Annotated in this window: 46 protein-coding genes, 2 tRNA genes and 2 pseudogenes; 26 read left to right on the forward strand and 24 right to left on the reverse strand. The window is 57.0% G+C overall.

Features of this window, described 5'->3' with window-relative positions; translation table 11 throughout:
- Positions 1–323: 323 nt before the first annotated feature.
- The 4 genes from BM062_RS21995 to BM062_RS22010 all read left to right on the forward strand — a co-directional run bounded on the left by BM062_RS21995 (position 324) and on the right by BM062_RS22010 (position 3,538).
- Entirely contained in the window at positions 324–728 is a 405-nt protein-coding gene (locus BM062_RS21995; RefSeq protein ID WP_092400940.1) for a GFA family protein, read from the forward strand.
- A 287-nt stretch (positions 729–1,015) separates the two neighbouring features.
- Entirely contained in the window at positions 1,016–1,957 is a 942-nt protein-coding gene (locus BM062_RS22000) for a cupin-like domain-containing protein (RefSeq protein WP_092400943.1), read from the forward strand.
- A 141-nt stretch (positions 1,958–2,098) separates the two neighbouring features.
- On the forward strand, positions 2,099–2,680 hold the full coding sequence (locus tag BM062_RS22005; RefSeq protein ID WP_092400946.1) for a carboxymuconolactone decarboxylase family protein: 582 nt from the start codon (positions 2,099–2,101) through the stop codon (positions 2,678–2,680).
- Between the two features lie 12 nt (positions 2,681–2,692).
- Entirely contained in the window at positions 2,693–3,538 is an 846-nt protein-coding gene (locus BM062_RS22010) for a helix-turn-helix domain-containing protein (RefSeq protein ID WP_092400950.1), read from the forward strand.
- A gap of 52 nt (positions 3,539–3,590) precedes the next feature.
- On the opposite strand, the gene BM062_RS22015 is transcribed toward BM062_RS22010, so the two are convergent.
- The 3 genes from BM062_RS22015 to BM062_RS22025 form a co-directional block, all read right to left on the reverse strand.
- Positions 3,591–4,367, reverse strand: a complete 777-nt coding sequence (locus BM062_RS22015) for a fused MFS/spermidine synthase (protein ID WP_254785210.1) — start codon at positions 4,365–4,367, stop codon at positions 3,591–3,593.
- Positions 4,368–4,484: 117 nt separating this feature from the next.
- On the reverse strand, positions 4,485–5,297 hold the full coding sequence (locus tag BM062_RS22020) for a fused MFS/spermidine synthase (protein ID WP_092400956.1): 813 nt from the start codon (positions 5,295–5,297) through the stop codon (positions 4,485–4,487).
- 36 nt (positions 5,298–5,333) lie between these two features.
- Positions 5,334–5,687 carry a YkgJ family cysteine cluster protein gene (locus BM062_RS22025; protein ID WP_217647635.1) on the reverse strand — a complete coding sequence of 118 codons (354 nt, stop codon included), beginning with the start codon at positions 5,685–5,687 and terminating at the stop codon, positions 5,334–5,336.
- Positions 5,688–5,882: 195 nt separating this feature from the next.
- Here BM062_RS22025 and BM062_RS22030 point away from each other — a divergent pair, with 195 nt between their 5' ends.
- Positions 5,883–7,631, forward strand: coding sequence for a SulP family inorganic anion transporter (locus BM062_RS22030; RefSeq protein ID WP_092400962.1), 1,749 nt, complete (start codon positions 5,883–5,885; stop codon positions 7,629–7,631).
- Positions 7,632–7,667: 36 nt separating this feature from the next.
- On the opposite strand, the gene BM062_RS22035 is transcribed toward BM062_RS22030, so the two are convergent.
- Positions 7,668–7,862: a ribbon-helix-helix protein, CopG family gene (locus BM062_RS22035; RefSeq protein ID WP_092401058.1), complete on the reverse strand. Its 195-nt coding sequence runs from the start codon at positions 7,860–7,862 to the stop codon at positions 7,668–7,670.
- 145 nt (positions 7,863–8,007) lie between these two features.
- On the opposite strand from BM062_RS22035, the gene BM062_RS22040 reads away from it, so the two are divergent.
- Both BM062_RS22040 and BM062_RS22045 read left to right on the forward strand, forming a co-directional pair.
- Positions 8,008–8,445, forward strand: coding sequence for a universal stress protein (locus tag BM062_RS22040; RefSeq protein ID WP_092400966.1), 438 nt, complete (start codon positions 8,008–8,010; stop codon positions 8,443–8,445).
- A gap of 159 nt (positions 8,446–8,604) precedes the next feature.
- Positions 8,605–9,423 carry a class I SAM-dependent methyltransferase gene (locus BM062_RS22045; RefSeq protein ID WP_092400969.1) on the forward strand — a complete coding sequence of 273 codons (819 nt, stop codon included), beginning with the start codon at positions 8,605–8,607 and terminating at the stop codon, positions 9,421–9,423.
- A gap of 131 nt (positions 9,424–9,554) precedes the next feature.
- Here BM062_RS22045 and BM062_RS22050 read toward each other — a convergent pair whose 3' ends face one another.
- The 3 genes from BM062_RS22050 to BM062_RS22055 all read right to left on the reverse strand — a co-directional run bounded on the left by BM062_RS22050 (position 9,555) and on the right by BM062_RS22055 (position 11,842).
- Complete coding sequence (locus BM062_RS22050; protein WP_092400972.1) at positions 9,555–10,010, reverse strand: hypothetical protein; 456 nt, start codon at positions 10,008–10,010, stop codon at positions 9,555–9,557.
- A 560-nt stretch (positions 10,011–10,570) separates the two neighbouring features.
- Positions 10,571–10,696 (reverse strand): hypothetical protein, encoded by a 126-nt coding sequence (locus BM062_RS26155; RefSeq protein WP_256381588.1) that lies wholly within the window; start codon positions 10,694–10,696, stop codon positions 10,571–10,573.
- A 945-nt stretch (positions 10,697–11,641) separates the two neighbouring features.
- On the reverse strand, positions 11,642–11,842 hold the full coding sequence (locus BM062_RS22055; RefSeq protein ID WP_092400975.1) for a hypothetical protein: 201 nt from the start codon (positions 11,840–11,842) through the stop codon (positions 11,642–11,644).
- A gap of 379 nt (positions 11,843–12,221) precedes the next feature.
- Between BM062_RS22055 and BM062_RS22060 the strand changes: the two genes are divergently transcribed.
- A complete protein-coding gene (locus BM062_RS22060; RefSeq protein ID WP_092400978.1) occupies positions 12,222–12,788 on the forward strand; it encodes a phasin family protein in 567 nt (188 codons plus the stop codon).
- Between the two features lie 166 nt (positions 12,789–12,954).
- Here BM062_RS22060 and BM062_RS22065 read toward each other — a convergent pair whose 3' ends face one another.
- Positions 12,955–14,097: a nickel/cobalt efflux transporter gene (locus BM062_RS22065; RefSeq protein ID WP_092400981.1), complete on the reverse strand. Its 1,143-nt coding sequence runs from the start codon at positions 14,095–14,097 to the stop codon at positions 12,955–12,957.
- 10 nt (positions 14,098–14,107) lie between these two features.
- Entirely contained in the window at positions 14,108–14,383 is a 276-nt protein-coding gene (locus BM062_RS22070) for a metal-sensing transcriptional repressor (RefSeq protein WP_092400984.1), read from the reverse strand.
- A 104-nt stretch (positions 14,384–14,487) separates the two neighbouring features.
- On the opposite strand from BM062_RS22070, the gene BM062_RS22075 reads away from it, so the two are divergent.
- From BM062_RS22075 to BM062_RS22090, 4 genes are all read left to right on the forward strand, one after another.
- Positions 14,488–15,438, forward strand: a complete 951-nt coding sequence (locus tag BM062_RS22075; RefSeq protein ID WP_092400987.1) for a chromate resistance protein ChrB domain-containing protein — start codon at positions 14,488–14,490, stop codon at positions 15,436–15,438.
- 2 nt (positions 15,439–15,440) lie between these two features.
- Positions 15,441–16,604 carry a chromate transporter gene (locus BM062_RS22080; protein WP_092400990.1) on the forward strand — a complete coding sequence of 388 codons (1,164 nt, stop codon included), beginning with the start codon at positions 15,441–15,443 and terminating at the stop codon, positions 16,602–16,604.
- Positions 16,605–16,746: 142 nt separating this feature from the next.
- Positions 16,747–17,367 (forward strand): superoxide dismutase, encoded by a 621-nt coding sequence (locus BM062_RS22085; protein ID WP_175501128.1) that lies wholly within the window; start codon positions 16,747–16,749, stop codon positions 17,365–17,367.
- 30 nt (positions 17,368–17,397) lie between these two features.
- Positions 17,398–17,853 carry a chromate resistance protein ChrB domain-containing protein gene (locus tag BM062_RS22090; protein WP_092400996.1) on the forward strand — a complete coding sequence of 152 codons (456 nt, stop codon included), beginning with the start codon at positions 17,398–17,400 and terminating at the stop codon, positions 17,851–17,853.
- A gap of 457 nt (positions 17,854–18,310) precedes the next feature.
- On the opposite strand, the gene BM062_RS22095 is transcribed toward BM062_RS22090, so the two are convergent.
- From BM062_RS22095 to BM062_RS22110, 4 genes are all read right to left on the reverse strand, one after another.
- Positions 18,311–19,117 carry an oxidoreductase gene (locus BM062_RS22095; RefSeq protein ID WP_092400999.1) on the reverse strand — a complete coding sequence of 269 codons (807 nt, stop codon included), beginning with the start codon at positions 19,115–19,117 and terminating at the stop codon, positions 18,311–18,313.
- Positions 19,118–19,159: 42 nt separating this feature from the next.
- Positions 19,160–22,228, reverse strand: a complete 3,069-nt coding sequence (locus BM062_RS22100) for an efflux RND transporter permease subunit (RefSeq protein ID WP_092401002.1) — start codon at positions 22,226–22,228, stop codon at positions 19,160–19,162.
- On the reverse strand, positions 22,225–23,334 hold the full coding sequence (locus BM062_RS22105) for an efflux RND transporter periplasmic adaptor subunit (RefSeq protein ID WP_092401005.1): 1,110 nt from the start codon (positions 23,332–23,334) through the stop codon (positions 22,225–22,227). Before BM062_RS22105 ends, BM062_RS22100 begins: the two co-directional genes overlap by 4 nt.
- 83 nt (positions 23,335–23,417) lie before the next feature.
- On the reverse strand, positions 23,418–24,035 hold the full coding sequence (locus BM062_RS22110) for a TetR/AcrR family transcriptional regulator (protein ID WP_092401008.1): 618 nt from the start codon (positions 24,033–24,035) through the stop codon (positions 23,418–23,420).
- Positions 24,036–24,135: 100 nt separating this feature from the next.
- Between BM062_RS22110 and BM062_RS22115 the strand changes: the two genes are divergently transcribed.
- Positions 24,136–25,596 carry an efflux transporter outer membrane subunit gene (locus BM062_RS22115; RefSeq protein ID WP_092401012.1) on the forward strand — a complete coding sequence of 487 codons (1,461 nt, stop codon included), beginning with the start codon at positions 24,136–24,138 and terminating at the stop codon, positions 25,594–25,596.
- A gap of 677 nt (positions 25,597–26,273) precedes the next feature.
- Positions 26,274–26,876 (forward strand): DUF4388 domain-containing protein, encoded by a 603-nt coding sequence (locus tag BM062_RS22120; RefSeq protein ID WP_092401015.1) that lies wholly within the window; start codon positions 26,274–26,276, stop codon positions 26,874–26,876.
- 40 nt (positions 26,877–26,916) lie between these two features.
- On the opposite strand, the gene BM062_RS22125 is transcribed toward BM062_RS22120, so the two are convergent.
- Positions 26,917–28,953: a YadA family autotransporter adhesin gene (locus BM062_RS22125; protein WP_092401061.1), complete on the reverse strand. Its 2,037-nt coding sequence runs from the start codon at positions 28,951–28,953 to the stop codon at positions 26,917–26,919.
- Between the two features lie 580 nt (positions 28,954–29,533).
- Here BM062_RS22125 and BM062_RS26035 point away from each other — a divergent pair.
- Complete coding sequence (locus BM062_RS26035; RefSeq protein WP_254785212.1) at positions 29,534–29,779, forward strand: type 2 periplasmic-binding domain-containing protein; 246 nt, start codon at positions 29,534–29,536, stop codon at positions 29,777–29,779.
- Between the two features lie 53 nt (positions 29,780–29,832).
- On the opposite strand, the gene BM062_RS22135 is transcribed toward BM062_RS26035, so the two are convergent.
- From BM062_RS22135 to BM062_RS22150, 4 genes are all read right to left on the reverse strand, one after another.
- The gene (locus tag BM062_RS22135) at positions 29,833–30,534 is read right to left on the reverse strand and encodes a helix-turn-helix transcriptional regulator (protein ID WP_092401018.1); all 702 of its coding nucleotides are present in this window, start codon (positions 30,532–30,534) and stop codon (positions 29,833–29,835) included.
- 2 nt (positions 30,535–30,536) lie between these two features.
- Positions 30,537–31,469, reverse strand: a complete 933-nt coding sequence (locus BM062_RS22140; protein WP_092401021.1) for an NAD(P)-dependent alcohol dehydrogenase — start codon at positions 31,467–31,469, stop codon at positions 30,537–30,539.
- Positions 31,470–31,654: 185 nt separating this feature from the next.
- Positions 31,655–32,392, reverse strand: coding sequence for an SDR family oxidoreductase (locus BM062_RS22145; RefSeq protein ID WP_092401025.1), 738 nt, complete (start codon positions 32,390–32,392; stop codon positions 31,655–31,657).
- A gap of 272 nt (positions 32,393–32,664) precedes the next feature.
- The gene (locus BM062_RS22150; protein WP_217647634.1) at positions 32,665–33,633 is read right to left on the reverse strand and encodes a LysR family transcriptional regulator; all 969 of its coding nucleotides are present in this window, start codon (positions 33,631–33,633) and stop codon (positions 32,665–32,667) included.
- A gap of 108 nt (positions 33,634–33,741) precedes the next feature.
- Here BM062_RS22150 and BM062_RS22155 point away from each other — a divergent pair, with 108 nt between their 5' ends.
- The 5 genes and pseudogenes from BM062_RS22155 to BM062_RS22175 form a co-directional block, all read left to right on the forward strand.
- Positions 33,742–34,311, forward strand: a complete 570-nt coding sequence (locus tag BM062_RS22155) for a flavodoxin family protein (RefSeq protein ID WP_092401028.1) — start codon at positions 33,742–33,744, stop codon at positions 34,309–34,311.
- A 27-nt stretch (positions 34,312–34,338) separates the two neighbouring features.
- Positions 34,339–34,635 (forward strand): superoxide dismutase, encoded by a 297-nt coding sequence (locus BM062_RS22160; RefSeq protein ID WP_092401031.1) that lies wholly within the window; start codon positions 34,339–34,341, stop codon positions 34,633–34,635.
- Between the two features lie 88 nt (positions 34,636–34,723).
- Positions 34,724–35,419, forward strand: coding sequence for a type 1 glutamine amidotransferase domain-containing protein (locus BM062_RS22165; protein ID WP_092401034.1), 696 nt, complete (start codon positions 34,724–34,726; stop codon positions 35,417–35,419).
- Positions 35,420–35,448: 29 nt separating this feature from the next.
- Positions 35,449–36,480 carry an amidohydrolase family protein gene (locus BM062_RS22170; protein WP_092401037.1) on the forward strand — a complete coding sequence of 344 codons (1,032 nt, stop codon included), beginning with the start codon at positions 35,449–35,451 and terminating at the stop codon, positions 36,478–36,480.
- Positions 36,481–36,503: 23 nt separating this feature from the next.
- A pseudogene (locus tag BM062_RS22175) lies at positions 36,504–36,791 on the forward strand (SDR family oxidoreductase); the annotation flags it as partial.
- A 135-nt stretch (positions 36,792–36,926) separates the two neighbouring features.
- Here the strand turns inward: BM062_RS22175 and BM062_RS22180 are convergent.
- A tRNA-Ser gene (locus BM062_RS22180) sits at positions 36,927–37,017 on the reverse strand.
- 139 nt (positions 37,018–37,156) lie between these two features.
- Complete coding sequence (acs, locus tag BM062_RS22185; RefSeq protein WP_092401040.1) at positions 37,157–39,139, reverse strand: acetate--CoA ligase; 1,983 nt, start codon at positions 39,137–39,139, stop codon at positions 37,157–37,159.
- 144 nt (positions 39,140–39,283) lie between these two features.
- Between acs and BM062_RS22190 the strand changes: the two genes are divergently transcribed.
- The 6 genes and pseudogenes from BM062_RS22190 (at position 39,284) to BM062_RS22215 (ending at position 43,703) form a co-directional block, all read left to right on the forward strand.
- Positions 39,284–40,180 carry a DMT family transporter gene (locus BM062_RS22190; protein ID WP_092401043.1) on the forward strand — a complete coding sequence of 299 codons (897 nt, stop codon included), beginning with the start codon at positions 39,284–39,286 and terminating at the stop codon, positions 40,178–40,180.
- 33 nt (positions 40,181–40,213) lie between these two features.
- Positions 40,214–40,333 (forward strand): annotated as a pseudogene (locus BM062_RS22195) (TIGR00645 family protein); the annotation flags it as partial.
- Between the two features lie 90 nt (positions 40,334–40,423).
- Positions 40,424–41,962 (forward strand): fumarate hydratase, encoded by a 1,539-nt coding sequence (locus tag BM062_RS22200; RefSeq protein ID WP_092401067.1) that lies wholly within the window; start codon positions 40,424–40,426, stop codon positions 41,960–41,962.
- 17 nt (positions 41,963–41,979) lie between these two features.
- Positions 41,980–42,861 (forward strand): glutamate racemase, encoded by an 882-nt coding sequence (murI, locus tag BM062_RS22205; RefSeq protein ID WP_254785211.1) that lies wholly within the window; start codon positions 41,980–41,982, stop codon positions 42,859–42,861.
- A gap of 82 nt (positions 42,862–42,943) precedes the next feature.
- Positions 42,944–43,019, forward strand: a tRNA-His gene (locus BM062_RS22210).
- Positions 43,020–43,274: 255 nt separating this feature from the next.
- A complete protein-coding gene (locus tag BM062_RS22215) occupies positions 43,275–43,703 on the forward strand; it encodes a hypothetical protein (RefSeq protein WP_092401046.1) in 429 nt (142 codons plus the stop codon).
- Positions 43,704–43,722: 19 nt separating this feature from the next.
- Here the strand turns inward: BM062_RS22215 and BM062_RS22220 are convergent, their stop codons facing one another.
- The 4 genes from BM062_RS22220 to BM062_RS25355 all read right to left on the reverse strand — a co-directional run bounded on the left by BM062_RS22220 (position 43,723) and on the right by BM062_RS25355 (position 45,823).
- Positions 43,723–44,082: a hypothetical protein gene (locus tag BM062_RS22220; RefSeq protein WP_092401049.1), complete on the reverse strand. Its 360-nt coding sequence runs from the start codon at positions 44,080–44,082 to the stop codon at positions 43,723–43,725.
- 24 nt (positions 44,083–44,106) lie between these two features.
- Positions 44,107–44,322 carry an Imm52 family immunity protein gene (locus tag BM062_RS22225; protein WP_092401052.1) on the reverse strand — a complete coding sequence of 72 codons (216 nt, stop codon included), beginning with the start codon at positions 44,320–44,322 and terminating at the stop codon, positions 44,107–44,109.
- A 75-nt stretch (positions 44,323–44,397) separates the two neighbouring features.
- Complete coding sequence (locus BM062_RS22230) at positions 44,398–44,958, reverse strand: tetratricopeptide repeat protein (protein ID WP_092401055.1); 561 nt, start codon at positions 44,956–44,958, stop codon at positions 44,398–44,400.
- Between the two features lie 229 nt (positions 44,959–45,187).
- Positions 45,188–45,823 carry a hypothetical protein gene (locus tag BM062_RS25355; RefSeq protein WP_139220160.1) on the reverse strand — a complete coding sequence of 212 codons (636 nt, stop codon included), beginning with the start codon at positions 45,821–45,823 and terminating at the stop codon, positions 45,188–45,190.
- Positions 45,824–46,263: the final 440 nt, after the last annotated feature.

Genomic DNA, 46,263 nt, shown 5'->3' on the forward strand with positions numbered 1-46,263 from the left:
CCTGCGCATCGCTTACATCTTGACGAAGAACGGATCAAGCTTCGACCCTAACCTCGTTCCCATAAAAATTTGACGAAAACCATAGAATCTATTACGCCCTACTCCTTACCGCCTTGTATGGAGCGGCGGACGCGGAGGAACTGCCCTTGCCAGGCAATTTGCATCCGGATGCGGCAACTCACAGGCACACCGGGGAATGCTGGGTACGGTTGGCGTTCAAGGAGCAGTGAAAGTGGATTCTATAGCGCAAATTTTAGCCGGGGTAGATAATTCGCTTGTCCAGACATCCAACTGTTTAATCAAAACCATCGATCGAGACGGCCATGCCCACCCGAATAGCCTCTTGCACTTGTGGTCAGCTACGCATTGAAGTCCAAGGCGCGCCGACCGGCATCGGTATCTGCCACTGCCTTGCTTGCCAGCAGAGAACCGGCAGCGTCTTCGCCGCCCTGGCCAGTTTTGCCGCTCCCTACAAGGTCATCGGCTCAGCTACCGAGTATGTCCGTACCGGCGATCAGGGAGCAAAATTCATTTTCCGGTTCTGCCCGGTATGCGGGACCAACCTTTTCCATACCGAAGAAGGGGTAGCCGGGAGCGTAGGCGTTGCCGTGGGCGCTTTTGCCGACCCTGGCTTTCCGGCGCCCCAGCTTTCGATCTACGATTGCCGCAGGCATCCTTGGGTTCGGCTGCCGGCTGGCACCGTCGCTTTCAAGAAGGATCCCCCCTGATATTCGACCCTGCGGAGCTTGATATAACCTGGGGCAGATCGTACGTCTTCTGCCTGGCGAAACCTGAACCAGCACACGTCACCTATAAATTGAATCGAACCAGGCGATGATCGCAGCCGGATAAGACTGCAACGGGCGAAATCAACCTGTAGCGACTGCATCGAAACAACCAGAAGAAAACATTGTAACGGCCAACAACATGCCTGCATATGGACGTTCCGGCACTTATACGCATCGGCGTTAATCACCATTAAAAGATAATCTGCACAGCGATAGAAAACTGAAATATGAAAAAACCGGTAACCGGCAATCAAGAACGGCGGGAGACACGCCGATCTTCACGATTGCTGCCGCCCCGGCCGTCATCGACGGCCATGTCGCCCGAAGACGCCATTGTCAAAAAACAGGCGCGTGAGCGGAAGGATGCGCTGGTGCGCGGCGTCGCTTCAATACAGGAAATGCGTGAGGCGATCAAACGTGCGAGCCGCGACCTGCCTGCCATTTCCGCCGTACCGCGCATGAACATGCTCGACGCCGCGGCATTCCGCATGCATGCGGCAAAAGGCCTGCCGTTCGTCATCACCGGGCTCGTCGGCAAATGGCCGCTGTCCGCTCTTACGCCGCAAACGCTGCGCGACCGCTTTGGCGAGCTGCACGTGCGCGCGAGGGTTGGCGACTATGTCAATACCGCCTTCGCGCCTGACCGGGCGATGCAGGATATGTCCCTGCTGGCCTACCTTGAGCTCGTCGCAAATGACACCCAGGACCTGCCGCCGTACCTGGGCAATCTTGAATTACGTGAATTGAATGCCTTGTGCCACTGGCCCGCCTATTTTAATAAAATGGGCCCGCCGCGCTTCTGGCTTGGCCCGTCGGGAACGGTGACGCCGCTGCATTGCGACTACGACGATAATATTTTTGCGCAGGTCTGGGGCAGCAAGCGCATTTTCCTGTCGCCGCCTCACCACGACGAATTCCTTTACCCGCGCGAGGCGAACGCCATCTTGTTCGGTTCGCCGTTTAACCCCGAAGCGCCGGATTTCGAGAAATTTCCGCTTGCCCGCCAGGCGGCAATGATCGAATGCATCATGCAGCCTGGCGAGCTCCTGTATGTGCCGGCTGGGTGGTACCACCAGGTTCGCGCGCTGACCTTTTCACTGTCGGCTAACCGATGGGCCAGGGCGGTGCCGTTGGCATTGAACGGGGATGCTTCGCTGAAGGCCGGCTAAGCCGATCGAATCCACACTTTTCCGACAGGGCCTCGGGCTGCGCGGCGATTACATCCGATGTAATTGCCGCACCTCACAGCTGCCCCTACTCTTTGGCTATCGCGCCACCGTTCCGGCGGCGTTCACCATCAAGGAGATACCATGTCCAGCTACCCAGTACACACGATCGAATCCGCGCCCGCGCAATCGAAGCCGGTGCTCCAGCAATTGCAACAGGCGTTCGGCCTGATCCCGAACATCGCGGCCGCGATGGCCGCTTCACCGGCGCTGATCAACGGCTTCATCGGCCTGTTCGAGCGCGTGCATGCGAGCAGCCTGACGGAGCCGCAGATCCAGGTACTGCTGCTGACCAACGCAATCACGAACGCCAGTGAATGGCCGGTCGCGTTTCACACCGCACTCGCGTTGAAGGAAGGCGTGCATCCCGCGGATGTCGATGCGATCCGGCATGGCGGCCTGCCTGGCGACGCCAGGTTGGCCGCACTGTCAACGCTGGCGCGTACGCTGATCGAAAAACGCGGCCGCCTTGCCGAATCGGACCAGGGGCGCTTCCTCGAGGCCGGGTTCAGCTCGGAACAGATACTCGAGGTCATTGCGGTGGTTGCCGCATCCACTATCACGAACTACACTGGCAGCGTTACCCGGCCGGCGCTCGAAACACCGTTTGAGGAATTTGCGTGGCAGGCGCCCACATCCGGAGCCGGTTGCATTTGTCCGCCTTGATCAGGAAACCCGATGAACGTCACCAGTGCCGATCCGAAAGCGCCGCCGAACGAATTTGGCGATTTGTTGCGCTATTGGCGAGACGTGCGTGGCGTGAGCCAGCTCGACCTGTCGCTCGAGGCCGGCGTCTCGCAGCGCCAGATCAGCTTCATTGAAAGCGGACGCAGCGTACCGGGCCGGCACACAGTCCTGACCCTCGCCCAAACGCTCGACGTGCCGCTGCGCGACCGCAATGCGCTGCTGCTCGCCGCCGGCTACGCGCCTGTGTATTCTGAAGCGCCATGGAATGCACAGGAGATGCACAGCGTGGTCCGCGCGCTCGAGCGGGTCATGCGCCAGCATGAACCGTTTCCCGCGATCGTGATGGACCGTAACTGGAACGTGCTGATGACCAACGATGCAGCACCGCGTTTTTTCAACTGCTTCATCGATATGGATTCACGAGAAGGTCGGCGCAACATGCTGCACCTGATCTTCGATCCGCATGGCATGCGTCCGTTTGTGGCCGATTGGGACAATGTCTCGCGCAGCCTGCTGCAACGGGTGTATCGCGAATCGGTCGGCCATGTGCTTGACGGCGGCACCAGAGGCCTGCTCGATGAACTGCTTGCGTATCCCGGCGTGCCGCCCGACTGGAACACGTATCATGCGCCGTCCGCGGCGCCGGCGATGCCGGTGATTCCGCTTGGTTTCATCAGCGAGGGCGTGGTTCTTCGCTATTTTTCGATGGTAACGAGTGTCGGAACACCGCAAAATGTCGCCGCGCAGGAGCTGCGCCTGGAATGCATGTTCCCTGCCGACGAGGCGACCGAAGCACGCCATCAGCAGCTGCTTGAGGCACATTCAAAGGAACGCTGAGCGCCTTATGGATGCCTGGTCGTGTTCTTATGCCGGGGCCGCAACCGTCTGATCACGCTTCTTCCGAGAAATGCTTGACGAGCTGGAAAGAAGGCACCAGTTCAGATAGCCGCAGATCAAAGCGTTGATCCAATTTCTGCGCGCGATTGAGCACCACAGGCCGAAACACACCGGCGTCGTTCCCTTTGACGAAAAAGGCGATGTAGTTGTGGCTGTCCTCGGTCCTGCACCACCATATGCGCCAATCGGTTCCCAGCAACGCCTGGGCAATAGCTGGAACCGCGGGAGTCGGGCGATCCCACAAATTCGATACCAGGACACCTTGTGGAGCAAGGCAGTGCAGGCAAGCTTTATAGAAGTCGCTGGTACTTAGTTCGAATGCGGGCCCATCGGCAGAAAAACCGTCCAGCATGACAACATCGGCGCTGTTTTCCTGCTGGGCTTGCATATAGGCTGCGGCGTCTGCGTGAATGACCTGAAGGCGCTGGTCATCCGCCGGGATCATGAATTGATCGCGCAACGCAATGACTTCAGCGTGCAGCTCCAGCACGGTGATGCGGGCCGCAGGAAAATTCCGGTAGCAATACTTGACCAGCGATCCGCCGCCCAGGCCAACCATCAAGATGTGTTTTGGCGCTGCCTGGAACAGCAGGAAACCCATCATGGCCCGCGTGTAGCTCAGCAGCAGCTTGTCAGGTGCGGAAATCGACATCGCGCTCTGTATGTACTGATGATCGAAATGCAGCGTGCGCATGTCGTCGTGGTCGAAGACAAAGGGCTTTCCTCCACTTTCGTGGAGCAGCAGTTCGAAGCGATTAAGGTTCGTCATGTGATGTGGGTACGCAGCGTGCTGCTGACCGGATATCGATCAAGCAGATTTGTATTTCAAAGGCCAGTGTAATAGTTGGCGCAAATAATGGCGCGGCATCTCTGGTTATCCCGATTCTTACCCTGCCCGCAATTGTTCAGCGGAGAGATGCAGCGCCGCAATCAATTTATCGGTCCGGCGCTGCCGCAATATGTTTTGTGCGGTCATGCGAAGCAACAGGGCATGCTGGAGCTCCAGGTCTTTCAATCCGTTCATGATCGCCTGGTCCGGCATCTCCAGCGATTTTCCCTTGCATGCAAACACAATCATGTTGCTCGATTCCAGGGCCTCGACAGCGATCACTGCACCGTCAAAGCTGCGTTGAATGCGGTCGAGGTAGTGCGTCATGTTTGCCCTGCTGCCCAGCAAATTGACGGCCATGATGCCTTCCGGCGCCAGGGCCTGATAACAGTCGTCGTAGAAGGCCTGGCTGCACAGCTGGGGCGGCTGTCCCGTGTGGTCGAATCCGTCTACCAGCAGGATCTCGTAATCGCTGTCGGCATCTCGCACCAGGTCGCGTCCATCCTGGCAACGGATCTGCAGCCGGCGGTCATCCTCAGGAATGTGGAAATGATCCTTTAATGCGATTACTTCAGGGTTATTTTCGGCAACCACGATAGCCGCGTGCGGCAGGTTGCGATAACAGTATTTGGCCAGCGAGCCGCCGCCCAGCCCGATCATGGCGATCGTGCCGGGGCTATGCTTGAACAGCAGGAAGCCCATCATTGTCACGGTGTAGCCAAGCAAGAGCGCATCAGGCGCTGCCACGTACATTTCGCTTTGCACTGCGGTATTGTCGAATTGCAGCGAGACGGAATGCGCGTTTTTATAAATGAATGGTTTGCCGTCGCTGGAAAACGCTGAAAGTTCGCGGACATTATCTAAAAGCATGGTTGTGTCTTCAACGTCATCGGATAAAACCGGGAATCACACCAATACGTGGCGTACCTGCTCGAAGTAGCGGTAGACCCGCTGTTCGAGCGCGGGGGCGACCATTACCGCAGGCCGCTTGCCGTTCGGACAGGCCAGCCTGGGCGTCGTCCCGAACAGCCTGCAAACCAGCGGACGTTCCTCATATACCTGGCAGCCGCCGGCTCCCAGATGCGGGCAGCTCAATGCGGCAAGCGCGGCATCCTGTTCCTGTTCACTCTTGCGCGGCAGCCGCGCCATTTCAACACTGGACGCCAGCACCGGGCCGCAGCAATCGTGGCATCCAGGAATGCAGGCAAATGCGGGGATGCGTTCCCTGAAAAATTTGATTGTCCGGCTGTGTTTGTCCAGTTTGTCCATTAATTACGCGCGCCTGCAAGATTTCATGTGTTGCATAACATGATAATATAATTATCATACTATGATTACATATGATCATAGCATACGCATATGGTGTAAATTAAGACCTGGTAGTCCAAGCGGCGGCGGATTGCACGGCTTCATTCCGAGTAACGATGCGTTTTCCGGCATAACCCACGGTGATGTGTGATTAATATCCTGGAAGCCCGCAAGGCGGGACTCTTTGCACGAGACAAGCTGCTGCCCAACGTGATTGCCGGCGCGATCGTCGGCGTGGTGGCGCTGCCGCTGTCGATGGCTTTCGCCATTGCTTCGGGAGCCAGGCCCGAACAGGGCCTGTACACGGCAATCGTCGCCGGCTTCCTGGTGTCGATGTTTGGCGGGAGCCGCGCCCAGATCGCCGGGCCCACCGGCGCGTTTATCGTCATCCTGGCCGGCATTACGGCCAAATACGGTATTTCCGGCTTGCAGATAGCCACCTTGATGGCAGGCGCAATGCTGCTGTTCATGGGTATCGCCAAAATGGGCAGCGTGATCAAATTTATTCCGGCGCCGGTCATCGTCGGCTTTACCACCGGCATCGCCGTCATCATCTGGGTCGGACAATGGAAGGATTTTTTCGGCTTGCCGGCCATTCCCGGCGGGCACTTCCATGAAAAGCTCTGGCATCTGCTTGAAGCCCTGCCGCAACTGCACCCTGCAACGACTGCCATTGCGCTGGTCAGCCTGGGCCTGGCAACCTGCCCGTCCAGGCTTGGCCGCTTCAAGCGCATACCTGGGCCGCTGCTGGCGCTGGTGGGAGCCACCGTGCTGCAGTCGATTTTCCAATTCAACGGCGTCGCCACCATCGGCAGCGCCTTCGGCGAGATCCCGCAGCATTTGCCGTCATTTTCGATCCCGGCCGTTACCATGTCGCAGGTAGTCGAGCTGATAGGCCCGGCGTTTACGATCGCCATGCTGGGCGCGATCGAATCGCTGCTGTCAGCGGTAGTGGCCGACGGCATGGTCGGCAGCAAACACGATTCGAACCAGGAATTGATCGGCCAGGGGCTGGCCAACATGGTGACGCCGCTGTTCGGCGGCTTTGCCGCAACCGGGGCCATAGCGCGCACGGCAACCAGCATCCGCAACGGCGGCAGCAGCCCGCTGGCCGGCATCATCCACGCCGGCATGCTGGTCCTGGTGATCGTGCTCCTGGCGCCGCTGGCGACAAATGTCCCCTTGGCGGCGTTTGCGGCAATCCTGTTCGTGGTCGCCTACAACATGAGCGAATGGAAGCATTTCGCCAAAATGCTGCGCCGGGCGCCGCGCGCCGATGTCGTCATTTTGGTGGTGACCTTTTTATTGACAGTGCTGACGGACCTGGTGGTGGCAGTCAACATCGGCGTCATCCTGGCGATCATGCAATTCATGCGCAGGATGGCGGCGGCGGTCGAGGTGCAGCATTTTACCGAGCTTGAACTGAAAGCCGAACTGGCCCAGCATGGCTGGACAACACTGCCGCCCGGCGTGCTGGTCTATGCGATCGAAGGACCGGTTTTCTTCGGCGCCGTCGAGAACTTTGAAAGAGCGCTGGTCCATACCCATACCGAGCCCCGGATACTGATACTGCGCCTGCGCTGGGTCCCATTCGTCGACATGACGGGGCTGCTGACCTTGGAAGAGGTGGTGCTGAACATGCGCAAGCGCGGTGTCCGGATGATATTGTGCGAGGCCAACCTCAAGGTGAAAACAAAGCTGGCGCGGGCCGGGCTGCTGGAATTGATCGGCGCCGACGATTATCGCGAGGATTTTGCATCGGCGTTAAGCCATAGCCAAGAGTTGACGGAACACGATGCTCACGCTCAGCACGCCAGGAAATCACCCAAAATGAGCAGCTATGCGGAAAACCTGATCAAGACCAGTAAAGACTATTTTTGGGGCGGTAAAGACTGACCTGGCAAAAAAACTTCTCCGGCTGATGGCGGGAGCTTATTTTTTGCCTGGCTTCGGGGACCTGACAACGGCTTTTGTCGCGTAATCGACGTCGTGCCGCTCCAGGTACTCGCGGATCATCTGGCGGATCACCTGGGATGGCGTCAAGTCTTGCGCAAGGCATAGTTCGTCGAACGCCTTCTTCTTGACCGGATCAATCAGGATTGTGAGGCGCGCAGTTTTCGATTCCATGGAATGGATAGGCATGAATGATAATTTGATTATCATTATACACAGCTCGCCCCGCACTTCCAGCAGATCCTATTGCCTGTTCGCATGTTGCGAAAGGGGCAATCGCGTCATAAACTGAAATTACCTATCCAACCAGGGAGAAGCTATGTACAAGCATCTTCTACTACCAACCGACGGTTCGCCATTATCTGAAGTCGCGATTCGAAATACCATGCAGTTTGCCAAAAGCATCAACGCCAAGGTAACTGGCTTTTATGTGAGCCCGCCATATCATGCACTATCTTTTCAGATGGAAATGATGGCAGAGACAGAAGACGATTTCGCTAAACATAGCCGCTCTCAAGCGGAAAAATTGCTTGCCGACATTGAAGACGCCGCCAATATAGCAGGCGTATCTTGCGACACTACCTATGCCATCGGCGACCATCCCTATGAAGAAATCATCAAAGCGGCCAATGCCAACGGCTGCGACTTGATCACCATGGCGTCGCACGGCCGCAAAGGAATGAGAGGCCTCCTTCTCGGCAGCGAAGCACAGAAGGTGCTGACTCATAGCAAAATACCGGTACTCATATACCGATAGGAGCGATGGCATTGATGGAGTTCGCCATCGTCATACAACAGGCATGGACGGCGATGCTTGAAACTATCCGCCTGCAAGGAATCCTCAAGACCTGACAGGAGGAAGATCGACTGCAGGCTGTGTTCTTTGGGCAGTCACGGTGGCGCAAAGGAGAACACCTTGAACAGTCCCGACATCGACAAAAACTTCACCGACGCAATACCGAGGCTCTATGAAGAGTATCTTGTTCCGCTGATCTTTGAGCCGTATGCAGTGGACTTGGCGAATCGTATAGCTTCGCGGCCTCTTTCTGGGGTGCTGGAGATTGCCGCCGGCACAGGCGTCGTGACTCGCCATTTGGCATCCGTGCTGCCGGAAAGCGTCTCCATTGTTGCCACGGACCTTAATCAGCCGATGCTGGACCGCGCTGCCGAAGTCGGGACCAAGCGTCCAGTGGCGTGGCGCCAGGCAAACGCCATGCAACTGCCCTTCGAAGATTCAGTGTTTGACGCCGTGGTGTGCCAGTTCGGAGTCATGTTCTTTCCCGACAAGCCGAAGGCGTTTTCCGAAATGCGCCGGGTTCTCCGGCCAGGAGGCGCCCTCATTTTCAACGTTTGGGATCGCATCGAGGAGAACGAGTTCGCTCACGTCGTTTCGACAGCGCTCGAGTCTCTCTTTCCCAAGGATCCTCCGCGCTTCATGGCTCGCACGCCCCATGGCTACCATGACCTCGCAACCATTGCACAAGACCTGAAAGCCGGTGGCTTCAGTTCATCGCCCCATATGAGCACTGTCGTGGCGCGCAGCCAGGCAACGTCGCCGCGGATCCCTGCAATCGCATACTGCCAAGGGACACCGCTACGCAGCGAAATCGAGGCACGCGGCAAGTCGCGGCTCGACGAAGCAACCGACATCGCCGCGGGAGCCATCGCCCGACGGTTCGGGCCTGGTCCTGTGGACGGCAAGATCCAGGCGCACGTTATTACTATCGAATACTGAATTTCACCCGTTGAGTGCATGCTTTCCCGAGTTGGCTACTTCTACGCTGGAGCTTTTCCGGACAGGGATTCGTGCAATGCATGCCAGATCAAGCCTGGGCCGGCAAAGATCATTATCAGCCGGCCCGGATCTTACTCGGTTTCAACCTCACTGATCGCGCGTTGCTGACTCGAGATGCGCTGTGCGTCACTTGACGACCTAAGCGTCTGAGATCTGGCATTCACAATGGCGTCCATCAGTTGTTCAATGATGTCGCCAATAGTTGTGTCCTGCTGCCTTGCCAATCTCCTTAGTTTTTTGTGATGCTTCTCGCTGATGCTGGCAGTGACCTGCACGTCGCCCACCAGCACAAGTTCATCCTTCGCAAAGCATAGCCAATAGATAACGATGCAAGTGAGCGTGCCAAGAACAAATATCTGAAATTCCGATGACCGTCTCCACGTGCCGCGCCACAGATCTGTTCCGGACCACAGGCTTATCAGCAGCACGCCGAGCCAAATGATTGCAATCAGCCGCAGGATTTTGCTTTCTCTTCCAACCTCGTCGTACAAGAAGCGCCTGCGGATCAGCTGACGAAATTCTTTCATCTCATTCCCCCTTTTGCAGATCAAGCGACCATGGCGCCGAAAGAGTGATTCGAACAGACTGCAAACAATCATCTAACGTGCGCCCTTCCCCCAAGTTGTCAACCTAGTACACTTTCACATGAAAACAATGTTTTATTTCCTATGCTGCGTCACATACGCCAGCGGCAAGGAAAGCTACCCCGCTATCCCACTTCCCACTCCCACGCAACTATCAATACTGCTAGTTGAAAACCCATCAACAAAGCTGTATCCCTGTTTCATCGTTAAACACTGTTGGACGCTAATAGCCGTGATCGGGCCAGAACCCTCAAAGAGTTCCGGAGAATGATTGGCAGATGCATCGCCCGGAAATTTTTCCATCTGCTTGCGGAATTTTTCCAATGTTTTCAAACTCGGAGGCTTTCATGGCAATTGATTTTGAGGTTATCGATACCAAGGTCCAGGATCCAGACCCTGAATACAGGAAAATCGAGGATTGCAAGAAACTGATCATCTCGTCCCAATGCATCGGCATAAACTCAGCCGACGCCAGCAGCTACTATCACATAAGCTACGCAGTTTCATTCCTGCTGGTCGCCGTCGACAATAGCAACAATGTTCTTGTCGACTGCTCGACGCTGATTCCAACGCAAATCTTTACCTGCACCAGCTATCCCATATGCAAAGTCAGGGATTTCGCCATCCATGTGACAAGATGTCCTTTGCCGGCAGGTTGGGATAACGCAAAGTATCCGTGCGCAGTTCTCCCGCCAGGTTGCGATTCCTGTTCCGTAGTTATCATTGCCACGCCAGCCGACAACTATGTGCGGAATTGCTGCGGACAATGGAATAACGTCAAGGCTAGCAACTGTATCCGCAAGTGCTACCCAAGACCATGCGTATTCCCTCCCTCCGTCAAACCCCCGGTGCAGCCGATTCCCCCAGGCCCTTCGACCGGGGGACAAACTGGCGGCGGGCCGGGTTTGAAAATCTGCCACTGCTACAATTTTGAATGCAACGGGATCAGCGTAAAGAAACCGGAGCCTGGCTCTGACTATGCAAAATTGGCCGCATGCCAGATCTTTACAATCAAAGGGCAATGCACGCTGCCCAACGAAGCGGCAGCGAAGTGTGGCGCTGTGTTCTCCGTTACATATCATCTATGCAACGCAAAAGACACTTCCGAAGTCGTAGCCGATATACAAAAGGTTATTCAACCAAAAGTAGTTACGTGCGGCACCTATCCAACGACACTGGTCCCAGACGTCGTGGTCGGCATCACGACACAGCCAATTCCAACCGGCTGGAATCAAGAGAAAAACCCTCTGTGCTACATACGCCCTGAAGCTGCATCGACCCTCTTGTGCGTCCGTGCCGTAGCGGGTTCGACCTCGAATGTTCCCAACTCCCCTGCCACGACTAGTGCGCCGGTCGACCCTCCGCAACTAAGATAGGTACAAGGCCCTGGCCCGGTATTGCATACCGGGCCAGGCGATCGCACTTCAAGGAAATCGGCCGTCACACTCCCCATCCCCCCCCTCAACATTGTTAATGCCTCTACGCTACGCATCATTACCGGCAAACAAAAAAAAGCCCGCGGCTACGCGGGCTTTCTGGTATTTGCTGCTTTTATAAAGCAAAGTGGGCCGGAATTACTTGACGACGTCGATAAGATCTTTTGCAAACGCCATGCCCTGGTCACGGGCAGCGTCCCAGGTATTGGACGGGGCGATCTCCGGCGGCGACTGCAACACTCCATCAATCAAAACAGCCCAACGATACTTGCCGCCCCTGACGATCGTGCTCGCGACCCTGATCGTGTGCCCTTTGTGCTCTATCTCGAATTGCGGCATATGTCCCCCACAGATGGTATCCGTAAGGCAACACTACCATGTGCAACGACCACTGCATACTGGTAAAAATACAACCTCCTCCCTGATTGGATCAGTCGCCGCATTCACAACGCATCGAACTTCGCCCATGAGCGCGGGATTACGAGGATCGCGTGAAACTACAGCCTCTAAATGCCTTGTCACTCCATCAAGAATATCGTTGGCACTGTCAAAACTACCAGCTAGACATCTGGCGACAAAAATCTACAATCTAATTTGTGCGCCGCACAATATGCCATGTCAATCAATGGCGCTCTGCAACCAACGGCTAGTCTTTAGCCGCCTTTCGTCGTCCTACTGATGTCGTCTCTTTTTGCGACACCAAACCCTTGGAGAAACCATGTCTACCATTGCAGAACAATTCTCAGCTGCCGCCAAAGCTAATTTTGAAGCCAACTTGGCGCTGTACACTGATCTCACGACCAAAGCATTTGCCGGCGTGGAAAAACTGATCGAGCTCAACCTGAGCGCCGGTAAAGCTTCACTGCAAGAGTCGACCGCTACTACCCAGAAGCTCTTTGCCGCCAAAGACCCGCAAGAATTTTTCTCGCTGAGCGCAGCGCTGGCCCAACCGAACACGGAAAAAGCCGTCGCTTACGGCCGGCATTTCGCCAGCATCGCGTCCAGCACACAAGCCGAACTGACCAAGGTTGCCGAAGCCCAGGTTGCGGAAACCAAGCGTAAAGTCGTCGAGTTCGTCGACCTGGCAACGAAAAACGCGCCGCCAGGTGCAGAAAGCGCAGTTGCTTTCGTCAAATCGGCGATCGGCAGCGCCAACGCCGGTTACGAACAGTTGGCCAAGAACACCAAGCAAGCCGTTGAAGCGCTGGAAACCAACGTCAACAGCGCTGTCGATCAACTGTCGCAAGCCGCTAGCAAGGGTGCCGCTCATTCGAGCAAGAAGTGATTTTTAGCGACATGAAATAGTGCGTTGCATGCAACTTATCGTGTAGTCGCACTGATAACAAAAAGCCCGGTCGTTCAACGATCCGGGCTTTTTTACATTTGATTGCGGGGCAGGATTTGTCTGCTATATATCCATTTGCATCAAGTAAACGCTTTGCTCGTGGAACCTATATGGCATGGGCGTTCAAGCCGCTCCATCCCAGATAGCCCGTATACAAGCCAACCAGTATGATCAAGGCGCTGGAAAAATACGGTGCTTTTCTTGCAAATGCGCCGAAACCGTTCCAGCGTTTTGAGACTTGGCGCACGCTCAGCGCCGCGATAGTCCCTGACGCCACCATTGTCAGTGCGAGACCGATACTGAAGCAAAGCACCAGCACGACACCTAGGCTGTATTGCTTCAGCTGTAAGCACAACAGTAAGACGGTGATTGACGCGGGGCAAGGAATCAATCCCCCAGTCAAGCCAAACATGACGATTTGACCGGTAGTAATGTTTTTATCCGCAAATTTGCGTTTAATGTCGTTTGCATGCGCCAGCTCGTGCGCATCCTGATATCCGACAGCGCCAACATCCAGGCCGCCGTGGCCATGATGTGCACCTTCCTCAAAACTCACATCGTAGTCGTGCGTATGGGCATGGTGCGTCATCGACAGCCGCGCCACGAATTCATGCGGCTCGGGAATCTCGTCTATCGATTCCAGGTAATCCCCCTTCTTGGCAAATGTGAATGCCTGGACCGCGCCATCCAGGCGAATGGTTTGTACTTTGATCTGACGTGCATCAGCCGGCGCAATAGCGGCGCCCTTGTCAAAAAAATGCAAGCGGAAGCGCGGCGGGCAACCTGTTTCGAATATTTCGAGATCCACTGCCTGGCTGTGATCCGTATCAATGCGCCGGATTTCGAGGCCATGGCCATGATCGTGCGCATGATGACTGTGGTTCGTTTCGTCTTTTTCTCGCTTCAGGTCGCGGTAAGTGCGAAGGAGCATCCAGACCGCTATTCCGATAATCAGGACGGCGGAGCCCAATTGGAAATAAGGCTCCGTCGCTTCGGCATTCAGGTTTCCTCCCAGCTTCATGCCAACGAGAGCAACCAGCCACACAACGGCGGTATGTGAAATCGTCGCCGACAGCCCCAATAAGACAGCCTGGGACACAGTGCCGCGAATGGCGACGATAAAAGCCGCCATCATTGTTTTTGAATGTCCAGGCTCAAGCCCATGTAAAGCACCCAGCAGGATGGCGCTTGGCACAAACAGCCAAGCGTTGCCAGCTCCTTGTCGGAGCAGTTCAGAAAATTCAGTCATGCGGGATTCCTTAAAGGTACTTTGAGATTTCTTTGAATTCATCCAGCGTCGCCTTTGGCGACGTTTCAATCCCGTCTTCTAGACAATGCTCAAGATGGTCGTAAATAAGCGTCTTTTTGGCTTGGACCAGGGCTTTCTCTGCGGCCTGAAGTTGCATGGCGACATCAGTGCAAGATCGCCCCTCCTCGATCATGCTGATGATGGAGTTGACCTGACCAGCCACCATGCGGAGCCGCTTGATGACGTTGGGATGGGATTCGTGTTTGTGTGGATGTGTTGTATTCATACGCCCATCCTATACCATACCCCCCCTAGGTGTAAACGCGAATCATCGCAATACCCATAAAAGTAAACTTGTAGATATCAATACCAATACGTAGAATTATCTACATGAATACTTACCTCTCTCTCATTACCAGCCTTCCAACAGAGAACGCAACGGCCCGGATGCGCGCCTGGCGCGCACTGAAGGCGAGCGGTGCGGCCGTCTTGCGCGACGGCGTTTATTTGATGCCGGAGCGCGAGGCCTGCCGCAGCACGTTTGAGGCAGTCGCCGCCGATGTGCTGTCTGGCGGCGGCACCGCCTTTGTCTTGCGCGTTGAAGAACCTGATAGCGCTGATTTTGCTGGGCTATTCGACCGTAGCGAGGATTACGCGGCGTTGCTGACGGACGCGGCCAAGGTACGGGAAACGCTCACCACCGACACCGTGCTGGAAACACTCAAGCAGATTCGCAAGCTGCGCAAATCCTTTGCCGGTCTTGCCGATATCGACTTCTTCCCCGGCGAAGCCCAACGGCAAACCGACACCACCCTGCAAGAGCTGGAGCTGGCCGCTGCCCGCGTACTGGCGCCGGACGAACCCCATCCAGTGCATGGAACCATCACTGCCCTGCCATTGCAGCAATACCAGGGACGCACCTGGGCAACACGGCGGCGCCCCTGGGTGGATCGGCTGGCCTGCGCCTGGCTGATCCGTCGCTTCATTGATCCACAAGCCCGGCTGCTGTGGCTGGCCTCTCCTGGCGATTGCCCCGCCGATGCCTTGGGCTTTGACTTCGACGGCGCGACCTTCAGCCATGTAGGAAGCCGCGTCAGCTTCGAGGTGCTGCTGGCGAGTTTCGGCCTTGAGCAAGCAGCGCTCAAGCGTCTTGGTGCGCTAGTGCACTACCTCGATGTCGGCGGCGTGCAGCCGCCGGAGTCAGTGGGAATTGAAAGCGTCCTGGCCGGCCTGCGCGAAGCCATCGCCGATGACGACCAGCTTCTGGCGACAGCCAGCAACGTGTTCGATGGGCTGCTGACCGCGTTTCAGCAAGAAGCCACGCCGCAACAGGGATCGTGATCATGGACCAGGCGAATAAACCGACTTACACCTTGTGGCAACTGATCCTGTATTTTTTGCGCCTGGGTACGTTTGGCTTTGGCGGGCCGGTTGCATTGGTTGGCTATATGCACCGCGACCTGGTCGAGCGCCGCGGCTGGATCAGCGAATCAGACTACAAGGAGGGGCTGGCGCTGGCGCAGATCGCGCCCGGTCCGTTGGCCGCGCAGCTGGGAATCTATCTGGGATTCGTCCACTTCCGGCTGCTCGGCGCGACAGTGGCGGGACTTGCTTTCGTGTTGCCATCGTTCCTGATGGTGGTCGCCCTGGGATGGGCCTACGTGGCGTTTGGCGGGCTGACCTGGATGCAGTCCGTTTTCTACGGCGTGGGCGCTTCCGTGATCGGCATCATGGCAATCAGTGCGCATAAGCTCGCCAGCAAGAACCTGGGACGCGACAAGCTGCTGTGGGGCATTTTCATATTGCTGGCGGCCGTGACCATCATCACGCAGTCCGAAATCGCGTTGCTGTTCATCGGCGCCGGCGTGCTGGTTTGGGTGATCCGCTGCAAGCCCAGGTTTGGCACATCGAGCATGGCCGTGCTGCTGCCGACGCAGTTGCCGAATATCGCTCTTGCATCCGCGACCGATACCAACACCCTGATCCAGATCGTGCTTTTTTTCACCAAGGCCGGCGCCTTCGTGTTCGGCTCCGGCCTGGCCATCGTGCCCTTTCTCTATAGCGGAGTTGTGACGGAACACCACTGGCTGAGCGAAAAGCAGTTTGTCGATGCCGTGGCCGTCGCGATGATTACGCCAGGACCGGTGGTGATCACGACCGGATTCATTGGCTACCTGATCAGCGGCTTGCCGGGAGCCGTCCTGGCAGCAGTAGGCACTTTTGTTCCCTGCTACCTGGCGACCGTCATCGCCGCACCGTATTTCAAGAAATACGGCAAGCTGCCGGCGCTGATCGCCTTCGTCGATGGCATCACGGCGGCAGCCATCGGCGCCATCGCCGGTTCGGTGGTGGTGATCGCGCAGAGGTCGATCATCGACATGCCGACCGCGCTGCTGGCGCTGGCAACTGCTGCGCTGTTATGGAAATTCAAGAAACTGCCTGAACCAGTCATCGTGATTGGCGCGGCGCTGGTCGGGATCGTGGTGTACCCCTTGCTGCATCACTGACCCGACACCACCAGGAGCTCCCCCCATGAGTGAACACCCAGATCTTCAACGCCGATCCATGCTGTGCGCAGCCGCCGCGACCGTGGCAGTGCTGGGTACGGCAAAAGCTGCCAACGCCACACCTATCTTGGAGAAAACCACCATGCCGATGCTACCTGCCTTTGAGAGCCAGACAACGCTGAAACCGCTTGCGTTTGATCCCGCCAAACTCAGCGGCCTATCGGAACGCCTGATCCGTTCGCATTGGGAAAACAATTACGGCGGCTCTGTCAAAGCATTGGCAGTGGTCAAGAAGCACCTGACCGAAGCATTGGCTAACAAGGACACGCCGCCCTATATCTACAACGCGCTGAAGCGTGAACATTTGCTGCGTACAGGTTCGGTGGTGTTCCACGAATACTACTTCGACAACCTGGGCGGCAGCGGCCAAGCCGGCGCGCCGGAGCGCAAGGTGATCGCCGATGCATTCGGCAGCTTCGACACTTGGGAAACCGAATTTCGCCGTATCGGCGCCGGCCTGGGCGGAGGTTCTGGCTGGGTCGTGCTCGGCTTCAATACACACACTCGCCAGCTGGAAAATTACTGGCTTGCCGATCATGCCCACGGCCCGGCGGCAACCTTGCCGCTCCTGGTGATGGACATGTACGAACATTCTTACCAGATGGACTACGGCGCAGCAGCGGCCAAGTATATCGACGCCTTCTTCAATAACATCCAGTGGGACATGGTGGCGAGCCGGATTGCCGCAGTGTCAAAAGCGTAGGCGCGACATTTGAAATAGAGGAGAAGCATCATGAAATGGATTACCCGCGAACGCCCAAAGATCGACCGCATCGCTTGTCCGTGGCTGGTGGCTCGCTATATCGATCAGCAAGCGGAATTTCTTTATGTTGCGCCAGGCGATGTGTTGCGCATTGCCGGCGAAACCAGCGCGATTCCTTACGACATACCAGGCGTTGAACTGACCCATGACGGCGAGCTGTGCAGCTTCGATGCCTTCCTCAAAAAATACTGTCTTGACGATCCCGCCTTGAACCAGCTCGCACTTATCGTGCGCGGCGCCGACACCTCGCGACTCGATCTGACGCCGCAATCTGCCGGCCTATACGCCTTGTCGCTGGGATTGTCGCAAAATTTCAGCGATGACCAGGAGATGCTCAAGCACGGCATGGTGATGTATGACGCTCTCTATGCCTGGTGCAAGAATTGCCAAGAAGAGTCACACAACTGGCCGCCTAAAATGCAATGACTGGATTGAACCGTTGCGACTGAAGCCGGCACTGCTGACACATGCGGATAGCAAGATCACCAGGCGGGTCTGCCGATGCAAGCCTGGAGTCGTAAAACCGCTCGGCTGAATGACGCAACCGGATTCGATAGCGCAAATGAAATGGTCTCCCATTCGGGAGGTCTTTTAGAGACGGTGCGATCCGAAAAAAGCCCGCCGTCAAGCTTTGTTTGATTGATGATTGTGACGGCGTAGAGGGCGATGAGCACGTTGGTTTTGTATGAAGATTGTTGGTGAATGATTTAACTAAATTTTCAGACTCTGATCAAGGCGAATGTTGCCGCGAAGATTCTTGCTGGGTGCTCCAATCAATGGTCGGTGTTACGGTCATAAAATAATTCCGATAATGAGGTATGCCAGGTTCGGCGGAGCAAAGCCGGTTGAGTTCGGGCCTTGATGCGAAAGCAGGGAACCGATTTCAGGCGAGTCCAAATGTTTTCCTCAGGCTTGCATCGACGGGGCCGGCAGGCATGAAACGGCGCAATTTTCTCAGAAGTGAGGCCTGGCCTTTCGGAGTGTGCCGCATTCTCCAAGCACCCAAAGCGGCATCGACAATCGCGGTCGCGACACCATCTGGCTCAGGTGCGCCTTTGACATTTTTTTCAATTGCGCGGAACACGTCGTCGCGCTCATCGTCATAGGCTGAAAGTTGGGAAACTGCATGAGGTGCATTGAGATCCAGACTGGTCTTGGTGAAGGAAGGCTCGACAAGCGCCACGCGGATTCCGAATTTGCGCACCTCATGATCCAAGGTCTCAGACATTCCCTCAACAGCATGCTTGGATGCTGAATAGAGCCCCATGTACGGAGCCGGCAGGAAGCCCAGCACTGAGCTGATGTTGACGATTCTTCCCGAACGTTGCTCGCGCATGTGCGGCAGTACCGCTTGTGTTGTGCGCAAAATGCCAAAGACGTTGGTATCGAACAGCGACTGGGCTTCTGGAATCGACGTTTCTTCAGTCGCCCCGAGCAGGGTCACGCCCGCACTATTGACGAGTACATCGATGCGTCCGGCCTGAGCGATGATGGTCCGGATTCCATGTTGCACTGACGCTTCGTCACGGATATCCATTTCGACCAGAACAACACCGGGTATTGACTGTGCTTTTGCAGTATTGCGTACGGTGCCGAATACTCGGCAACCACGCTTGGCAAACTTCTCGGCTGTGACTCGCCCGATGCCTGATGACACGCCGGTAACAACGACAACTTCAGAATTCGACATTGCAGTTCCTTTTTGTATGGGTGAATTGGGATGAATGGCAAATCAGCTTTGCGATGGGACTGGCCTGATCTTGAACCAGATGGAATACATCGCCGGCAAGAACACGAGCGTCAGAATCGTCCCTGCCAATGTGCCGCCGATCAACGTGTAAGCGAGCGTGCCCCAGAACACCGAGTGAGTAAGCGGGATGAAGGCCAGGATCGCCGCCAATGCGGTCAAGACCACTGGTCGGGAACGCTGCACGGTTGCCTCGACAACCGCATGGAATGGACTCAATCCCGCCTGTTCGTTGTGGCGGATTTGCCCGATCAGAATCAGCGTGTTGCGCATCAGGATGCCCGACAGTGCAATCAGGCCGACCAGCGCATTGATGCCGAATGGCTGCTGGAACAGAATCAAGGTTGGCACCACGCCGATCAGGCCAAGTGGACTGGTCAGGAAGACCATGACCATTGCGGAGATCGAGCGCACCTGGAATATGATGATGAGTAGGGTTACTGCCAGCATGATGGGGAATAGCGGCAGCATTGCTTTCGTCGCTTTTCCTGACTCTTCGATGGAGCCGGCCTGCTCGATGTGGTAGCCGCCAGGCAGTTTGTCCATGATGGGCTGGAGCCGCTGGGTGATGGCTGCCGACACATCCGGCGGCTGCAAGCCATCGGCAATGTCGCCCCGTACGGTGATCGTCGGCATTCGGTCGCGACGGCGCATGATTGGTTCTTCCATGCGCACGTCGACCTTACCCACCTGCGACAGCGGGATGCGTTGCCCATTGGCGCCGGCCAGCGTGAAGTCCGTGATCTTGGCCAGGTCGAGTCGGCTGTCGCCAGCCGAACGGGCCGTGACTTGCACCGTGCGAATGTCCTCACGTACGGTGGTGACAGGCACACCGCTCAGCAAGAATTGCAGTTGTTGCGCCACGGCGCTGGAGGTCAGCCCAACAGCCTGCAAACGATCCTGCTGTAAGGTGAAGTGCAGCATAGGCGTACGGGTGCCCCAGTCAGCGTTGACTGTGCGCATCATCGGACTGGCATCCATGGCCCGTTGCACTTCAGCCGCGATACTGCGTAGCTTGTCCTGGTCCGGGCCAGTGACCCGGTAGGCGACCGGGAACGGCGAGTAAGGGCCGAATACGAGCTGGGTGACACGCACGCGCGCCTCAGAAGCGAGGCCGTCGGCGATTGCCTTGCGTAACCGGTTTTTCAATACCTCGCGCTCATCCTGGTTGTCTGTGCGGATCACGATCTTGGCAAACGACGGATCAGGCAGTTCTGGTCCCATTGCCAAGTAGAAGCGCGGCGCGCCTTGACCAACATAGGCCGTGACGATCTTCGCTTCCGGCTGTTTAGCCAACCATGCTTCCACCTTCTCTGTGGCGGCGCTGGTCTGGCCGATCGAGGTGCCGTAGGGCATCTGCACCTCGACCAGCACTTCGGGGCGGTCGGAGATCGGGAAGAATTGCTTCTTGACCACTGCCATGCCTAACACTGCCACAACGAAAAGGCCCACTACAGTGCCGGCGACCAGCCACTTGCGTGCGATAACGCGCGCCAATACTTGGCGGAAGCGGTTATAACGCGATGTATCGTAGAGTGCGTCGTGGCCGCCTTCGACTTTTTTTAGATTGGGTAGTAGCTTGACACCAAGGTAAGGTGTAAAGACCACGGCGACCACCCAAGACGCGATCAGTGCGATGCCGACAATCCAGAACATATTGCTGGTGTATTCGCCCGCAGTGGAACGAGCGAAGCCATTGGGCATGAAGCCGACGGCCGTGACCAGCGTGCCGGAGAGCATTGGCGCGGCAGTATGGCTCCATGCATAGGCAGACGCGGCGATACGGTCGTAGCCTTCTTCCATCTTTACCACCATCATTTCGATGGCGATGATGGCGTCGTCCACAAGCAGGCCCAGCCCCAGGATCAGCGAACCCAGCGTGATGCGGTCGAAGTTCTTTCCGGTTGCGGCCATCACAATGAAGACTGCCGCCAGCGTCAACGGCACCGCCGCAGCAACTACGATACCCACACGCCAGCCCATGCTCACGAAACACACCAGCATGACCACCAGCAGCGCGGCGAAGAACTTGATCATGAACTCATCGACCGCCGAGCTGATATTGACGGCTTGGTCTGTGACCTTGGACAGGCCCATGCCCTGCGGCATGTCGGCGTTGATCGCACCGACCTCTTTATCCAGCGCCTTGCCCAAGTCTAATCCGTTCCAGCCATCGCGCATGACGATGCCCAACAGCAGCGCAGGTTCGCCGCCGTTGCGGATCATGAAAGTCGCCGGGTCCTCATAACCACGCTTGATCGTAGCGATGTCCGACAATTTCAATGTGCGACCTTGCGCCACGACCGGCGTATCGCGGATCTTTTGCAATTCGTCGAAAGCGCCGTCCAGGCGAATAAACACCTGCGGTCCCTTGGTTTCCACGGAGCCGGCCGGCGTTAGCGCGTTCTGATTATTGAGTGCGGCGAATACTTCCTGTGGGCTGACGCCCAGCGTTGCCAGGCGCTCATGCGAAAACTCGACATAAATGCGCTCGGACTGCTCGCCGACGATGTTGACCTTCTTTACGCCTGGTACGTGCAGCAGCCGTTGACGCAGCGTCTCCGCGTCGCGTACAAGTAGGCGCTGTGGTTCGCCCTTGGCCTTGAGTGCGAATAGGGCAAAAGTGACGTCCGCGTATTCGTCGTTGATCATCGGTCCGATCACGCCAGGCGGAAGGTTGTTTGCCTCATCGCTGACTTTCTTTCGGGCTTGGTAAAACTCTCCCTGGACCTCCGAAGGCGGCGTACTGTCGAGCAAGGTCAAGGTGGTGAAGGCCAAGCCAGGTCTTGTGTAGGTCTCGGTACGTTCATACCAGCGCAGCTCCTGCATGCGCTTTTCGATCTTCTCGGCGACTTGGTCCTGCATTTCCTGTGCAGTGGCGCCTGGCCAAGCAGTAACGATGGTCATCACTTTGACCGTGAACGCGGGGTCTTCCGCCCGTCCAAGTTTGAAGAAGGAGATGAGCCCGGCCAACGAGATCAGGCAGATCAGAAACAAGGTGACGGAGCGCTCGCGCACGGCGAGCGCCGACAGGTTGAAGCGACCTTCGCTCATGGCCGCACTCCCACGGTTGCAGCGGTAGCCTGGTCAGCCACCCGGACCTGCTCGCCTTCGTGCAGCAGATGAGTGCCGAGTGCGACTATCCGGTCACCTGGCTTGAGTTGACCTGCAATGTGCGCGCCGTCGTCGTCCAGTCGCTGGACCGCGACCGCCCGCCAGGAAACCTTTGTCGGCTTGCCTTCGATGACCCAGACTCCCGCCCCCTTGCCCGCGTCGAACAGCGAGCCAATCGGTACCCACAAGCCGCCTTGCTCGGCAGGACGTGCGTCCGGAATCTGAACGGTGACCGTTGTGCCTAATGGGGCGCTGGACATCTCCCCATCCAGCACATACCGCGCCTCGAAGGTGCGGGTTAGTCGGTCTGCGGCATCCGAGAGCTGCCTGAGTTTGGTTGGAACGGTAACGCCCTCTTTGCCAAAGAGCGTGGCTTGGCCGACTGAACCGATGGCAGGGCGCAAGGTTTCCGGCAATTGGATGATGGCCTCGCGGTGTCCAGCATGGGCCACACGCACCACGATTTGGCCCGCGTTGACGACTTGGCCGGGTTCGACCAGCGTTTCCATGATGATGCCATCGGAATCTGCCGCCAGCTCCGTGTATCGGCTCGCGTTGCGAGCAACTTCGGCTTGGGCTTCGGTTGCATTGAGTTGGGCTTTGGCAGTATCTGCCGCAGCCTTGACTTGGTCGTAGGCTGAAGCCGATATCGCGCCTGTTCCGCGCAGGTCGCGGTAGCGGGCTTCATCGTCCGCCGTTTGCTGCGCCCGCGCTCGCGCCGCGGCGACCGCTTCCTGCTGAGCATGCGCGGCAAGCTTCAGATCGACAGGGTCGATGCGCATGAGCGGTTGCCCACGCTTAACGGTTTGTCCCGCGTCCACAAGCCGCTCCAATACCTTGCCAGAGACCCGGAAACCAAGATCGCTTTGTATCCGAGCGGCTACGGTTCCGGTGAACGTACGTGATGCGGCGACCGCGCCCTGAATGGTAGCCGCACGTACCAACGGCGCTTCGGTACGTGGATCGGCTTGCGGTTTTTCGCCACAAGCGACCAGTGCAAACGGCAATGTAGATAGGGCGGCAGAGAAAACGAGGCGGCGGAGCATAGAAATCCCATAAAGAGCTAAACAGGATTTCTATTTTGAGACTAGTGACTAATTATGTCAATGGTCACAGCAATATTTGGCATTTATGGGGATAAACTACGCAACACCAGATTAGATAGTTGCGCCGGAGCATCATCCGCCGAATCAAAGCTATGCTGCAAAAGCAGCGGATTGAGATAGGGGCGAATGATCAAGTAAATCGCCGTCGCCGTTTCATCGAGCGGCGTTTTGCGCTCAAACTCCTCTGTCTCGCGCCCCTGGCGCAGAATGTCCTGCAACATTGCCTTGACGCGTTCCTCATAGGTACGTACCGCCTCCCAATGTTCGGTGGCGGCTGAGGCTGCAATGTCATAGAGCTTGCGATCTTCAAAAAACAGGCGAACGCTTGACTCGACGCCCGTCTTGAACATGCGTCGAAGTTTCTCTGGTGGGCGGTCGACTCCGTCGACGGCTGTTCTGACATCCGTTTCGATCTCGTGCAGGCAATTTGCGCAAATCAGTTCGCCAATGGCCTGCTTGGACTCGAAGAACTTGTAAATATAGGCTTTGGAAAAGCCTATAGCCTTGGCAAGATCAGAGACGGTGGTCTTTTCGTAGCCGTACAGGCGGAAGTGCTCGGTAGCCGCGACAACAATTTGATCTCGCACTTCGTGATCGACTGGGCCTCGGGCTGCGCCCGGATAAGTGGTTGCTTTGCTCATATTCAACAGCTTACCTCTTCTGTTCGATTTGCACAACGAGTGACGATTTCATGATATAGTCACTGCACAATTTTTCCCTTTTACGTCGCGGAAGATACCTATGCTATTTAAACCCACTCTCTTCATGTTAGTCATCGCCAGTCTTTCAGCGGGTTGCGCTGTCGGGCCAGATTACATTCGGCCTGACACGCCCATGCCAGATCACTACCTTGGTCAAACGGCAGTTGAGCAACGGCATGCCAACGTCACCGCCGATTTCACCGTGTGGTGGGGAAGCTTTGGCGATCCACAATTGAGCCACTTCGTAACGCTTGCGCTGGAGCAGAATTTGGATCTTGCGCAAGCATCCGCGCGCGTCGCTCAGGCGCGCGCAGGACTCGGGGCCGCGAATGCCGCGCTGCTACCTTCCGGCAACATCAATGCCCAGGGGGCGCGAGCCTATCAATCGGTTGAAACGCCATTGGGGCAAGTCTTGAATTCAAGGCCCAATTTTGATCGTTACGGCAACGCCTATGAGGCCAACCTCGGCGCCAGCTGGGAGCTGGACGTATTCGGTGGCGTGCGTCGCGGACGGGAGGCAGCACTGGCCGAGTATCAGGCTTCGGAGGCCGGCGCGGCGGCGACACGATTGGCGGTGGCGGCGCAGACAGCTGACATCTACATCAGTATACGTGGACTGCAAACTCGCCTAGACGTTGCTCGCAGGCAGGTACAGACGCAACAGGAACTGCTCTCAACGATCAATCTGCTTTATGGCAAGGGATTGGCCGCCGAACTTCAAGTGCGGCAGGTCGAGGGGGCGCTCGCCCAGGTGCGGGCATCGGTACCGGTCCTCGAAGCAGGGCTGGATACAGCCATGAATGCGCTGGACGTGATGCTGGGCACATCGCCCGGTACACACCGGAAGGAGCTGGCAAATGCTAGCGTTATTCCGGTCGCCCCACAGATTGCGTCAACCGGATCGCCAGGTGATTTGCTCAGGCGTCGGCCCGATCTGATCGTGGCTGAACGCCGTCTGGCTGCGTCGAACGCTCGCATCGGCATGGCAATCGCCGAGTATTACCCCAAGCTCTCCTTTAGCGGACTGATCGGCAGCGCGACATCTTTATCTAGCGGCAACCTGTTCACCGGCGGCGCAAGTCAAGCCGCCGGCGTGCTGGGCCTTCGCTGGCGTCTGTTCGACTTCGGCCGCATCAACGCGCAGATTGACCTAGCCAAAGGCCAGGAAGCCGAGGCGCTGGCCGGTTATCGACTCGCCGTGCTGCGTGCTACCGAAGACGTGGAAAATGCGTTCTCGGCCTTGGTAAAACGCGAGGATCAGGCAGGCATACTCGTTCAGGGTGTGGATTCACTCAATCGAGCGAGGGGGGCCTCGTTTGCGGCATATCAGAAAGGGGTCGTCAGCCTTATCGAAGTCCTGCAAGCCGACGAGAATTTGCTACGTGCCTCCGATATGCGAGCGCAAGCGCAAACCGAATCCGCTCGCGCTGCAGTCGCGGCGTTCAAGGCGCTCGGCGGAGGTTGGCAACCCCAGGAATCCGAAGTGGCAGCAATTAGATAGTGCAGTACGCGCTAACGCAATCGAAGGAAAGCGTATGGGATTTCGCCGCCTGCGCTGCTTTGTCGCCGCCGCTGAAGAGTTACGCTTCACCCATGCCGCTGGGCGCCTGCACATCGAGCAGCGCCGTTGTCGCGAGCTATCGAGGAACTGGAATACCACTTGACCGCGCGGTTGATCAGGTCGGGAATGGGCAGAGCGGCAAGTAGAGGAACATTCCTACATCAGAGTCGGAATCTCCTGATATCTATCTGTTCGAGATCTCATTATCCTGACTATGACGCGATGATCATCCGAATAGCTTAGGCAGTTCAGAAAATCCGTAGATTCTTGCTGCTACAAAATAATATAAGCCTCTACCGACGAGGAAAATACTGCTCTTTCGGACATTTTGTTTTTTCGGGAAATCCATGCCAGATCTGATGAGGCAGCTTTACATAACGATCTTCACCGGTTTGATACTAAGTGCGTGCGACGGTGGAGATGCACGAACAATGAAAACAGACATAAGCAATACTTCAAGCGATGTGGGCATTCGCACCACTCCGACCGGCACTGGCACCAATCCAACAAATATGGTCGTCCCCTCTTCGGAATCCGACCCATTGCTTCACCCCGAACCATAGCGGCTCAAATTTCAGAAAATTGTGTCTGTATGTTTTTCTATTTTCGGAGTCGGAATGGCCATTTGGGGACGTCTGTCGGATTTTTCGTTACATGCTGTACTTACCAGTCTTAGAGAGTATCGCTCCGGCATCATTCACATCGATGCGGGAGATGGCAATCAGTATTGTTTGCACGTTTCAGAACAAGCATTAACCGCTCTGCAAATAAATGCGGACAATTTCAGTTGTCCAGAGCAGGTAAAAGCCGTGATGGCCAAATTGTTTTCCTCCTCCACCGGTACATTTCGTTATCTGTCGGCTCATACCTCGCCGCTGCGTAGAGATTTTCAGCTGGATCTAAATGATCTGGACAATACAGGCAATATCTCGTCGCAGGACGAAATCTCATCTCAAAAACCACCCCTGCTGTCCGTTTTTGAACATCGCGGCATGAAAAAACTATTGCCGCATGCCGATACGCGTTTTACCTTAAATCTGAAGGACCAGGTGATGGATAACTATGTACTACAACGATTCCTGGATCGCAGCACGGCGCAGTTGATGACTGGTGTCAGCGCTTCAGAGCTGGCTAAGCTGCTGAACGAAGACGTTGAAAAAATACGGTTCTATTTTTACCGATTAATACAGATGACTGTGATTATCCCTACTTGCTCTTAATTGTTGACGGGCCCTAAGCCCATCTGCCTTCCGTCCATTCTTACCACGAGTAGCCTACCCCTGCATTGATCAAGGTATGGCTGCCGGAAATGGTGCTGATTCCGAATTTAGCAACTGTATCGCGCCTCACATGAGCGCTGGCGCCGATTGCCAGCGCTGTATAACCAGCGTAACTTCCAATGCCTGCGCCCAGCGAGAAGGTCTTGTCCGCCTCTACTTGCGGTAGAGCGGCAAGTGCTCCGGCCATCGCCACCCCGCTATAGGCCAGGCGCTGGACATCGCCGACTTGCGATGTGACCTGCCGCAACTGCGAAACGTTGACCGCATCAGTCGAATTGACGCCGGCAGCAACATTCGTGATGCGGCGCTCACTGCCCGGAGAGCCAACCGACACCGTATTAGCCTGATCTGCGATCGAATTCGCGCCCAGCGCCACCGAGTTGTTGCCCGTCGCCTGTGTTCCGGCGCCCAGTGCCACCGCGTCATTGCCCGAGGCCAGCGCATTGTTACCCAGCGCTACCGTCGGATCGCCCGTCGCCCGCGCGTTGTAGCCAATTGCCACCGAGCCGGCTTGCGAAGCCAGGGCCCGGAAGCCCACTGCCGTGGCGTTGGTGCCGGTCGCCCGTGCATTCGAGCCAAGAGCCGTTGCGCCATCCTTGGTCGCCTGAGCGCACAGTCCAGAACCAGTGGCGTCCACGCCATTAACACTGGTGCAAGTAGCGGCGTTTACATTCCCGATGACCGTGCCGCTTGTGCCGCGCGTCTGCACCGTACCATCGCTATTAGCGCCGCCTATGGTCGTTGCGCCGATGGTTGCGCCCTTGCCGGCGGCGGCACTTGCCCCATCTACCAATGGTTTCAGCGATGTCGACAAAGAGGCTGCATCGGTAGCGATGCCCTGCAAGCCTGAGGAGAGCGAAGTCACCTGGCTAAAACTGGTCGACAAGGATGAAAGCCCGGTCGACAGGGAAGCAATACCGGTCGAAGCCGAGGTAGACAACGATGTCGCGTTGCTGTTGGTCGTCGACAGGCCGGTGGACAGTGACGTGACGTTCGACATATTGCTCGAGAGGCCGATCGACAGTGAATTGATGCTGCTGGTATTGGTCGACAAGCCAGTTGCGGTGGAGCTCGACAATGAACTTACATTGCTATTTGTCGTGCTTAAGCCGGTCGAAGTCGAGGTCGACAGCGACGCAATGCTGGACAAGGTCGACGTCGATAAGGATGCCAATTGACCGACATTCACTGCATCTGTGCTTGTAGTACCTGCCGCCAGATTCGTAATTTTCTGACCGCTGTTATTGATGCCGTTGGTGGTGGCCGAGCCAGTTACGGTGAGTGCCCCGGTAGTAATCCCAGTTGAGAGTGAATTGATCGTCGTGCTGAGACCTGTCGACAGCGATGCAACTCCGCTTTGAGTAATGCTGATACCAGTGGATGCGGAGGTGGACAGCGAGTTGATACCGCTTGTTGCTGTGCTAAGACCAGTCGACGCCGAGGTCGATAGCGAAGTCACATTGCTTCTGGTCGTACTTAGGCCGGTCGACAGCGAAGTCACATTACTACTTGCAGTGCTCAGGCCAGTCGAAGTGGAGATGGACAAGGAGTTCAACTGGCTGACATTGACGGCATCTCCGTTCACGGTACCCGCGGCCACGCTTGTCAGTTTTTGGTTTGCAAGGTCCAATCCGTTAATCACAGATCCCGTGCTATTCACGTTGATCTTCCCGCCAACGGAAATATTTGTAGACTCTCCGGCGCTAGCGCCGGATTGGTAAAAGAGAACATGGTTAGTCTGCGTCGTTGCAGCACTGCGATCGCAGTTTGAAGTTGTTCCACCCGTAGTTCCCCCATCTGTAACGTGGGCGCAAGTGGAGTCGCCATTGTCGTTGACATAGATTCCCCCACCCGCGTACGCAACGCCGGATAACACCGTCCCGCCCAATACAAGCGATGCAGCCACTGCTGTGGCAGTTTTTGTGCTGCTTCGTTTGCCACGCGCCTTGGTGTTTTCGGAGACAGCAACCCAGGTGCCAAGCGTTTCGTTGTAAACGGTGCGGTAGGTTCTATTCATGATTGGTCTTATATAAAGTGACTGTGATTTGCAGTAATGGATTACTTGATGACGTGAATAAAACGGAAAATTAAGCGAGAGGCTGGTAGCAAATGGCCGTGAGCAAGGGCTCCGCATTGCCTGAGGAAAACGCCATGCTTAGTGCAGTAACAAAGCCAGGCCGGCAAGAGTGATTATTTTTTTGTGCGACTTCAAAAATCGCATTGGAGCTTGGCGCAAGCTTGGCGCCATGTCTGGTCCCGTGAAAGATGCCACCTTTGAACGGTCACTCAGCGCAAGGGTAAACACTGTGCGGCGGCAGGGATATCAGGGGATCTTGATATTTGCGCGGGATTTGCGAAGTGCCTTGTCAGGAATTCCCTATGCGGCATCCGTTGTTTGCCTCGCCTGCATATCTGGCACGTCATGGTGTGCCGCGCACGCCTCGAGATTTGAAACAGCACCAGATCATCAACAGGCGCTTCCTCAACGGTTCGTATTCGAAATGGTCATTTCGCAGCACGGACGGGAGCGTTGAAACATTCGAACCGGAAGCATCAGCGGTGACGCGCCCGCCCCCGAAGCGTTGGCGCAGGCAGCTTTGTCAGGCCTCGGAATTGCTCAGGTAGGCGTTCACCATGCCTGGCCTCATCTGCGCGCAGGAACGTTGAAAGTCGTACTCAATGACTGTCATCATCCGGGCGGCTATGAAATGCTGCTTCAATACCCGCATCGGGCATTGTTGGCGCCGCGCGTACACGCTGTGATTAATTATTTATTGGAAGTATTCAGCAAAGATGACTTCTTGCATGTGCCATTGAAGAAACTGCAGTCGTACGTTGCGTGAACACTGGTCGAATTTGCGTTATGCCAGCAGCCCATTGGCGGACTCGATGAAATTTAGCAGGCGTTTTTTCGTCGCTTACAGGGATGCCCTTCCTGAGCCTGCCATTCCTTGACCAATTGCCGGCGAGTGCCGGGATAGTGCTCATCCAAAAAATCTACCGTCACAATGCAGTCGGCACGAAAGCGACGAAAATCGCCAAGCGACTCGCACCAGGCAGCAATGGACCATCGTGACTCCACGAAACCGAGCATGATCGGCCAGATCGTTTGCTCCAGCACGGGTCCGTTTTCTTCTCTATACACGATGCGCATTTTGCGCTGTTCGCGTAGCATCTGTCGAACCCGCGCCAGATCAACCCCCGTATCTTCGCTTTGCCGGCTGATATACAGCGTATTGTCATCCAGCGCTCGCCGCATTTCTGACGGAAGCACTGCATCGATTTTTGCAATCGCGTTCAGCATGGCATGCGCCAGGGCATCATCCGTTTGGCGGCTGACCCATTGGGCGCCGGCCGCAAGTGCATGAATTTCTTCTGCCGTGAAGGACAGCGGCGGCAGAAGGAAGCCTGGTCGGAGTATGTAACCGATACCCGGCTCGCCATTGATATCAGCACCTAATGCTTGCAGTGTCGCAATGTCGCGACGGATGGTGCGTAGCGATACGCCAACCTCGCGTGCAAGTACTTCACCGGACACCGTTCCACGGTGCCGGCGAAGGACTTGCAAAAGATCGAATAACCGATGACTTCGCGACATGCTCAATCCATTACGACGAGGCACTTTCCACCGAGCTTAAGACCCGCTTCAAGCTCGGTGATCAATTGGATCGCGTCCCCCAAAGGTACGACTCTGGCGATCGGCAGTCGAAATTTTCCTTTTCTTGCAGCATCGGCAAGGCTATCAAGAATGTCGGGCCTCGGTGTGCCGACAATCGGCTTCAGTCGGCGGTTAAAGATCGAACGGATGAACTTGCCCGGGGTTGGATTGAGGTCGAGGAACACGCCATCCTTTTTCAGCAGGCTGAGTCCTATCTCGGTGGTCATCGTGGCGGCTGTGTCGTACACGACATCGAAACGTTCACTGATCGCCGACAAATCGGTGGCTCGATAGTCAAAGACGGTTTGAACGCCGAGCGAGCGTATCCTTTCCATCGACCCTGCGCTGCAGCTGCCTGCAACCGAGGCTCCGAGCATACGCGCTATCTGCACGGTCGCTTCGCCTACTGCACCAGCGCAGCCATTGACGAAAACGTGTTGGCCAGCGCTCAGTTTCGCCTTATCTACCAAACCGTTCCAGGCTGTTATACCCGGAGTGCCGATGCAAGCCGCGTCCTCGAAAGAAACTTCGTCGGACTTCTTTGCCAAGAAGGCTTCTTTGGTCACCACAGCCTGGCCCAGGGCGCCGCTCTCCTTGAAACGGGCCAGACCGAACACGGCATCCCCCGGACGAAAGCGCGTTACGCCTGGACCGATCGCGGTCACCACCCCAGAGAAATCCATGCCCATCGCGCGGGGGAAGGCATTTCCCGTAACAATCTTCATCTGGCCGTTGCGTAGCTTCCAGTCGATTGGGTTGATGGCTGCAAATTTGACCTTTACGGCCACTTCGCCTTTACCCGGCGTGGCCACTTCGAAGTCGTCGAGCCGCATCAGCTCCGGGCCGCCGTACTTGTTATATTGAATACGTTTCATGGCAGGCCATATCCCTCTGGTTCAGCGAGGCAAAACCCGGGGATTTGCTGAGCAGAGCCCTTCGTATTAGTAGTCATGGATGGTTCTCTTTTGTTGTGTCGGAAAACGCAGTCTAGTTCACCATGGTGCCAATTTCTGGCACCATGGTTCACCGCTTCTGCCTTTCTGCGTAGGGAGAAAGGCCGTCAGGCACCATTCATGCGCTCGAACAAGGCTTCGCCCATCTTACGCGCACCTGCAGACAAGCCGACCAGCACTTCGTCCTGATCGTTTTCTAACTGGATAAGAGCGTCGATAGCGAACTCGTCAGCGGACATCATCTGCTGGCTGGCGACACCTCCGCTCCTGGTTCCGCCACCCAGTCCGGTGTCAACGATGGGTGGCGCCATTTCCACGACCTTGACGCTCGTCGCTTTGAGCTGGTGACGCAGGGTAAGCGTGAAGGAATGCATCGCTGCCTTGGTCGCACAGTAGACGGGAACATCGGCCATTGGCGCAAATGCCAGGCCTGAGGTGACGTTGATGATCGCAGCTTGGGATTGCCTCTTCAGCAATGGCAATAACTCGCCGATGAGCCGCACCGGCGCGGTGAAATTGGTAGCCACCTCTTGCTCGAGGCATTCCAGCGCGTCCGCCTCTGCGAACAACCGGCGGTATTGCACTCCGGCGTTGTTGATGACCATGTTGAATCCGGGGTATTCGGTGTTTAGCCAGCTCACCATCGACTGGCGACTTGCTTGATCAGTAATGTCGCAGACGCGGGTGACCAAGCCGGGCATCTGGGCTCGCGCTTTCAGCAACGCTTCCTCGCTGCGGCCGCAGATGATGACGCGATTGCCGCGTTTGGAAAGTTGCCGTGCCAGTGCCAAGCCGATGCCGGCGGCGCCGCCCGTAATAAGAATGGTGTTTGCTGTTAGGTTCATGTCGACTATCCTTCTTGTTTGAAAAATGAGAAGGTGTGCCGACGAAAGACTTCGGGAATCCAGCGGGCACACCTAGACGACCGGCAAGCCGGCGCAGGTGTCGCGGATACCCTGTAAGGGAAAAGCTGCCGCCCTGTTGGACGGTGACCGGGCTACCATCTGGTCTGCGCTCTTTCGACGGTAGCTTTATAGCGTAAACGGCACCCATTGACAATGCCTCCCAATCGCTTCCGGGCAGACAACTGCCCGTTGACGCAGTGCCGTTTTTGCGTTTAGTCGGCGATTGGATCCATGCTTTTCGGCAGTTGTTCAACGAGTGCATCCACCGCCAGCCGCAAGCGCAACGGCATGTGAGCCACACTAGGCCAGAGGGCGTAACAGTCCACCGCGGCACCGGGTTGGTCGTCCAATACGCTCACCAATTGCCCCCTGCGCAGGCGCTCCCGGACCAGCCATTCGGGTAGCCAGGCTAGGCCCAGGCCAACCGTGGCTGCGTCCGCAATGGCCTCCAGATCATCTAGTTGCAGGCGGGAGTTCAGTGGCGTATTCACAATGCGGCCGGTCGCATCGGGCAACTGCCAGACATTAATGCGATCGGCACGGCGGTAAAGCAAGATACTATGCGCGGCCAGTTCGGTCGTGCTCTGCGGACGCCCATGTGCAGCGAGGTAGGCCGGCGACGCGCACACCAGCTTGCGCTGCACCCCCAGCTTGCGCGCCCGCAGGCCTTCGCTCTCGGTCCCAAGTAAGCCGCTGCGGATGGCGAGATCAAAGCCTTCAGCCAGCACATCCACAGTACGGTCGCTGAAACTCAAATGCAGGTCAAGCGATGGATGCTGCCGCGCCAGATTCAGCAAGATGGGTGCGATGCAGTGGCGACCGAACAGCACGGGCATGGAGACGCGCAGCCGCCCCGTCATTTCGTGCCGGCCGGACGCCATCTGTGCCTCCGCCGCTTGCAGCTCAGCCTGCGCTCGAGCGCAGTGCTCGTAGTAGATCTGGCCCTCGTCGGTCAGGCTCTGTACCCGCGTCGTGCGATGGAACAGCCGGGTAGCCAAACGCGCCTCCAGCCGGGCCATCGCCTTGCCTACCGCCGAGCGCGTCAGCCCCAGGTGCTCCGCCGCGCTGGTGAAGCCGCCCAAGCGCACCACTTCCAAAAACACAGTGACCCCATCGAAACGTTCCTGCCGCTCGGGAACCGCGCTCATCAAAGCTATTGGGGAATCCAGTTCCTTCATCATTGGAATATCTTTCTACATTGGATCGTATTTTTCCACTTTATCATACGATTACTTGCTGCAGTGGGAATTCAGGGCGACAAACCAGAAAATTTTGAACAGGAAAACTACATGCTGATTTCAATTGTTTACGACAGCGGCTGGGGCCATACCGCCAGGCAGGCGCAAAGCGTAGCCGAGGGCGTGCGCCGGGTGGCAGACGCCGAGGCACGACTGATTCCAGTGGCGGAAGGTGCTATCCCCTGGGACGTGTTTGCGGCCAGCGATGCCATCGTCTTCGGTTCGCCGACGTACAACGGCGCTCCCAGCGCGCGCTTCAAGCAATTTTGCGAAGACTCGACCAAGCCGGTCTGGAGCGAGATGAAATGGCGTGACAAGGTGGCCGCCGGTTTCACCAACTCGGGCGCGCAAAACGGCGACAAGCTGCACTCGCTGATCTCCATGGCGCTGTTTGCGGCCCAGCACGGCATGTTGTGGGTCGGGCTCGATCTGATGCCCGGCAACGATAGCAGTCGTGGCAGCGTGCATGACCTCAATCGCCTGGGCAGCTGGTTGGGCGCGATGGCGCAATCCAATGGCGACCAAGGACCGGATGACACCCCCATCAAGAGCGACCTCGACACCGCTGCCTACCTTGGGCAGCGCGTGGCGGAGACCGTGCGCCGACTTCAAGCCGTTTGACCCATTTTTTTGACCAAGGAGCCTCATATGAAACTGCTTTGCCTCGACATCCCGCAGCCAGGTGCTAGCCTGGAAAAATACCAACCACATATGCTGGACGAACTCCGTCACACCTGGCAGTTGTACAAGGGCGGTATCGTGCGCGACATCTATTTTCGCCAGGATCGCCCCGGCGTCGCCATCATCGCCGAGTGCGAATCGGTTGAAGCCGCGAGGCAAGTCTTGGGCGAGTTTCCGCTGGCCAAGGCTGGGCTGATTGGCTGGGACGTCATCCCACTTGGCCCTTTCCACTGGGAAGCGCTCTTCGCGCCTGGCAACAACTGACACTTGCAAGTCGTCGGTCTGTATGCCCGACGACTTGCGAAGCAGGCCTCCAAGCCTTTATGGCCCCTTCAAACAGGAATCCACCATCATGACCAAGCAAGCTTCTGAACTCAAGCCGATCCTTTTCGTCGTCACCAGCAATGCAGTAAAGGGAGCGACGGGTATTCCGACCGGTTTTAACCTGGCCGAAGTTACTCATCCGCTGGAAAAATTACAAGCAGCAGGCCTTCAGGTGGAGTACGCCTCGCCCTTGGGCGGCGCCGCACCGCTGGATGGGCTGGAAGACATGAACGATCCGGTCATTGCCCGCTATTGGGCCGACGCCGATTTTCGCCACGCCATCGCTCACACGCTGTGCCTGGATGATGTCGATCCTTCGCGCTACTCGGCGATCTTCTTTGCGGGCGGTCACGGCACGATGTGGGACTTCCCCGACAGCGTCGCCGCGCAAAAAGCCATTCGCGAAATCGATGCGGCAGGAGGTATCGTCTCGGCGGTGTGCCATGGCCCGGCGGCCCTGGTCAACGCGCGCCGTGCCGATGGCAGCCTGCTGGTGGCAAACAAGCGAGTGGCAGCCTTTACCGACGGCGAGGAAGAGGAAGTGCAATCCACGCACGTTGTGCCTTTTCTGCTGGCGTCCACGCTTAACGAACGCGGCGCACACCACCAGAACGCCGCCAACTGGGCCGACAACGTGGTCGTCGATGGCCGCCTCATCACCGGACAGAATCCGCAGTCCGCTGCGAGCCTGGGCGAAGCGCTGCGCGACGCCTTATTGGCGTGATCAGCCACTGACACGAGAAAGAGAATATCGTGAAACTGATCTGCGTCGAAGAGCACGTACTCGATCCCGCCATCGGAGCGGCCACGCAGGGCCTAGTCCGCGCCGAGGCCCCCTACCTTTCCGACTGGGGCAGCCGCGTGGTCGATGGTCGGCAAGTTGTCGATCCCAGCCGTCCGCATGTCATCGCACCCAGCGAGTCCGCCCGCAAAGCCTTGGAAACGGGCGAACCGCGCCTGGCCGACATGGACGCGGCAAGCATTGACATGCAGGTGCTCTCCTATGGCGGCTTTCCTCAGTTGCTGCCTGTCGCGCAATCCATCGACCTGAATCGTGCCGCCAACGACAGACTGGCGCTGGCAGCGCAGGCCCATCCTGCCCGCTTCGCCGGCTTCGCCACCCTGCCTTGGCAAGCGCCGGAGGCAGCCGCCCGCGAACTGGAGCGGGCGGTGAAACAGTTGGGCCTCAAAGGTGCGCTCATCAATGGCCGTCCCGGCGGCACCTTCCTGGACGATCCGCGCTACGCGCCCGTCCTCGCCGCTCTCGACGAACTGAAGGTGCCGCTATATGTCCACCCCGGCCTGCCGCTGCCCGCCGTGCAAGCGCCGTACTATGGCGGCTTCGAGCGCGAACTCAGCGCACGGCTTGCCATGTTTGCCTGGGGCTGGCACAACGAAGCAGGTATCCAGGTTGTTCGCATGCTGCTCGCAGGCGTGTTCGACCGCTATCCCGGACTGCAGCTTATCAGCGGCCATTGGGGTGAGATGGTGCCGTTCTTCCTGCAAAGGCTGGAAGACTCGATTCCGCAAGAAGCCTCCGGCCTCCAGCGTCCAATCGTGCAGACCTATCGCGAGCATGTGTACGTATCGCCCAGCGGCATGCTCACGCTGCCGCACTTCCAGTTCATACACGCACTGATGGGAGCGGAGCGCATTCTGTACTCTGTCGACTACCCCTATCAGAGTCTGGACGGCGCGCGGGCCTTCATCGAGCGCCTGCCTGTCAGCGACACCGACAAGGCCCTCATCGCCCACGGCAACGCTGAACGGCTGTTGCATTTGTAATCTGACATCGAGAAGGAACCAGCATGACACAAGGAATCGACAATAAAGTGGTCGTCATCACCGGCGGCAGCAGTGGTCTGGGCGCGGAAACAGCGCGTCATTTGACACGGGCCGGCGCCAAGGTCGTGCTGGGGGCGCGGCGCTTGGATCGCCTGCACGCGCTCGCGGAAGAGCTCGGCCTGGGTGCCGAGAGCGTCGTGCAAACCGACGTCACCGATCACGCACAAGTTCAGGTGCTCGTGAACCGCGCCGTGGACTTGCATGGTCGCATCGATGTGATGCTTAACAACGCGGGAGTGATGGTCGACTCCTGTCGGCATTGCTTGGCTTGTGAGAGTGGACCCGAGCAGCCAAAAGAAAAAAGCGCTTAATAATCAAATTATCTATTTGATTATTAAGCGCTTTTTTCTTGCTCTCCCAGATAATTATCTGAGCAGCTGACTCTTTGGCGGAGAGACGGGGATTCGAACCCCGGATAGGCTATGAACCTATACACGCTTTCCAGGCGTGCGACTTCAACCACTCATCCATCTCTCCTGCAGCTACAACAACGTTTCGCGAGATTTGATTTTCGCGAAGCCGCGTATTATAGCAACAAATCCGGCAGAAACAGAAATTTCTCTTCAGCACCCCGCTCAAGTCCTGTTTACAACCCTCTACGTCCATCGACAAGGACTTATTGGGCTTCCTTGAGCTGTTCCAGGATCGCCGGATTTTCCAAAGTGGAAACATCCTGGGTGATTTCCTCGCCTTTTGCCAGCACCCGCAGCAGGCGCCGCATGATCTTGCCGGAACGGGTTTTCGGCAGGTTGTCGCCGAAGCGGATTTCGCGCGGCTTGGCGATCGGGCCGATTTCCTTGGCGACCCAGTCGCGCAGTTCCTTGGCGATCTGCTTGGCTTCTTCTCCTGTGGGGCGGCTGCGCTTGAGGACCACGAAAGCGCAGATCGCTTCGCCGGTGGTTTCATCCGGCTTGCCGACCACGGCGGCTTCGGCCACCATCGGATTGGCCACCAGCGCCGATTCGATTTCCATGGTGCCCATGCGGTGGCCGGAGACGTTCAGCACATCGTCGATGCGGCCGGTGATGGTGAAATAGCCGGTGTCCTTGTTGCGGATCGCGCCATCGCCGGCGAGGTAGAGCTTGCCGCCGAACTCAGGCGGGAAGTAGGCGCTCTTGAAACGCTCGGGATTGTTCCAGATGGCGCGGATCATCGATGGCCACGGACGCTTGACGACCAGGATGCCGCCGTTGCCGTCCGGCAGTTCGTGCCCGGCTTCATCGACGATCACCGCCTGGATGCCCGGCAGCGGCAAGGTGCAGGAACCCGGCACCAGCGGCGTGGCGCCCGGCAGCGGCGAGATCATGTGGCCGCCGGTTTCGGTTTGCCAGAAGGTATCGACAATCGGGCAGCGCTCGCGGCCGATGTTCTTGTGGTACCACATCCAGGCTTCCGGATTGATCGGCTCGCCGACCGTGCCCAGCAGGCGCAGCGACGACAAATCGTATTTGGACGGATGGATGTTTGGGTCGGCGTCGGCGGCCTTGATCAAGGAACGGATCGCCGTCGGCGCGGTGTAGAAAATGGTGGCCTTGTGCCTTTGCACCATATCCCAGAAACGGCCGGCGTTGGGGAAGGTCGGCACGCCTTCGAAAATGATCTGGGTGGCGCCGACCGCGGTCGGGCCGTAGGCGATGTAGGTGTGGCCGGTGATCCAGCCGATGTCGGCGGTGCACCAGTAGACATCGTCGGGCTTGATGTCGAACACCCATTTCATGGTCAGCGCCGCCCACAGCAGGTAGCCGCCGGACGCGTGCTGCACGCCCTTCGGCGTGCCGGTGGAGCCGGAGGTGTACAAGATGAACAGCGGATGCTCGGCATCGACCCATTCCGGTTCGCAGGTGTCGGCCTGCGCCGCGACCAGTTCATGCAGCCAGAGATCGCGGCCCGCCACGAAATTGATGTCGCCGCCGGTGCGCTTGTAGACCACCACGTTCTTGATGCTGTCGCAGCCGCCCAGCGCCAGCGCTTCGTCAACGATGGACTTGAGCGGCAGGCGCTTGCCGCCGCGCGCCTGTTCATCGGCGGTCAGCACGGCGACGGCGCCGGCGTCGATGATGCGTTCCTGCAGCGACTTGGCGGAGAAGCCGCCGAACACCACCGAATGGGTGGCGCCGATACGGGCGCAAGCCTGCATCGCGACCACGCCTTCAACCGACATCGGCATATAGATGACGACGCGGTCGCCCTTCTTGATGCCCAGCGATTTCAAGCCGTTGGCGAACTGGCAGACTTTCTTGTGCAGCTCGCGATAGGTGATCTTGCTGACATCGCCGCTGTCGGTTTCAAAGATGACCGCGACCTTGTCGGCATTGCCATTCTGCAAATGCACGTCGAGGCAGTTGTAGGAGACGTTCAGCTTGCCGTCGTCGAACCATTTGTAGAACGGCGCATCGGATTCGTCCAGCACCTTGGTGAAGGGCTTGTGCCATTGCAGGTTCTCGCGGGCCAGGCGGCCCCAGAATCCTTCGTAATCCTGTTCGGCTTCGGCAACCAGGGCGCGGTAGGCGTCCATGCCGGAAATTGCCGCGGTCCTGGAAAATTCTGCGGGGGCCGGAAAAATGCGGGTTTCCTGGCCAAAGGTTTCGATGTTCGCCATGCTGTCTCCTGCTTTTAATAGTTGACGCTAAACATAAACTTTTACACTTACTCAAGCCTTACGTTGCAAGATGCTAACGCTACCAGAGCCTCTCAGTCGGTTATCATCGCACATTCAGCTCATTCCTACAGCCACCTACAGCCCATGCAACACACAAAATCCTACGTTTACCTGGCGCTGGCCATGATGCTGGTAGGCGCCAATATCGGTTTCGGCAAGGCCATCATCGCCGTAATGCCGGTACTGGTGTTCGGCTTGCTGCGCTTCGTGATTGCCGTGGTCGTGATGGCGCCGCAATTCTTCAAGGCCGCGCCGCGCCTGCAGCGCCACGAATGGCTGACCTTGTTCGGCCAGGCCTTCTTCGGCACCTTCCTGTTTACACTGTGCATGCTGTACGGCGTCCAGCACACCACCGCGACCGCCGCCGGCGTCATCACCAGCACCCTGCCGGCGGCGGTGGCGATCCTGTCGCGCCTGATCCTCAAGGAGCGGCTGCAGCCGCGCACCCTGGCCTCGATCCTGCTGGCGATCGCCGGCATCGCCGTACTCAACCTGAGCAAGAGCGACAGCGGCGACGGCGGCCAAGCGCCGCTGTTGGGCAACCTGCTGGTGCTGGCCGCGGTAGCCTGCGAAGCCACTTACGTGGTGCTGTCCAAGCGCCTGACGCAAACCCTGTCGCCGATGCGCATCACCGCCTACAGCCATCTGTTCGGCCTGCTGCTGATGCTGCCGTTCGGGCTGACCGCAGCCCTCTCCTACGATTTCAGCCAGGTCACGCCCGGCATGTGGCTGCTGATGTTCTGGTACGCGCTGGCGGCCAGCGTGATCGCGTTCTGGCTATGGCTGACCGGCACCAAGCACGTGCAGGCTAACGTCGCCGGCATCTTCACCGCCCTGATGCCGCTGGCGGCGGCTTTCATCGGCGTGGTGTTCCTGCACGAGAGCCTGAGCTGGGGCCACTTCGCCGCATTGACGCTGGTATTGGCCGGGATTGCGGTGGCCAGCTGGCCGCAGCCCATGAAAACCGTCCAAGAAGTGTAAAATAGCGACGCTTTCCCCTTCCCGACAATTCCAATGAGCAACATGCAAGCATCCGCGCCCAAAAAAGCCATCGGCGTCCTGCCGAACCTGATTTTCATGCGCCGCCGGCTGCAACTGCCGCTGTACCCGGGCCTGATCCTGGCGCGGACCGTTGATCATTGATTCCAGCTGTATCCGCACCACCCATTTCCTGACCTTTGACCGAGCATCTTAAAGAGATACGCCATGACCACCCTAGCCACCCTGACCACGATCAAGCAAGAAGATCTCATCGAGTCGGTAGCCGCTGCGCTCCAGTACATCAGCTATTACCATCCCGTCGACTATATCCAGCACCTGGCGCGCGCCTATGAGCAGGAGCAGAACCCTGCGGCAAAAGACGCCATCGCCCAGATCCTGACCAACTCGCGCATGTGCGCCGAAGGCAAGCGGCCGATCTGCCAGGACACCGGCATCGTCAACGTGTTCCTGAAGATCGGCATGGACGTGCGCTTCGAAGGCTTCAAGGGTTCGATCACCGACGCCGTCAACGAAGGCGTGCGGCGCGGCTACCTGAACCCGGACAACATGCTGCGCGCCTCGATCGTGGCCGACCCGCAGTTCGAACGCAAGAACACCAAGGACAACACGCCGGCCGTGGTGCACATGGAACTGGTGCCAGGCAACACGGTGGACGTGCAGATCGCAGCCAAGGGCGGCGGTTCGGAAAACAAGACCAAGTTCGTCATGCTCAATCCGTCCGATTCGCTGGTCGACTGGGTGATGAAGACCGTGCCGACCATGGGCGCCGGCTGGTGCCCGCCAGGCATGCTCGGCATCGGCATCGGCGGCACTGCGGAAAAAGCGATGCTGATGGCGAAACAGGTGTTGATGGAAGATATCGACATGTACGACCTGCTCAAGCGCGGCCCGCAAAACAAGACCGAAGAATTGCGCATCGAGCTGTTCCAGAAAGTCAATTCGCTGGGCATCGGCGCGCAAGGACTGGGCGGCCTGACTACCGTGCTGGACGTCAAGATCATGATGCACCCGACCCATGCGGCATCGAAGCCGGTGGCGATGATCCCGAACTGCGCCGCTACCCGCCACGGCCACTTCGTGCTGGACGGCTCCGGCCCGGCCTACATGGAGCCGCCGTCGCTGTCGGAATGGCCGGAAGTGCACTGGGTGCCGGATACCGAGAAATCGAAGCGCGTCGATCTGAATACCCTGACCAAGGAAGAAGTCGCTTCGTGGAAACCTGGCCAGACCCTGCTGTTGAACGGCAAGATGCTGACCGGCCGCGACGCTGCGCACAAGCGTATCCAGGAAATGCTGGCCAAGGGCGAAAAGCTGCCGGTCGATTTCACCAACCGCGTCATCTATTACGTCGGCCCGGTCGATCCGGTGCGCGATGAAGTGGTGGGCCCTGCCGGCCCGACTACCGCGACCCGCATGGACAAGTTCACCGACATGATGCTGGAACAGACCGGCCTGATTTCGATGATCGGCAAATCGGAACGCGGCCCTACCGCGATCGAATCGATCAAGAAACACAAGTCGGCTTACCTGATGGCTGTCGGCGGCGCCGCCTATCTGGTGTCGAAGGCGATCAAGTCGGCCCAGGTGCTGGGCTTTGCCGACCTTGGCATGGAAGCGATCTACGAGTTCGACGTCAAGGACATGCCGGTCACGGTGGCGGTCGATTCCAACGGCATCTCGGTGCACAACACCGGGCCCAAGGAATGGCAGGAAAAGATCGCCCACGCAGCGCTCTCGAAAATCCCCGTCACCACCATCTGACCGTCCGATTCCAATAAATGAGCGGCGACACGCAAACAATGCCGATGGCGCACAGCGCGCCCATCGGCATTTTCGATTCCGGCATCGGCGGCTTGTCGGTGCTGCGCCATATCCACCAGGACCTGCCGCTGGAAGACCTGCTGTATTTTGCCGATTCCGCGTATGCGCCGTATGGCGACAGGTCGGAAGCGGAGATTTCCACGCGCTCGCTGGCAGTGACCCAGTTCCTGCTGCAACAAGGCGTGAAGGCGCTGGTAGTGGCTTGCAACACCGCCACCACCGCCGCCATCAAGGCGATCCGCAGCGCTTACCCGGCGTTGCCGGTGATCGGCATCGAACCCGGGCTGAAGCCGGCCGCGGCGCACAGCCGCAGCAAGATTGTCGGCGTGCTGGCTACCAAGGCCACCTTGCAAAGCGCGCGGCTGCTGGCGCTGCAAGAACAGATCAGCGCGGCCAGCGGCGTGCATTTCGAGCTGCAGGCATGCGTCGGCCTGGTCGACCAGATTGAAAAAGGCGAATTGCGCTCGGCGCAGACCGCGCTGCTGCTGCGCCGTTATATCGCGCCGCTGCTCGCGCAAGGCGCCGACACCCTGGTGCTGGGCTGCACCCACTACCCTTTTGTGCGTCCGCTGATCGAGGAAATCGTGGCCGAGCTGGCGTCCGGACCGGTAACCGTCATCGACACCGGCGCCGCGGTCAGCCGCCAGCTGGCCAAGGTGCTGGCTGAAAACGGACTGCTGCAGGCCGCGCCGCACAGCGGCCGGGTAAGCGCCTTCACCAGCGGCAGCGAATCGGCCATCAGCGTCCCGTTCGCCCGGCTGCTGCAACTGCAGCCGCCGGTATCGGCGGTAGCCGCAACCGCCCAGCCGGCGGGAATTTCATCATTACCCGTTATTTGATTTGCCAGGCGGCAGGTTACTTTGTATAATAGCTAGCTGTCCTAGTGCTGAACAAGCATGGCAGTTTAGTAGTACCGCAATGGTGGCTGTAGCTCAGTTGGTAGAGTCCAGGATTGTGATTCCTGTTGTCGCGGGTTCGAGTCCCGTCAGCCACCCCAAAGAATTCAATAAAATCAAGTAGTTAGAATAACGCTTGATTTTAATTATCGTGAAATTGACAACAAAATTCACGATATGACAAAAAAGCCCATCCATTCGGTGGGCTTTTTTGCGTTTGTCCGGTTTAATTGACAAAATCTGTCCCGGCGGAAAATAAAAATAGAACGTTAGACTTATCGTGCAGTCCATTCAGGGCAAACATCATCAGCATGCGCATTTGAGACCAACCTGCCAACTACACAGAAAGGCTCCAAATGAAATTCAGCTTACTCCTGGCCGCTTTGGCGATTTCGATCACCGGGTGCGCAACCTCTCCTGTTTCGATCAACGAAGTGAAGTCAGTAGCGATGGAACGCGTGTTCCGCCCCGACGCACTGCCGCTGGCAAACAATGCCCGTGCGGTATTCGTAAGGGATAACGGAGTCTCCGGCGGCGGCGGGTATCAGCATCTGTACATAGACGGAAAAAAAGCGGCCTCGCTGAACCCAGGTGAAAAAGTGGAGTTCATGCTGCCGCCGGGCCAGCATGTTTTTGGCGCCACTCCAGCAGATGGCTCCGCCACATATTCCCTCAACACAGTCGCCCAGGATCTCAAAGCCGACAAGACCTATTTCTACCGCCTGCAAACGGCAGGGAGTTCCTCCCGCACCGCTCTGCAGCGGTTCATCCCTGACTATCAGTAACGCGGTAAGGCGTTGCGTTTTATGATCCCTCTTTGCTGTGATGGCAGTAGAGATATGCCAGGCCGACAGGTGCGATGAATATCGCCAGGCTCCAGCAAATCGCCATGGTCACCAGCTTCACAAAAAGCAACAGCAGAGCGTGGGTCAGGAACACGTTCCGGCCCATGATGAAATTCACGATGCTTTCGTAAACAAAGCGGGAATAAGGGTAAAGCAGAGTGCTCGCTACAAGAAAAACAATCATTGCCGCTTGCATCGAATGATTTCCTTTGCTCGACACAAAAAAATACAGAGCGGGGAAAATCAGCCCGAATACAAATTGGCGAAAGTAATATTGAGGCGACAGCCCTCCGAAAGTTTTTGCGATGACTGGATGCATGCTGATTTTTCTCCGTGGTTAAAATTAAGTCATTTTTAAATTTCGGTCGATCTCCGGCAAGGCATCAAGAGCAGCAAGCCGCATTTCCACCTGATGGGCTTGCTTGATGTGCTGGGGATTGCGAAGATCGAAGATGTCGCCCACGGCAATGACGATGGAGCCGTGACAGCTGGGCAATGGGATAACTTCGGCGGCTTCGGGGATATCTTGAGGTTTTAAAATTTTTGGAACAAAGCCCATCCAGCCGAGGAACCGGGGATAGGGGAAGGGGCTGAAATCAAAGCTGTACTGATCAACGCGGTAAAGCGTACCGCGTTAGGGAAGTATTGCTTTCAGGTATTCATCGCGATTAAATCCGTCAAGCAAGAAATGGTTCCATTTCATTTCTTCTGGCGACTTTGATATGGCGAGAATCCGCTGGCGCCGTGCTTCTGCATCGGGGCCTTCAGCCATCAAGTCAGCCAACACGCACTCGAGGTTCGCGTCACACTTGGCCTCATTTCCTTGGGCAAGTTGCTCTATCCTCTTAACGTAACAAGCTCGGGCCTCTGTCAATCTGCCGAGTCGCTCTTGAAGAAGACAAGGCATGATGCCAGGATCGTAGCGACTTTTGGGAAGGGAGGAAATGACATTGAGGTCAGCCAGCGCTTGCTCATATTGTTTTTGCTCTGCGTGCAGACTGGCCCGTAACGACCATGTTGCAGGACGCTTCGGATCCTCCTCCAACATAACGTCAAGCAGGCGTTCCGCTTCCTGCCAGTGTTGCTCTCTCATTAGCTCAAGGACCTTGATATGACGTGGATCGGGGTTATCGGCACGCCCGGTGCAGGCTGCGCAGGCAAACACGATCAACATGAGGATGATAATGTGCCTCATAGCATCATATCCGTCACCGTCTGCACGATAGATAACGAGTAATCGGTTTTGATCTCAACCCGCCCCCCCCCCGCATGAATCGTATCAGTCCTCCCCGCCATTCTCCTCTTACTCAACCCCACCTCCTCAAACTCCCCAAGCTCGCCAGGGTGTTAATCGCCCCACCCACATTGATCGCATACCCAACGCGGTAAGGCGTAGATACTGTTATTCTTTTTTTTAAAGCCATTTAATCGGGCAACTGCGATTTGACGTAGGCGCAGATATCTGGGGGAGCTGAACTGCCCTTCTGTATATATTTTTTGAAAACAATCAAACCATTTACATTTAGTGCGCAGAACATTTCATTATGAAGATTTGTAAGCCATTTTTTTCCAACATTTCCACGTCTAATTGAAAATGTGTATGGCACATTAATTTGCAGGCTTTCTTGTGAAAAACTATAGGTATATCCATCAATATTGGCCCCGTAGGTCAAGCAATCACCGGGATGCATTACCAAAGGCTTTGCTCCAGGCTTAATTTCAATTCGCCAGTTCACCCCTGTTTCTGCAGTAGCTCCTTCTTGTCCAACAAATGCCGCTTTTAATTCAATATCTTCACCATCATCTTCAGGCAAGCATGCGACAAGGTTCTCTCCCACGTTCTTGATAGTTAATGGCCTTGGATATTGCGAGCGGGCCAGCGCCAGGCTCGCCGTTATCGCAAAAAATAATAAGACGATGATATTTTTCATATTTGTTGAGAGTTCACTTTGGAAAATTATTTCTGTCTTTCTTACTTTAAAAACACGGCAACGCGGTAAGGCGTAGGGCGTAATCGCGAAGCGTATTACGCCGTATATTTGATCGATATCATGCGGCATTCTCTTATTGTTATTTGCCCCAGTTCGTTTGACATCGTTTGCCTTAGTGGTGCATCACGTGCGGCGTAATACGCTGCGCTATTACGCCCTTGTATTATGATTTTGAAGTTTAGATCTTTCAATTTGTAATTCGACCGCTCGAATTACGAAGACAGTTCTTGGTAGGCATATCAAGATCGAGCGATCTGGATGCCGTTTGCGCCCTTTGGTTTTAAGCCAGTGACGTAGATTTTTGCAGCAGTCGCTCACCCTCGTTTAAAAATCGCACAGTATCTTTGGCCCGGCCTGCCGGCAGCCCGTATTGACAAGGTAGATTATCAGAGGACGTTGTATGCACATTTTTATTTTGGGTATTGACGTAGCAAAAGCCAAGCTCGATTGTGCTTTGCGCTTACCAAATGGAAAAATCCGCAGCAAGAGCATAGAAAACAATCACCAAG

Origin of the sequence: Collimonas sp. OK412 (assembly GCF_900112135.1) — a bacterium.
In the GTDB taxonomy this organism is placed as follows: Bacteria; Pseudomonadota; Gammaproteobacteria; order Burkholderiales; family Burkholderiaceae_D; genus Collimonas; species Collimonas rhizosphaerae.

What these genes read in the sequence shown, in the direction of transcription:
- BM062_RS21995 (WP_092400940.1), top strand. Translation starts at nt 324, where the DNA reads ATGCCCACCCGAATAGCCTCTTGCACTTGTGGTCAGCTACGCATTGAA.
- BM062_RS22000 (WP_092400943.1), top strand. Translation starts at nt 1,016, where the DNA reads ATGAAAAAACCGGTAACCGGCAATCAAGAACGGCGGGAGACACGCCGA.
- BM062_RS22005 (WP_092400946.1), top strand. Translation starts at nt 2,099, where the DNA reads ATGTCCAGCTACCCAGTACACACGATCGAATCCGCGCCCGCGCAATCG.
- BM062_RS22010 (WP_092400950.1), top strand. Translation starts at nt 2,693, where the DNA reads ATGAACGTCACCAGTGCCGATCCGAAAGCGCCGCCGAACGAATTTGGC.
- BM062_RS22015 (WP_254785210.1), bottom strand. Translation starts at nt 4,367, where the DNA reads ATGACGAACCTTAATCGCTTCGAACTGCTGCTCCACGAAAGTGGAGGA.
- BM062_RS22020 (WP_092400956.1), bottom strand. Translation starts at nt 5,297, where the DNA reads ATGCTTTTAGATAATGTCCGCGAACTTTCAGCGTTTTCCAGCGACGGC.
- BM062_RS22035 (WP_092401058.1), bottom strand. Translation starts at nt 7,862, where the DNA reads ATGGAATCGAAAACTGCGCGCCTCACAATCCTGATTGATCCGGTCAAG.
- BM062_RS22040 (WP_092400966.1), top strand. Translation starts at nt 8,008, where the DNA reads ATGTACAAGCATCTTCTACTACCAACCGACGGTTCGCCATTATCTGAA.
- BM062_RS22050 (WP_092400972.1), bottom strand. Translation starts at nt 10,010, where the DNA reads ATGAAAGAATTTCGTCAGCTGATCCGCAGGCGCTTCTTGTACGACGAG.
- BM062_RS26155 (WP_256381588.1), bottom strand. Translation starts at nt 10,696, where the DNA reads ATGGATGGCGAAATCCCTGACTTTGCATATGGGATAGCTGGTGCAGGT.
- BM062_RS22055 (WP_092400975.1), bottom strand. Translation starts at nt 11,842, where the DNA reads ATGCCGCAATTCGAGATAGAGCACAAAGGGCACACGATCAGGGTCGCG.
- BM062_RS22060 (WP_092400978.1), top strand. Translation starts at nt 12,222, where the DNA reads ATGTCTACCATTGCAGAACAATTCTCAGCTGCCGCCAAAGCTAATTTT.
- BM062_RS22065 (WP_092400981.1), bottom strand. Translation starts at nt 14,097, where the DNA reads ATGACTGAATTTTCTGAACTGCTCCGACAAGGAGCTGGCAACGCTTGG.
- BM062_RS22070 (WP_092400984.1), bottom strand. Translation starts at nt 14,383, where the DNA reads ATGAATACAACACATCCACACAAACACGAATCCCATCCCAACGTCATC.
- BM062_RS22075 (WP_092400987.1), top strand. Translation starts at nt 14,488, where the DNA reads ATGAATACTTACCTCTCTCTCATTACCAGCCTTCCAACAGAGAACGCA.
- BM062_RS22080 (WP_092400990.1), top strand. Translation starts at nt 15,441, where the DNA reads ATGGACCAGGCGAATAAACCGACTTACACCTTGTGGCAACTGATCCTG.
- BM062_RS22085 (WP_175501128.1), top strand. Translation starts at nt 16,747, where the DNA reads ATGCCGATGCTACCTGCCTTTGAGAGCCAGACAACGCTGAAACCGCTT.
- BM062_RS22090 (WP_092400996.1), top strand. Translation starts at nt 17,398, where the DNA reads ATGAAATGGATTACCCGCGAACGCCCAAAGATCGACCGCATCGCTTGT.
- BM062_RS22095 (WP_092400999.1), bottom strand. Translation starts at nt 19,117, where the DNA reads ATGTCGAATTCTGAAGTTGTCGTTGTTACCGGCGTGTCATCAGGCATC.
- BM062_RS22100 (WP_092401002.1), bottom strand. Translation starts at nt 22,228, where the DNA reads ATGAGCGAAGGTCGCTTCAACCTGTCGGCGCTCGCCGTGCGCGAGCGC.
- BM062_RS22105 (WP_092401005.1), bottom strand. Translation starts at nt 23,334, where the DNA reads ATGCTCCGCCGCCTCGTTTTCTCTGCCGCCCTATCTACATTGCCGTTT.
- BM062_RS22110 (WP_092401008.1), bottom strand. Translation starts at nt 24,035, where the DNA reads ATGAGCAAAGCAACCACTTATCCGGGCGCAGCCCGAGGCCCAGTCGAT.
- BM062_RS22115 (WP_092401012.1), top strand. Translation starts at nt 24,136, where the DNA reads ATGCTATTTAAACCCACTCTCTTCATGTTAGTCATCGCCAGTCTTTCA.
- BM062_RS22120 (WP_092401015.1), top strand. Translation starts at nt 26,274, where the DNA reads ATGGCCATTTGGGGACGTCTGTCGGATTTTTCGTTACATGCTGTACTT.
- BM062_RS22125 (WP_092401061.1), bottom strand. Translation starts at nt 28,953, where the DNA reads ATGAATAGAACCTACCGCACCGTTTACAACGAAACGCTTGGCACCTGG.
- BM062_RS22135 (WP_092401018.1), bottom strand. Translation starts at nt 30,534, where the DNA reads ATGTCGCGAAGTCATCGGTTATTCGATCTTTTGCAAGTCCTTCGCCGG.
- BM062_RS22140 (WP_092401021.1), bottom strand. Translation starts at nt 31,469, where the DNA reads ATGAAACGTATTCAATATAACAAGTACGGCGGCCCGGAGCTGATGCGG.
- BM062_RS22145 (WP_092401025.1), bottom strand. Translation starts at nt 32,392, where the DNA reads ATGAACCTAACAGCAAACACCATTCTTATTACGGGCGGCGCCGCCGGC.
- BM062_RS22150 (WP_217647634.1), bottom strand. Translation starts at nt 33,633, where the DNA reads ATGATGAAGGAACTGGATTCCCCAATAGCTTTGATGAGCGCGGTTCCC.
- BM062_RS22155 (WP_092401028.1), top strand. Translation starts at nt 33,742, where the DNA reads ATGCTGATTTCAATTGTTTACGACAGCGGCTGGGGCCATACCGCCAGG.
- BM062_RS22160 (WP_092401031.1), top strand. Translation starts at nt 34,339, where the DNA reads ATGAAACTGCTTTGCCTCGACATCCCGCAGCCAGGTGCTAGCCTGGAA.
- BM062_RS22165 (WP_092401034.1), top strand. Translation starts at nt 34,724, where the DNA reads ATGACCAAGCAAGCTTCTGAACTCAAGCCGATCCTTTTCGTCGTCACC.
- acs (WP_092401040.1), bottom strand. Translation starts at nt 39,139, where the DNA reads ATGGCGAACATCGAAACCTTTGGCCAGGAAACCCGCATTTTTCCGGCC.
- BM062_RS22190 (WP_092401043.1), top strand. Translation starts at nt 39,284, where the DNA reads ATGCAACACACAAAATCCTACGTTTACCTGGCGCTGGCCATGATGCTG.
- murI (WP_254785211.1), top strand. Translation starts at nt 41,980, where the DNA reads ATGAGCGGCGACACGCAAACAATGCCGATGGCGCACAGCGCGCCCATC.
- BM062_RS22215 (WP_092401046.1), top strand. Translation starts at nt 43,275, where the DNA reads ATGAAATTCAGCTTACTCCTGGCCGCTTTGGCGATTTCGATCACCGGG.
- BM062_RS22220 (WP_092401049.1), bottom strand. Translation starts at nt 44,082, where the DNA reads ATGCATCCAGTCATCGCAAAAACTTTCGGAGGGCTGTCGCCTCAATAT.
- BM062_RS22225 (WP_092401052.1), bottom strand. Translation starts at nt 44,322, where the DNA reads ATGGGCTTTGTTCCAAAAATTTTAAAACCTCAAGATATCCCCGAAGCC.
- BM062_RS22230 (WP_092401055.1), bottom strand. Translation starts at nt 44,958, where the DNA reads ATGAGGCACATTATCATCCTCATGTTGATCGTGTTTGCCTGCGCAGCC.
- BM062_RS25355 (WP_139220160.1), bottom strand. Translation starts at nt 45,823, where the DNA reads ATGCCGCATGATATCGATCAAATATACGGCGTAATACGCTTCGCGATT.